Source organism: Mycobacterium sp. (assembly GCF_025965855.1).
GTDB lineage: Bacteria > Actinomycetota > Actinomycetes > Mycobacteriales > Mycobacteriaceae > Mycobacterium.
The window spans coordinates 1-55,272 of record NZ_JAOPWB010000014.1 but is presented as its reverse complement, the minus strand read 5'-3'; the positions used below and the strand labels follow the sequence as shown (position 1 = coordinate 55,272).

Genomic DNA, 55,272 nt, shown 5'->3' with positions numbered 1-55,272 from the left:
CGCGTCCAGGCAGGTTCCGAACGGCAGGCCGGAGCGAACCAGCCGGCGGTGCATTTCCACCTCGTCGCCGCGGATGAACAGCCTCAGGTCGGGGACGCCGATCGTCTCCAATGTGGAGGCCCTGAACAGCGCGCCGTTGAACAACGACGCTATGCCGCGCAGCAGGTCCTGCCCGGCCTCGGTGCGCAATTCGCTTGTGTGCCTGCGCCATACCAGCCCGCGCCGCAACGGAAAGGCCAGCCGCTCTGGATCGTCCATGTTGCACACCATCGGCGACACCTCGGCCAGGCCGTACTTTTCGGCGCAGGCCAGCAGCGTCTCCAGCACGTGGGAGTCCTGGGGTCGCCCGTCGTCGTCGGCGAGCCACACCCAGTCGGCACCCTGCGCCAGCGCGTGCAACATGCCGAGCGCGAAACCTCCCGCACCACCGAGGTTTCGGCGCGATCCCAAGGAGGTTGTCGAAATGGGTTGGCCCGCAACCAGATCACCAACCCGGCCGTCACCGTCGTTGTCGACCACGATCAGATGGTCCGGCAACCGGGTTTGGCTGCTCAGCACGTCCAGCGACTTGGCCAGTTCGTCGGGGCGCCGGTGGGTGACCACGACGGCGAAGATCTTTTCACTCATCCCCGGATGCTCTTTGTGCCAACGGCTTTTCTGTCATGGTCTCGCGCTCGGTCTCCTCCAGCACCTCGCGCACGTGGCGGGCCGCGTCCTCACCCTCGTACGCGCGCACCACGTCCTCGATGCCCCCGGACATGCGGATGACGCCATGGTCGATCCACATCGCGGTCTTGCACAGCCGGGCCAGGAATTCATTGGAATGGCTGGCGAACACCAGGATTCCGGAGCGCTCCACCAGACGCTGCAACCGGTATTGGGCCTTCTTCAGGAAGTCGGCGTCCACCGCTCCGATGCCCTCGTCGAGCAGCAAAATCTCGGGATCGATGCTGGTCACCACGCCCATCGCCAGCCGGACCCGCATCCCGGTGGAGTAGGTGCGCAGCGGCATCGACAGGTAGTCACCCAACTCGGTGAACTCCGCGATCTCGTCGACCTTGGACATCATCTGCTTTCGGGTCTGCCCGAGGAACAGGCCGCGGATGATGATGTTCTCGTAACCCGAGATCTCCGGGTCCATGCCGACCCCGAGATCGAAGACCGGCGCGACCCGGCCGGTGACCTTCGCCCAGCCGCGGGTGGGCTCGTAGATGCCCGAAAGTAGCCGCAGTAGCGTCGATTTCCCGGCCCCGTTGTGGCCGACGAGACCGACCCGGTCGCCCAACTCGAGTGTCATCGTGATGTCGCGCAACGCCTCGATGACGATGACGTTGGAGTTGTTGCGACCGATGGTGCCGCCCGCCTTGCCCAGAAAAGTCTTCTTCAACGATCGCGATTTGGCGTCGAAGATGGGAAATTCCACCCACGCGTCGCACGTCTCGATATGAGGACCCGGACCCGGCAGCGTCATGTGTTTACAGGTATTGCCCGGTGCCCGAACCCGGACCGTGGCCCGGCCGGCTGATTCCCGGCGGCAGGGCGCCCTGGCGCATCTGCTCGAGTTGGGCGCGCGCGGCCATCTGCTGAGCGAACAGCGCGGTCTGGATGCCGTGGAACAGCCCTTCCAACCAGCCGACCAGCTGCGCCTGGGCGATGCGCAATTCGGCTTCCGACGGCACGGCGTCCTCGTTGAACGGCAGGGTGAGCCGGTCGAGCTCCTCACGCAGTTCCGGCGCCAGGCCCTCTTCGAGCTCGCGGATGCTCGTGGCGTGGATCTCGCGCAGCCGGTTGCGGCTGGCCTCGTCCAGCGGTGCGGCGCGCACCTCTTCGAGTAGTTGCTTGATCATCGTGCCGATCCGCATCACCTTGGCCGGCTGCTCGACCAGGTCGGTCAGGGAGCGCCCGTCGGCGTCGTCGTCGGCGTCGTGCGGCGCCATGATCCGCGGATCGACGCCGCCTATGACCTCGACGCCGTCCGCATCTGGGCCGTCGTTGCCGCTAGTCAATGCATTCACCATCCTCTTGTGCGTCTAAGGGTGCGGTGCCGCGGTGTCTTCGCGCCATTCGTATATTCGAGCCCCGCCATTGTCGTAGATCATCGTCCACGACTTCGATCTCTCCAGAGACATTAGTCCTTCGGGCGTGGTAAACCCTCTCACGTTGGGCGTGCTGGTCAGGATGTATCTGATATTGAGCGCTTTGATCGCCTCGGCCACCCTCGGATCGGAATCGCCCTTGCGCGCGGAGATCCAGAAGATGTAGCGGTAGTAGCCCGGACCGCTCTGCTGCGGGAAGTCGTAGTGCGTCCACAACGGGTGCAGGTCGGCCACCGCGTACATCCACGCCGTGCCGTCGACGTTGGAGTCGCCGATCAGCGTGTTGCGGGCACCGGGCAGCTTGGCCAGGTAGGCCATCGCCATCAGGTCTCGCTGGTCGATGATCACCGAGTCGTATTTGTCGCCGAACAGGACCAGGTGCCGATAGAGGTACTGCCGGCCAGTGAGCACGGTGGCCACCACCAGCAGGAACACCGTGGCAGCGGTCCAGGCCGGGGCGGGCAGCCTGGTGAACCGGTCGGTCAGCCGTTTGGCCACCGCGACGCCGCCCACGACGATCGAGAACAGCGCGATGCCCGCCATGGGCGTCGCCAGCATCGTCACCACGGCCGTGAGCCGTCGCGGATCGTTGTAGAAGAACTGGCTGAACGCTTCGATGGTGCGGCCGAGGGGATTGCGAAACGGCGCCCCGGAGTAGATGACCGCCACGGTCAGCACCAACCAGAGCGCGGGTGGCCACCAGATCCTCTTGTACAGCAGGATCGCCATGCCGATGCCCGCCAGCACGACCAGGCTGTATTGGGTCGGGAAGTCGTTTAGGTGGCGGGTGTGCAGAAGCAGCGCATCGATCGCCCCTTGCTTCACGGTCTTGAAGCTGGGAAACGCATGCCCGGCGATGATGTCGGCCTGCCTCAGCACGCCGATGAATTGCGGCGCCAGGATCGCGGCGGTGGGCACGGCCACGGCGGCCAGGGTCTGCAGGTCGGCGAGGCGGCCGCGCACCGGATGCCATAGGGCCTCCAGAAGCCACCAGGCCAGCAGGAATAGGATGACGACGAAGCCACCGGTCAGGTGCACCGAGAAGACGCCCACCAGCGCCAGCACGGCCGCCGGGATGCGGTCGCGGTGCCGCAGGGTCGAGGCGATCAGAACGAACGTCGGGATCGCGACGCCGTAGGCGGCCAGGTTGGGCATCGCCGCGACGCCGAACTCGACGTAGGGCACCGAGGTGAACGACGCCGACAGCGCGGCGGCGGTGGCGGACACGGCCGCGGCGCGCCATTGGCTGCTGATGGGGCGCAGCAGGAACCAGGTCAGCGTGGCCGCGCCAGACGGAAACAGCCAGGCCGACGCGGCCAGCGAGGTGAGGGTGTAGCCGGTGGTGGGCGCGGCGCCGGTGAGCTGGCAGTAAACCGCTGTCAGGGCGTGGAACACCGACGGGTAGTACAGCGGCTGGTGGGTCTCGACGTTGCGGAGCTCGCCCATGTGGGTCGACGACGCCTGGCCCGTGTCGAGGATGTAGCGCACCTCGTTGGCGTGCCAGACCGCGTCCCATGTGCTGGGGATGGACTGCCAATGCGTCAGGCCGCGATAGCCGGCCCACATGATCAGCGCGGCGCCCAACAGCACACCGGCGGCCACCGTCACCGCCGGCCAGCGACCGACCCCCCGGGCTTCGGCCTCGGGGTCGCGGTAGCGGGCGAGCAGCAGCTGCAAACCCGTCGCCACCAAGCACACCGCCGCGAGCGCGGCGAGCGCAGTCCAACCGTTCCAAGGGATTCCGAGCGCACCGAAGGGAATGATCGCCAGCGCCACCACGCCATAGGTCAGCGCCGGGCCAACGGCGATAGCGACCGGCCAAGTTAGCTGGGTGATGCGTGCGACGATCGTCCCGGGCGTGATCAGCAAGAACAGTGCGAGCAGCGTTCCGATCCAAAGCCCCACTCGACTAGTATGGCTGGCCGGGTGACTCGGCTCGTCAAGCCTCGGTCTGGCTGGGACGCCGAAGGGGCACCCGCTACCGTCACAATTTCGCGGAATTGCGGAAGCTTTAAGGTGGCTGGCATGGCTTACGACGTCGCCCGGGTGCGCGGACTGCATCCGTCGCTGGGTGACGGATGGGTGCACTTCGACGCGCCGACTGGCATGCTCATTCCGGATTCCGTTGCGACCACCGTGTCGACGGCGTTTCGCCGGTCCGGCGCCACCACCGTGGGTGCGCACCCGTCGGCGCGGCGCAGCGCCGCCGTGCTCGACGCGGCGCGCGCGGCGGTCGCCGACCTGTTCAACGCGGACCCGGCGGCCGTCGTCCTCGGCGCCGATCGCGCCATCTTGTTGTCATCGCTGGCCGAGGCGTCGACGTCGCGGGCCGGCCTGGGCTACGAGGTGATCGTGAGCCGACTCGACGACGAGGCCAACATCGCCCCGTGGCTGCGCGCGGCACACCGCTACGGCGCCAAGGTGAAGTGGGCCGAGATCGACGTCGAGACGGGTGAATTGCCGACGTGGCAGTGGGAGAGCCTGATCGGGAAGTCGACACGGCTCGTCGCGGTCGCGTCGGCGTCGGCAACGCTGGGCACGGTCACCGATCTGCGGGCGATGACGAAGCTGGTGCACGACGTCGGCGGGCTGGTGGTGGTCGACCATTCCGCGGCCGCGCCGTACCGATTGCTCGACGTCAAAGAGACGGACGCCGACGTGGTCGCGGTGAACGCCCTGGCATGGGGTGGGCCCCCGATCGGCGCGATGGTATTCCGGGATCCGGCGCTGATCAACACGTTCAGCGCGGTCTCGACCGATCCCCACGCCGCCGGTCCGGCGCGCCTCGAGGTTGGCGCGCATCAGTTCGGCCTGCTGGCCGGGGTGGTCGCCAGCATCGAGTACCTCGCGTCACTCGATGAGTCGGCCCGCGGCGGCCGGCGCGAACGCCTGTCGGTCTCAACGCAGTCCGCCACCTCGTACCTGAACCGGGTCTTTGACTACCTGATGGTGTCGCTGCGGTCGCTGCCGCTGGTGATGGTGATCGGCCGTCCCGAGGCCCGGATTCCGGTGGTCAGCTTCGCTCTGCAGGACGTGCCCGCCGAACGCGTGGTGCAGCGCCTGGCGGACAACGGCATTCTGGCCATCTCGAACGAGACCTCCCGCGCGCTCGACGTACTGGGCCTCAACGACGTGGGCGGTGCCGTCACCGTCGGCCTGGCGCATTACTCGACGACGGCCGAGGTCGACCAATTGGTGCGGGCGCTGGCGTCGTTGGGGTGAGATCGGGTGAGGTCAGGCCGCGAACGTAACGCCACGGCGAAAATCCAGCCCAGAAATCGCAGCCAGGTTACGCCCGCGAGCGGCCGCTAGACGGTCAGCACGATCTTTCCGCTCACCTTGCCCGCCACCAGCTGTTGGTGCGCCTCACCGGCCTGCTGGATGGGCACGCGCGCGCCGATGATGGGCCGCACCCGGCCCTCGGCGATCATCGGCCACACCGACGCCGTCACCGCCTGCACGATCTCGGTCTTGCTGTTCGGGCCGGTCACCGGCCGAGCCCGCAGCGTGGTGCCGATGACCCGCGCCCGCTTGGCCAGCAGCTTGCCTATGTTGAGCTCGCCCTTTAGCCCGCCCTGCATGCCGATGATGATCAGCTGCCCGTCGGTGGCCAGGGCGTCGATGTTGCGGTCCAGATATGCGGCGCCCATGATGTCGAGGATCACGTCGGCGCCGTCGGTCTCCTCCCGCAGCCGGGCGACGAAGTCCTCGTCGCGGTAGTTGATGGTGATCTCGGCGCCCAGCTCGCGGCAGAACTCCAGCTTGTCCGCCGATCCGGCGGTGACGGCCACGTGGGCTCCCAGGGCACGCGCGACCTGGATCGCGTGGCTGCCGACGCCGCTGCCCCCGCCCTGCACCAGCAGCAGCTGGCCCTTGCACAGGTGCGCGACCATCACCAGGTTCGACCACACCGTGCATGCCACCTCCGGCAGGCCGGCCGCGTCGACGAGGTCCACGCCGTCGGGAACGGGCATCACCTGCCCGGCGGGAACGGCGACGTATTCGGCGTAGCCGCCGCCGGCCAGCAGCGCGCAAACTTCTTGTCCGACGGGCCATCCCGTCACGTCTGGGCCGGTCTCGGCGATGACGCCGGACACCTCCATGCCGATGATTTCGCTGGCCCCCGGCGGCGGCGGGTATTTGCCGGCGGCCTGCAGCACGTCGGCGCGGTTGACGCCGGCCGCGGCGACCTTGATCAGTACCTCGCCGGGTCCGGCGGTGACGTCGGGCACCTCTCGCCAGGACAGTTGACCGGAGGACCCGGCGACAATCGCGCGCATAGCGGCGACGTTACTAGGGCGCCCCGGCGCCGTTACCCTTAGCTAGCCTTGTCCATGGTGGCGTGGCAGAGCGGCCTAATGCACTCGCCTTGAAAGCGAGAGACGGCTAAAACCGTCCGGGGGTTCAAATCCCTCCGCCACCGCCGTCAGTGCAGCGTCGGTGCGTAGCGAAGCACGGCGCCGACGCCGTCGGCCGGGGAGATCCGTTCGTCGGTGCGCACCAACGACGCCCCGACCGAAACCGCGAACATGGGCAGCGCCTCGTCGGCACGCAACGTTTTGTCGCGCGTTCGGACCTGCTCGCGGCGCTGCCGGAACGGTTGCGGGATCGCGCGGTCGCGCTCGAGGTCGGGGCGCGGCACAGCGGTCACGACTTCGGCGAGATCGAACAGGCCATCGAGGACGAGTTCGTCACGCGCCAGTTGCGGACCATCGATGCCGCCGCACGGCGCTTCACCGCCGAGATCGGCCGGCAATCCGGGCTCGCTGCCGAGGGGCTCGGGCCGGTCTGCTCGGCGCTGCGCCAGGGCGCGGTCGAGACACTGATCGTCGGAGACGTCGGGGACGCCACCGTCGTTGCCGACGAAGGCCTGACCACCGTTGCCCCCAACGAGAACGTGCTGTCCGAGCAGGGCCGACGACGAAGATCACCTCGATACCCTTGTCGTCGACGAGCTCACTGACGCGGTTTGCGACTGCGCGCACGTTCTTGCGGGCGGCTTCGTCGGTGCGCAACTGGGGGTCGCCGTAACCCGCGGTCTCGGCCCCGGCGGCCTTGTGTACGGGGTAGCCTCCGCCGTCGACGGTTTCCGAATGCAGCGTGCCCCCGATGTGGGTGGTGATGTCGGCGCCGCTGTGGTCGACGACGACAAGCACATAGTCCGGGTGATCGAAGCTCAGCTCGAGAATCGGGACAATATAAGGCAATTCGGACACGCGGACGATGCTGGCCGCTGCGGGCCGCGCCAAATGCTCGTTGATCACCACGCCGTCGGCACTGGCGACGACCGCACGCCCGCTGCGGCCGATCGGCGGACGCAGGTCCGTGATCGTGGTTCCGATTTCGTCGATGACCGCTTGGCTGGCACCCTGCTTCTCGAGCTCCTCGCGCACCGCCCGCCATCTGAGATCGAGCTGGGCCTCAGCGTCGTGGGTGTCGTGGGAGTCGTCGAAGTAGACCGAAGCGAACGGCCCCGGTGCGTCCAGCAGCTTGCGGAAGCGTTCAGATTCCATGCCTTGTTGGTTGCCCCACCGGTCGGGGCACTAATCCTGTCGAGGCCCTAATAGCTTCGATCGCCCTCGCTGTCATCGAAGAAGTGCCATTCGCCGTCGTGCTCGACCTCCATGCGCCAGCCGAGTTCGTTGCCCTCGACCTTGTTGTCGGCGAACCATGCGTGCGCTTTGTCGGCGCTTTCGATGTCCTCCGTCGCGACGACGTCGCCCTTCGGGTTGAGCACTCGATACGTAGCCATGCGTGGCAGTGTTCCCACCACCGCGCGCCCTCAACCGGTGCGCATCTCCGCGGCGATGGTGTCCATCAGGGCGGTGTACCGGCGGATTTCCGGATCCCGGCCGGGCTTGCCGCTGCTGATCACGCCGGCGGCGAGACCGCGTTCGGGGTCGGCCCAGATCGCGATGTTGGCCAGGCCGAGGTTCCCGAAAGCCTTCGACGCGTTGCGCCCGAACGGTCCGAACCGCTTTGTTCCCAACATGTACCCGGTGCCCCAGCGAGCTGGCTGCAGACCCACGGCGAAATCGGGCCTCAGCCGTCGGCACTCCTGCACCGCGCCGTACATCCTCTCCGGGCTGATGATCCGCACGCCGTCGAGTTCACCTCCGCGACGCCAGATCTCGGCGAAGCGCGACATCTCGTTCGCGGTTGAGATGGTGTTGGACGACGGCACCACCGTGGACAGAAACGCCGGGCTGTTCGTGTACGGGATGATCTCGTGCACGGTTCCGCCGATCGCTTTGCGGAAGATCGCCGCGATCACCGGCGGCAGGGGCCTGCCGGTGGCGTGGCTGGGCGCGACGGACGGGATGTCCTCCTTCGCGACCCCGAAGTTGGTCCACCGGAAGCCCAGCGGGTCAAGAATCTCGGTGGCCAGGATTTCGCGAATGTCTTTACCGGTCGCGGCGTAGACGATTTCGCGCATCAGCGGACCCCAGGTGAGCGCGTGGTAGATGTGCACCAGTCCCGGCCGGTACAGCGGTCGCAGCTTGCCGAGCTGTTCCTGCGCGTACTCGTGGTCGTCGGCCCGGCGAAGGTCTGGCCTGGGTCCGGTGGGGAAGGGGACACCCGCGCTGTGGGTCAACACGTGCCGGATCGTGGTGCGGTGCTTGCCGTGGCTGGTGTAGCTGGGGATGTACTCGCAGACCCGGTCGTCAAGCGAGAAGTGTCCCTGTTCGACCAGCATGTGGACCACGGTCGCGGTGATGCCCTTGGCCGCCGAGTACACGCAGAACGGCGTGTCCGTGGTGACGGGGATCTTCTCGGCGTCTTGCCCGTCGGTGGGCGCGTTGCCCCAGCCGTGACCGATCGCGCGGTTGAGCACGACGCGCCCGTGCCGGCGGATGCACAACTGGATCGCCGGGTGCATGCCGGCCTGGTACCAGTGCCGCACGGCCCGCCAGATCCGTTCGACGGCCGCGTTGTCGATCTCGGAGTGGTCCTCTTCGCCGATGGCCGTCGCGGAGTCCAGGTCGGCCGGGACGCGGATTCTGCCGTCGGGAGTCACCTCAGCGAGGGTAGCCGAGGGCCCGCTACTCCCCGGTGAACTGCGGCGGGCGCTTGGCGAACGTGGCGGAGATGCCTTCGGTCAGGTCTTTGGACGGCAGGAAGGCCGCGTTCCAGGCCGCGACGTAGCGCAGGTTCTCCGACACGGCCGAGGTGCGTTGCTGGTCCAGGACGTCCTTGACGCCGTAGACAGCCAGCGGGGGATTGGCCGCGATCTCGGCGGCTGTCGCGTGGGCGGCCGTCAGCGTCTCGTCGGCGTCCCCGAACACGTCGTTGACCAACCCGATCTTCTCCGCGCGGGACGCGTCGATGTCCCGGCCCGTCAGCGCCAGTTCGCGCAGATGTCCGTCGTTCAGGATCAGGGGCAGCCGGGCGAGGCTGCCCATGTCGGCGACGATGGCCAGCTTGACTTCCCGCACCGAGAACTTGGCGTCGGCGCTCGCGTAGCGGATGTCGACCGCGGAGATCAGGTCGACGGCGCCGCCGATGCACCAGCCGTGCACGGAGGCGATGGTGGGGGTGCGGCAGTCGGCGACGGCGTTGATCGCCTTCTGCATCCGCAGCACCTCCGCGTGGAAGTCTGTGCGCGGGCGCGCCATCGCACCCTCGGCCATCAGCGGGGCGAACATGCTCCCCATCGCGGGCACGTCGAGGCCGTAGCTGAAGTTCTTGCCCGACCCGGTGATGACGATGGCCCGCACCTCACGGTCGGCCTCCAGCGCCGCGAACACCTCCGGCAGCTCCGACCAGAACGCCGGCCCCATCGCGTTGCCCTTGCCCGGCCCGATCAGGGTCACCTGCGCAACGTGGTCTTTGGTTTCGATGGTGACGGATTCGTATGTTTCGCCCATATCGAGACCGTAGCGTGGCAAACATGGCTCCTGATTTGCGACCCGGACCTCATTCCCTACCCACCGACGAGCTGCACAGCGCCGAGGACACGCTGGGTGTGTTGCAGCGAGTCCTGCACCCCATCGCCGCCGACGACCTGGCCCGCCAGACGCCCTGCCGGGAGTTCGACGTGACGCGGTTGACCGGGCACCTGCTGAACTCGATCACGTCGCTCGGCGGCATGGTGGGCGCGGAAATTCCAGAGCTCGACGAGGGCGATTCGGTGGAGCGGCAGGTCGTCGCCGCGGCGCGCCCGGCCTTAGATGCCTGGCATCGCCATGGTCTGGACGGTACCGTGCCGTTTGGCAAGGGTAAGATGCCCGCTAAGGGTGCGTGCGCCATCATGTCACTCGAATTCCTGGTCCACGCTTGGGATTACGCCGTCGCCGTGGGACATGACGTAGACGCCCCGGAACCGCTGGCCGAATACGTGCTGGGGCTGGCGCGCAAAATCATCAGGCCGGAGCTGCGTGGCAGCGCCGGGTTCGACGAGCCGGTCGACGTGCCCGCGGACGGCAGCGCGCTGGACCAGCTGATCGCGTTCACCGGCCGCAACCCCGCCGGGCAGCGCGCCGACTAATCCACCTGTCCGGCGGTCGATTTGGACGTCGGTCGTCGGCGCGCCGGCACCGGCGCCGCGGAGCGGCCGTGGACCGAGGCCGTCGTCGGTCGACGCCGGTCGAAGTGTGCTCCCGACCAGTAAATCGAGTGTGCGCGGGAGGCTTTGAGCGTGCGCTCAGGGCGCAAATCCGCTCCGATTCCCGCCCTGGATTCCCACTCAAAGCCGTCGGCGCACACTCAACGGCGCAGCGGCTACACCCGCTGGAGGTAGAAGTAGTAGTACCGGCCGCCGTCCAGGACACCCTTGCCGTTCATGATGCCCATCACCGCGTCGTCGTCGATCTTCTTGAAATGGTCGTGGCACGGGTTAGACCGGGAAACGTCAGTAGACCATGGTCGCGGTGACTTCGCCGCGGAAGTCCTCCAGCCATAGGCTGGCCTCGCCCTTGCCCATCGCCTTGTTCGAGAACTTGTTCCCGTCGGCGTCCACGCACACCAGCGGCTGCACGTCGGCGGCCGACTCGAAAGTCTTGCCGAACCAGCCGGCCTTTTCCAACTGGCCGTTCATCTTGTGCCCGGTGACGAACTCGCCGCCCTTCCACTCGCCCATCATCTCGTCGATGGTCGCCGGCTGCAGCGTCGCGGAGAAGTCGTCGAGCTCGGCGTCGGCAATACCGGCGGTGCGTTCCTTGAATTCGGTGAACTTCTTGCGGGCCAGGCTCATTGGCGCTCCTTAATCCAGTCGCCGGCAAACCGCAAAAGCGCGTCGTTTTCCTCCGGCGCCCCGATGGTGACCCGCACACCGTCCGGCGGGAACGGGCGGACCACGATGCGCGCGTCGGCGGCCTGCGCCACGAAGTCCTGTGTGCGCGGTCCCAGGGGAAGCCAGACGAAGTTGGCCTGCGAGGGTGGCAGCGTGAATCCGGCGTCCCGCAAACCGGCGGTTACGCGGGAGCGCTCGGCGACCACGGCGTCGGTGCGGGCGAGCAGTTCGTCGGCGGCGTCCAGCGAGGCCATGGCGGCGGCCTGCGAGACGCTCGTCACCGCAAACGGCACATAAACCTGGTCGAGCGCGGTGATCAGGTCGGGGTGGCCGACCGCGTACCCGACGCGCAGCCCGGCCAGCCCGTAAGCCTTCGAAAAGGTCCGCAGCACAACGACATTGCTGCGGGCCCGGGCCAGCTCCAGGCTGTCGGGCAACATGCCGTCGCGGATGTACTCGACGTAAGCCTCGTCGATGGCGATCAGGATGTGCGGCGGTATGGCCTCGACGAATCGGGCCAGTGCGTCCGGGTCGACGACGGTGGACGTCGGATTGTTGGGGTTACAGACGAAGATCAACCGCGTGCGGTCGGTCACCGCGGCAAGCATCGCGTAGAGATCGAACGTGTGGTCGGTCAAGGGCACCTTGACGGCGACGGCGCCGGCCACCTGCACCATGGGCGGGTAGAGCTCAAAGCTGTGCCACCCCATCACCACCTCGTCGCCCGCGTAGGCAGTGATTTGGATGAGCTGCTGGCACAAACTGACCGAACCGCAACTGACCGCGACCTGCTCGGGCCCGAAGTCCGCGGAGCTCGCCCTGCTGATGTGCTTGGCCAGCGCCGCCTTGAGCTGCGCGCAGGCGCTGTCGGGATAGCGGTGGACCCTGTCGGTTGCCCGTTCGATCGCCGCGCGGACGCTCGGCAGCGGGCCAAGCACCGTCTCGTTGCTGGCCAGTTTGATCGAACCTGGCACCGTTTTGCCGGGAACGTAGACGGGAAGCCCGGCCAGCTCGGGTCGCAGGCGGGCGGTCACTTCGACAGCATATGTCGGCGCTGTGTACGCTATGCCTCCGGCGGTTCCGGGACGGCTGAAAGGGTTCGGGTACCCTCAGGAAGTCCGATGGAGGCGTGCCAGAGCGGCCGAATGGGGCTCACTGCTAATGAGTTGTCCCCCTCAAAGGGGACCGGAGGTTCAAATCCTCTCGCCTCCGCCACGCGACACAATTGAAGACAGGCGCCCGTAGCTCAACGGATAGAGCATCTGACTACGGATCAGAAGGTTGGGGGTTCGAATCCCTTCGGGCGCGCCAGCTTAGGGGCCCTTTCCGTCAGTGTGGGAAGCGGCCCGGTTGCTCACTGACGACAGTTTTGACCATCTGACGGGTGGTTTGGGCACCGGAAGAATAGTTGTCAGAAGGTCAAGACTGTAGACGACCTTCGTCCCACCTCCGGCTCCGACGGCCCCATGTACGAGATGGACCGTGCGGAGCAGGCACTCAAGATGGGGAAGGCAGGTCGCTACAGGCATCGGCGTCCGGCACTGAGCGCAGGGTCGAAACCTGGATCGATGTTGGTACCTGGGTGGCCTCGGGTGCGACGGAACGGCCAAGGTGCTCGATCTTGGTGACGAAGGGCGACGTCATCGCCCGCACGAGTGCGCCGTAGGCGACACCGAAGTCAATCTCGTCGCCAACCGCGACGGGGTGATCGCCGAGGTCGACCACCAGGTGGTCGCTGCTCATCCCGAGGATCGTGATGCCCTCGGGTGGCTGCAGACCGTCCGGGTCCACGTCCTGGCGACCGAGGGCCAGGATTGCTTGGTTCACGGTACTGCTGCCGGTGCGGACCGGCGCCTCGCCGAAGGCCGCCTGAGCACGATCTCCCCAGGGTTGAGCCGGTTTCAAGGCAATCTCGATGACCTCGGCGGTCAAGGTGAAGGCGTCCGTGTGCAGGCCGGGGATCGGTGCCCGGTACAGCGGATCGACGCCGAGAAGGATGGCTTCGCCGAGTCGGAGCTCGTTGATCCGGCCGACGTCGTGGGTGTGTAGGGCCCAGTTCAGGTTCGCCGAGTTGCCGCCTGAGACGACGTCGAGCGAGATCCCGTGCAGTGCCTCGATATCGTCCGCGAGCCCGGTGAGGATGCCCATGTTCCCGTCGTCGGGCATGACGCCGTTCTGACAAGCGAGGTTGGCGCCGAGCCCGACGAGCCGGAGGCAAGAGTGACCGAGGACGGCCCGCACGGCCTCGGGGACGTCGTCGAGCGCGATGCCCTCGCGTAGGTCACCCAGCTCGACCATGAGCACGACGGCGTGCATCCGCTTCTGCTGGGACGCGGCCTGATCGAGCGCCGCCAGCACGACGGCCTCCGTGTTCAGACTGACGTCGGCGACGTCAACGACCCGTGCCACTTGGCTGAGCATGGGTGAGCGGATCAACGTGCGTAACGGTGATCGGTCGAGCCCGGCCAGCCGAGCGAGGTTCGGCACCCGGGAATCACCGAGGCCGCGGGCGCCGCCGCGCAGCATCGCCGCGCCGACTCCGGGCGAGCCCAACACGGACTTGGTGATCCCGGTGACCCGGATGCCCGTGGAGGCAAGCTGGTCAACCAGGATCCGCGTATTCTGCTCGACCTTGTCGAGATCGGTCTCGATCCGAAGCGTCACACCGGTGTGGTCGTGTCGGCCACCACCGCGAGCGCGGGGAAGGCCGTCAGCACCATTTCGACCAGATCCGACGAGGGGCGCGTTAAAGGGTCGGTGACCGGGAGGCCGAGCTGCGAATGATGTTCGGAGATCGCGTTGCTCAGCTCCTCTTCGGTCATCTCCTCGTGGTTGATCGTGATCCCGATGACGCGGGTGTCGGCGAACGCCTCGATCAGTGCGATCTCGCTGGCCGCGGTCGGCATCGGCACCATCGGGAAGTCGCCGAGCACCTTGCGCTTCGGCGCATGCTGCACGATCACGCCGGCCGGGCGGCTGCCACGCAGGATGTGAGCCGACGTCAGATACGCGGGGTGGCTGAGCGCGCCCTGGCCCTCGACCACGATCACGTCAGGGTCCTCACCCTCGAACGCGGCGACCACCTGGTGCTCGACCTCGCCCGAGCAGAACTGGGGGACCAGCGCATCCAGCGCGACGCCGTACTTCCCGCCCTGGATCAAGGTGGTCTGACCGGTGCCGACCATTACCGCCTTGACGCCGCGCGCGTTCAGCGCCTGAACCAGCAAGGTGGCGGTGGTGCGCTTCCCGATCGCTCCGTCCGTACCCAGGATCGCGATCCTGGGACATGTGACGTCGAAGATCCGGCCGGAGAATAGGTGCAGGTCGCGCTTGGCCTTCGGTCGGCGTACATCGGTGATGGTGACGCCGGCGATCAGGGCTGCCGCCACGAACTCGGCGTCGTCATTGAGGAACTCGTGCAGGCCGTTGATGATGTGCATCCCGCGGGCGATGCCGTCGAGCAGCACGACCCGCTGCTCGTCCGACAGTAAGCCGTCGGCAGGCGCCATGCCACAGATCAGGTAGTCCGGTACGCGGCCGGCGTGAGAGATGGACTCGGCGAGCGACGCCAGCACCGGGATGCCGTTCGCGGTGCCGTCGAGGAACTTCCCGGCATCGACTCCGGCCCGGATGCTGTCGATGACACTGAGGATCTCGTACTTCTCCGAGTGCCGGACCAGGCCATTGGCGGTCTTACCGTCCTGCTCGCCGAACACTCCCTCGCAGTAGACGATCGCGGTGGAACCAGCAGGCAGCGCGAAGGGAGCTGCCGGAAGGATGCACTCGCTCTGTTCGGACGCGTCGAGAGAAGGGGTACCGCTGGCCAGCGAAGACATAGGATCCTCTGAGAAGTCTCAGAAGGCGACGGGATCGTGGCGGGGCGGTGAGCCCAACGTTCAGCGGTCTTCCCTGAGGGCCGGCAAGATTACCGGCATGTTAACCGTACCCGATCGGTTCTGACTGTCCTGCTTCCGCCGAGCCCGAGCCATGTGGTGCGTCCGTACTCCTTGACCGGGGCAAGGAGCATCTCGGTACGTCCGCGTGGGTCGCCACGGCTCCGCACGGAATCCTTCTCGGGGCCTTGGTATGTCACGGTGCACGGTGAGCCAGGCTCCGAAACGGGATTCGCCCGCTACCGTCCCACCGACACTGAGGCCTGGTTCGTCAGCGATCAGCGCTGTAGCGCGAGCTGACGACAGTTCCGACGACAACGATGACGACAGTCACGCTTCCAGACACCACCACCTACACGACAATTGAACTCGTATCGTGCCTGGTCGCACCATCCGCCCGTGCCTACGGATCAGAAGGTTGGGGGTTCGAATCCCTTCGGGCGCGCCCAGCACACCGACACCCGTGTGTGCCGTTGGATTTGGTCGACGAGATATCGGGGCATGTTCTTGCCGAGGTCGTCGCCGCGGATCACCAGGTGTACGCGGGAACAGCGTGAGGCGAGAAACAGTGTCGCCTGGCCAGCGGCGTTGCCGCCTCCGACCACGACGACCGGGCCGGTCCCGCAGATCAACGCCTCCTGGTGGGTGGCGGCGTAGTACACGCCGTTGCCTTCGAATGCCTCGATGCCCGGGACGGCGAGCCTGCGATAGCGGGCTCCGGCGTCGTACACGAGGTTCCAGCGGTTCGAGCTGTCGGTGTCCGCGCCCCACAACGGCTTTGCGCCGAAACGCGGAGGCCATGATTGGTGGTCTCCGCGGTGTGTCAGGTGGCGGGACGGTCGGCCACGGTCACCGAGATCTGCAGGGTCTGGTTGCCGCGCAGCACGGTCAGTTGTACGTGGTCGCCCGGTTTGGCGTTATGCAGTGCGGCGATGAAATCCTCGGCCGTCGGGGTGTCGTGACCGTTGAGCGCGGTGATGAGATCGCCGGGCCGGATGCCGGCGTCGGCGGCCGGGCTCGGTTTAGCGACGGCGAGAACAACGACACCGTTGGTGCGGTTGACCCCGAGGCTGTGTGCGAGCTGTGGGGTCAGGGTGCGGGGCTGAATGCCGATGTAGGCGTGATGCGCGCTTCCGGTGGCCAGTAGCTGGTCTGCGACGTCGGCAACGGTGGCCGCGGGGGTGGCGAAGCCCAGGGCCACTGCACCGACGGTCGGTGGGATGTAGGCCTCGCTTACGCCAACAACATCACCCTGCCGGTCGATCACTGCACCGCCGGAGTTACCCGGCGATATCGCGGCGTCGGTCTGGATTAAATCCACCAGCGGCGCGCCCTCGGACGCCGAACCGGGGATCTGGCGGTGCAGCCCCGAGATGATGCCCGATGTGACCGTGGCCTCGAACCCGAGCGGGCTGCCGATGACCACGTCGAGCGCCCCGACCTCGGGCAGGTCTTTCTGGAACGTCGCCGCGGCCAGCCCGCCGCGGTCGGCCTGGAGAACCGCGACGTCTGACAGCTGATCGGCGGCCCGAACCTTCGCCGGTACCTGCTGCCCGTCGGCGAACGCCACCGTTATCTGTTGAGCGCCGGCGACCACGTGGGCATCGGTGATGATGGTGCCGTCGGTCTTGTAAACGACGCCGCTGCCGAGCCCACTTTCGGTGAGGACGGTGACGATCGAGGGCTCCACCTTCCGGACCAGTGCCGGTATGTCGGCGGGGGCTGCGGACCCGGCGGCGGACGCGCCGCTCGGTGCCGTTGTGGTGGTCGAGCCGCTCGGCGCCGAAGAACTACACCCCGCGAGTAGGCCGGCGGCGATCGGGATGAGCAACCGCGTCCAGGCTGGCCGGCACGGGGTCGATGGAGCATGCATCAGCGACACCTCCGTGAAAAATCGGTGTGCATGAATTGAATGCGGTGTCGAGGCGAGGATTGGATCCGCAACCCTCCAATCCCGGTACCTTGCCAGTCTAGAGCGCGACCAGCCTGGCCACGGCAGTCGCAAACCCGGCGCATTGAGCTGACCTGCCAGGCCGAGATAGCCGCGGCAGCAGCGATCGCCGACCATCGGTAGGTCGATGGGGCGATCGGCGCACCCAGCTCGCTCAGCTGTGTGCATTAGATCGACTCGACACCCCAGCGCAGACCATCAGGACCGTCTCGGTGGCCCTGATGATCAGCGATAAACCGGGTGATTAGTGTGTTGGCCGGTCGATCTCGGCCGCGAAAAAAGCCGACGCCGTCTTCAAAATCGCGTTGGCCCTTCGTAACTCAGCGTTCTCGCGCCGCAGTCGCTTCAGCTCGGCGGACTCTTCGGTCGTAGTCCCGGGCCGTGCGCCGGCATCAACCTCGGCCTGGCGCACCCACTTGCGCACCGTCTCGGCCGTGCCCACACCGAGTAGGCGGGCGACCTCACTGATCGCTGCCCACTCCGAATCGTGCTGATCGCTGATCTCAGCGACCATCCGCACCGCCCGCTCACGCAGCCCCGGCGGGTACCTCCTCGATGAACCACCTGACATGACTCCATCCTTTCCAAGAAACGGAGTCTCCGGACATGCCGGGGCGGTTCACCCTGGGCGAGGGAGTTGAGCGTGGCACAGCAGATGTGTCAGGCCGTGTTGTCGGTGGTTGGCGACGAATTGACGGTGTCGCAGGTCGCCCAGAAGCTGGGAGTGGTCGCGACAGAATCCGCACACCGGGCTGATCCGCTATGAGGCCCTGGGCCTGGCGTGCTGGTGGACCGGTCGCATCGGCCGGTCTCGTGTCCGCGTCAAATGCCGGCCGAGGTCGAAGCCGAATTGCCGGAGTCGCGCGAGACGTCCGCGCGATAGGTGCATGCGCCACGCGATCGCCGCGACGGGCCAGGACTACCCGAGTAGGCTCCTAGAAGATCGGCGGTATTTCGTCACATGACCGTTCAAGGTTGTGTTATCGGCGATTCGAAGGATCTGGCCGGTTCGCGGTCAAGACAGGAGCGTCACATGACGCTAAACCAAGATCGCGCCGACGTCGGGCAGCGCTCCTCACCGCCGGAACACACTCCGCGATTGCGGTTGAAGCCCAAGGCGCCCCACAGCGGGTACGTCGACGGGGCATGGTGGCCGCACACGGACGAGCTCGCGGCGGAGCTGCCAGATCTGCTGGCGGTACTGTCCGTTCGGCTGGGCCGCATTGACCGCGTGATGTACAACCTCAATGAATGGGCAAAACCATCTGCGAAACTCGCGACTGGCGGGCGACGGGTTCGGCTCGACGGATACCGGCGTCAGCCAACAAACACCGTCGAAGTTCTCGGGCTCAACCGCGACCGGATCGTCTTGCTGGTGGTACCTCCGGACGCCGACCCGGACGAAGCGCACGCCACGCTTATGGCCGCCGCGGCACCGAGCAACGATTCAACTGTCGACAGCCTCATGACCGGCGCGCGAAACTAGATAGATCCTCGTGCTCACAGGTTCGGCACGTGGTGGGCGGCGCGGCCGGCACCGTCGGGACAGCGCGACCGCGTGATGCCCATCAACGTCATCGAAGGAGAGCGACCACCGTGAGTAAGTCAGACGATTCGAATCGGATTGCTCTGCGCGAAAGCGTGATACACGTAGAAGGCGAGTCGGCGCCCGAGCGCTCCAAGGGGTTGCTCGATGCGCCGCACCCCGCCGGTCCGTCACCGGCGCTGTGAAGCGAGATGTGGGCGCAGAGCTCGAAGTCGAGATCATCGCGCCGACGACGTTGGAGTTCCAGATTGCCGTCGCACCGCATACCAATACCGAAGTGTCCGAGTCGTTGTCGTTCAAATTGGACGGTAAGCCTGTCCAGCCCTTAGAGATCAGCGGTGTGCACGGTAACCGCATCCACAAGCTGGACGCTGAGGTGGGCAACCTGACGGTCGACTACGCCGCGACGATCGTCGGTCGCACCGACCCGGCACCGGTGTCCGAGTACGACCTATCCCTGTACCTGCGCCCCAGCCGCTATGCCGAGGTCGATAAGTTCTTTGGCTTCGCCGCAACCGAATTCGGCAACTACGCCGATTCGGCGACCCTGTTGGAGATGGTGTCGCTATGGGTGGGCACCCGGCTAAACTACGTGCCGGGTTCCAGTGACCCGATCGATGGAGCGGTGGACACCTTGCTCGCCGGTGCGGGCGTGTGTCGCGACTTCGCGCACCTGGTGGTGGCGCTACTACGGGCCGTCAATGTGCCGGCGCGCGTCGTTTCTGTCTATGCGCCCGGCCTGTATCCGATGGACTTCCACGCGGTCGCCGAGGCATTCGTCGATGGACACTGGCGGGTGGTGGACGGGACGCTGCTGGCGCCTCGGCAGAGCTTGGTGCGCATCGCCACTGGGCGCGATGCCGCCGACATTGCCTTTCTCGACAACCACAAGGGCGCAATAACCTTGAACAAGTTGGTCGTGATGGCGGTCGTCGATGGTGAGCTTCCCACGGACGCCATCGATCAATTGGTGTCGATCGGCTGATCACTCGCGGTTTCCATCTCGCGCCGTGTCAGTCGCCTGTGGATTAGGCGACCCGCGACGCCATCGTGGGCTTCCGCGCCACCGTTGTCGCGCCCTCGTGAGGACGCGGGTACGTCCGTGCTGTCGGCCCACCGTTGGTGCTTGAAACGGGTGTCGAGGCGTCGGTTGACGACCAGGATTTCCCGTTGGATGCGGTTGCAAGTGCGCTTCGGGCGTCGTATCGTCGGCGCGTAAGGCTTCGCGCGCCGGCCACAAGCATGATGAGTTCGAGCAGAGCCACCGCGCCGACCACGATCCCGAAGAGGAACACTGTGCCGGTGGACCACATCACGTGGTAGCCGAACACGGTCGGCGGGTGGGCCGCCCCTGCAGTGCTCGGCACGCCAACGATTGTGACCAGCGCGGCGAGGAACACGAGGATCAATCCAACGATGGCGAGCGATCGACACCTCTGATCCCGTTGCAGACCTCCACTACACGCTCTTCATGCCCGTCTGTCAACAGCGTTGACGTATGCCGTTAGAATAGGACGCGAACCCGCGACACGTAAGGGAGGGTCGGCCACGATGGCGAAGCAACCGGCGGTTCCCGATACAGCCGCTGATGGACTTGGGCCGTCCGTTGCCAACGGCCCAGAGGACGGTCAGGTCAGCCGGTCGGTGATTTTGCAGTGTGCGTTGGAGTTGGTCGATCGTGATGGTGTGGATGGGTTGTCGATGCGGCGTCTGAGTGAGGCGGTAGGTCGGGATCCGACGGTGATTTATCGGCATGTGCCGAACAAGGCGGCGCTGCTCGATGGGGTCGCCGAGATGGTGCTGGGCCAATTACGGGTGGACACCGCAGACCTGGACTGGTCCGGGCAGCTGCGCGCGGTCGCGCATGACTTCCGCCGGCTGGCCCTGGCGCACCCGAATGTGGTGCCGCTGTTGGTGACTCGGCCACTGGCGATGCCGCTGGGGCAGCGGCCGCCGGGCATGCTGCGGCCACTGGAGGACGTCGTCGCGCTCCTCACGTCGGTGGGCTTCAGCGGAGTCGATGCGCTACACATTTACCGCGTGCTCTTCGGCTATCTGTATGGCCATATCCTCACCGAGCTGCAGGAGGTCGTCGAGCGGCCCGAGGAGTCCGATGATGTGCTGCGCCTCGGGTTGCACCGGCTCGCGATCACCGAGTTCCCCCAGGTGCGTGCGCTGGCCACAGCGCTGGGCTCCTACGACGGTGCGGCCGAACTCGACCGCGGGCTCGATCTGTTGCTCATCGGTCTGGCCGCCACCGTGTCAGTGCCGAAGCGCTTGACCCGCAAGCGCGTGAGGAAGTAGGCGGGCATGGGTCAACTGCGCCTCGGTGTCATCGGCGCGACTCCCAAGGAGAACGAGCGCCGTCTGCCGATCCACCCACACCATTTCGATCGGATAGGCGCCGATGTTCGCGCCAGCATCTATCTCGAAGGGGGATACGGGGAGTATCTCGGCGTCTCCGATACGCAGCTGTCGGTTGGGTGGCCGGGATGCGTTCCCGCGAGCAATTGATCGCGGAGTGCGATGTCATTCTCCTAAAGCCTCACGGCCCGCGATCTGGCCGAGCTTCGCACTGCGTGCAAGACGAGGAGCTGACCATCGACTGTCGACAGACGCTTATCGCGTTCGAGTCGATGAACCTGTGGAGCCGCGCCGGCTCGTTCAAATTGCATGTCTTCCATAAGAACAACGAGATCGCGGGTTACTGCTCGGTGCTGCATGCCATGTCTATCGTCGGTTGGTCGGGCATCTACGGTCGCCGGTTGTGGGCCGCTGTTATCGGCTTCGGCGCCACTGCGCGAGGTGCGGTGACTGCGTTGAACGCGCTGGGTGTAAACGACATCGACGTCCTCACCAATCGCGGCGTGACCGAAGTCGCCTCCCCGATTCATCCGGCCCCGATCGTGCACTTCGATCAAGACACGCACTCTCGCGGTGGCTCGCCGGTGAGCTTTGCGTGTACCCAAGAAGGCAGCGTGCCGCTCGCCGGATACCTTGCCCGGCACGACATCATCATCAACTGCGTGTTGCAGGACACCAACGCACCACTGATCCTTCTGGACGGCGACCTCGCCGCGCTACGGCCGAACAGCCTAATAGTCGACGTATCCTGTGATGCAGCAATGGGATTCAGCTGGGCACGCCCACCTCGTTTGAGCGGCCGACGTTCGTCGTCGGACCGAACGTCACCTACTATGCGGTCGACCACAGCCCCTCCTGCCTGTGGGATTCGGCGACCTGGGAGATCAGCGAGGCGCTGCTTCCCTACCTGCCAATGGTGCTTGCCGGGCGTGACTCGTGGCAGGCGGATCAGACGGTGCGCCGGGCGATCGAGATCCTCGACGGGGCTGTGTTAAATCCGAGCGTCATGTCCTTCCAAAATCGGCAAACGCAATACCCGCATGCTCGTCGCGGAAGCGGTGGCCGCGAATCGGCGTAAGGTTATCAGTATCGAGCAGCTCGGTTGCGAGCGAACATGCTCGACTACAAAGGGAATTCGATGGCTCCGCTCACAACGTTTCGCACTCCTTACGAGATTCGGCTCCAACTCGTCACGGACACCATCAGTGCCCACTCCAAGTTGGGCACCGACGCGGCAGGCAAACTCGCCGTACACGTCCTGCATGCAATTAACTCAATCCCCGAAAAGGTGCGCTGAGCAACGGCCCGGCTCGGCTTCAACATTCAACGACCGCACGGATTTCCTGATTGGTGTGCGTGTCATCGTTCCTGATCGACGCCGCGAGACCTTGATTTGCCCGGCTGGCATCGCCGTGCACTTTCCCTTGAGCACCGGACCTCCGCCGTAACTTGCACGCGCTTAGGACGTCAACGGTGTTGACGAACGGTGATCGCCACAGTGTATGCTGGTCGAAGCGCCGCTGGCATGAATTGCGAGACAATGCGGGCGATCACCAAATCACCTCGAGGCCATGCGGTTTGGGGTGTGTTCAGCGCCGTCGTTACTGAGCGCGCGGCGAGAAAAGTCGCCAGCCAAGCCTTGAGCTGACAGCTCGGATACGGATGGAGCAGCATGATGAAACGATTGACTGGCCTGGACGGCGTCACGCTGCACGGCGAGACATCCGTGATGCCCACCCACGTGATGGCAGTGTTGTTTTGCGATCCCTCGGCGCGCGGCGAATTGACCGCCGGGGCGATTTATAAGCTGCTGGCTGAGCGCATTGCGGTGCTGCCGGATTTCCGGCAACGCCTGCTCACCAAACCCTTCGGGTTGGGCCAGCCGTCATGGATCGAGGACCCCGCGTTCGATGTCCACAGCCATCTGCATCGTGTGCGGCTGGCCAAACCCGGCACCATACGGGAGTTGACCACCCTTATCGGCGAGCTGCATGGGCAGCCTCTCGACCGCGACCGCCCACTGTGGGATGCCTGGGTGGTGCAGGGTCTCGCCGACGGCAGGCTCGTGGTGCTGATGAAGTTCTCCCACGCCATTACCGATGGTGTGGGCGCGGTGAACTCCATGCTGCCCGAACTGATGACTGTTGATGCGGACGCTCAATTTGCGGCGGCGCCAGAGCGGGCCCGGGCGACGATGCCCGGCGCGGCCGCGAGGGTGTGGGACGTGATCGACGAGGTCGCGGCCAACACCGCTGTGGGCATTCGGATCGCTGTCAGGTTGGGTCCCGCCGCGGTGAAGTCGGTGGTAGGAACTGCGCTGGGATCGGTACGCCAACTAGTCGCGGGCGGCGGCCCGCAACGGGCCGATGGTCTGGATTCCGAGAAGCACGAGAGCTCGCCGCGAACGCTGCTGAACGCCCCGCTCACCGCGCGACGCAGCGTTGCGTTCGCCGCGGTGGCGATGGATGATCTGCGCGTCATCACGGCCGCGTTCGATGTCACCGTCAACGATGTTTTCCTGACCGCAACGACATCCTCGCTGCGCCGGTGGTTGGCAACCCACGACACGGTGCCCAGCCATCCGCTGCGCACCATGATGCCGATCTCGACGCGCGGTGTCGATGCCGACGCGTCCAATAGTTGGTCACCGGCTGTCGTCAAATTGCCGGTCGATCTGGCCGACCCGGCACAGCAGTTGGCGAGCATTCACGACGCGACATCCAAGATCAAGAACGGACGACGGGCAGTGCCGCCCGTCAACCTCGCCGACGTCATAGATCTCGTTCCACCGGTGGTCATCGGCATGGTGATGGGTGTGTACACCTGCCTGAAACTTTCGCGATTCCACTCTCCATTCGCTCATGTCATCACTTCAAACGTTCCGGGTCCCCCCGACCAAATCTATTGCACCGGAGCACACGTCCTTGGCATCCATGCCCTGGCCCCGCTGTTTGAGGGCGCCAACCTCAACATCACCGCCGTGTCCTATGGCGGCACCCTGGGTGTGGGCGTCGTCGCGTGCCCCGACAACGTCGATGACGTCGCATCGGTCGCGCGCGGCATCGAAGATGTGGTGGGCGAACTGAAAAAGGCCGCCGAAGAAAATGCCGGCCAGAGAGCAGGTTTAGCCCGCTGCGGCGTACCGAAGCCCACCATTAAGGCCACTGCCACAACGCAATTCGCGGGGCCGCGAAGCGGGCTGGCGCCCAAGCTGCCTCCCATCACGAAACGGCCGGCGTAGCTCACGTCATCGAGTCACGGAGGTTCTGGTGTCCCACCTAACGCACGAACAGACGCCATCTTTCGGTCCCTGAGCCGCGAAGGCTTCTCTGCCTGGCGATGGGGAGAACGGCCGATGCCACCTTGTCAATGTGCCAACGCTGATGGCACACAGTGTTGACATTTGCGCCTGACAGAGCGTTTACTAAAGATCTAGTCCGGCAACTGCGCTCGTCGACCTTCACGAATTCGCCGTTGGCGCTTAACGTGTTTCCGCTTGATCCCGGAGATCCTGGTTCAGACCGATGCACGACGACGACACGCGTCGAGAACCCCGAAAACATGTGTGCCCACTCTTTCAATCAAAAGGAGAACGACCACGATGAATAAGCACAACCGCACGCTGGTTCTCGCGATCGGCGCCATCACGCCCTGGACCCGGCGGTTCCGGTGACCTGCAACATGACATTCGTCTAGCTACGCGTCGAACCTACTGAAATCAACAGCCCGCGACCAAGCACCCGAAATGAGGCCACAATGAGGAAATCTAACAACGCGAAACGAAATATTTTCCGCGAGAACGTGATCCACGTCGGCGCGGGTTTCGTAGCCAAGGAGCATCCGCACGTCATACAGACGTTGTCCGCGCTCGAGGCGCATCTAGGCAGGTGGGATCCGAATGATGTGGACATAGAAGTCACCCTGCAGGACCGCGGCGGCAAGGAGCAGCGCATCACGTTGCGCACAACCCTTCCCGGCCATCCACTGCTGGTAGCGGTCGCGGACAACCCGGACATCACCCGTGCTATCTGCGATGCAAAGCGCGAGTTGATCCGGCAGCTTGAACACCAGAAGTCGACGCACGATCCGATGGACAACCGCCGGCTGAGGCGCGCGACGATCCGTCATCCTGTCACCTCCGCACCGTTGGAAGTCGCCCGATCCGCAACGCAGGACCCACACCAAACAGCAGCTCGCTTCGGCGGGCAGATAGGCGCACGACCATGACGCACACCACCGGAACGCATTCGATCTCCGTCCCTGCCGAGGAGCGCATAACGCCCCCGACAGAATCCGACATCTCGTTGATCGTTGACGGCCCATTGACGGTCAGGGACATACTCCGTGCGGGCATGCGCCGCAGGGCCAGACGCAAGGAAATGGCCGCCCAGTCGATTTGGGATCCAGAAGGCGGCGCAGGCGAGCGGTGGACTACCGACGGGCAATAAACTCGACGTTGTCGCGTAGAAGGAACCGGCACCCAACTTTGTGGGTATCGGCTGGCTGGCGACGGCTGGCTGGCGATGAGCACGGACGGTACCGGCATGGGGGCTGCACGGTTCGTCCGTTTCGTCGCCGACGACGGTTCGGTCACGTTCTGTTCCAGCTACACCGCTCCTGGCGGCTCCCGCGTCAAGCCAACAGCTGCGTGAAGCGGAAGATTCCGCACGTTCACTTGCACGCCGAGGGTGGGCCGTGCCGCGGCCGACAAGGGTCCGGCCCTATTTCCGCGCTGTATTCGCGGCCGCTTCGCGGCCCTGGCCGGCCAGCAGGACCAATGGCCGCTCTCGCCTCACCTTGGGGCTGTTGCTGCCGCCCGAGGCACTACCTCCAACATCAACATCCGGACCGAGCAACCGAGGATTAGCGCAGCCTTGGAATACGCGCACTCCACCACCACGCGGCCGTCGGGGTGGCCCGTCAGATCGCCGCCAATGCTCGACGGCAGTACTGCATCTCGGTATGGCCGAACCGTTAAGACGGAGTTGGTTGTGACCGCGGATATTCGGCGATACTCTACGGCCCATGATGACGATCAGCAGTGCGGAAACGATGGGTCGCGTGGGTGGTGGCGCGGGCGGTGGTCGCCTTGGTGGTGGCGCCGGCGGTGGCCGTTTCGGCGGCGGCGCCGGCGGCGGCCGCTAGCCTCTAACCTTCCCGGTTCGGGATGGGCGCGTGGTCGTGCTCATCCCGCGCGGGAGTGCGTGCGGTAAGGCCGCTCCTTCAGGCGACCGGGCCGGGCGGCGCATCCTGGTCGGTATCGCCGAGCAGATCGAGTTGCATCCACGCGACGTCGTGCCAGCTGCCGTGTTTCCATTCGACGCGCCGGTGCAGCCCGGCCTCTTCGAACCCGAAGGATCGATGAAAACGGTTGCTGGCCTCGTTGGGTTGGGTGATGCCGGCGAGGGCCCGCCGATAGCCGCGCTCGGTGAGCCGGCGCAGTAGCTGCGTGTACAGTCCGCGGCCGCCGCCGGCGCGGTGATGGTCTACGTGGACATAGATTCCGGTCTCGGCCGACCATCGGTAGGAAGCCAGCCGGTTGAGTGCGTGCCCGTAGGCGAAGCCGATGATCCGATCATCGCGTTCGAGGACGAGCCATTCGTGGTCCTCGCGGGCCGCGGCGATACGCCCCGCCATCTCCTGCACGGTCGGGACTTCGATTTCCCAACTGATCGCCGTGTCCAGAACGTAGGGGCGGTAAATCGCGACGCAGGCGGCCGCATCCTGCGGGGAAGCCGGACGCACCAGGCCGATGCTCGCTTGCATGCCAGCAATCTTCCACCGTCAAAGCCGCGGGGCGTAACCGATTGCCGGCGAACGATTCACGCGGCTGGGGTTCTAAACCGGCGTCCAGTCATCCCAGGACTCGGCGAAGTCAAGAGTCGCCTGCGGGATCTGGGCGGTGGCGATGATCTCGCGGAAGTGGTCCTGCCAACCCCACCACATGCAGACGTGAAAGACGTGCTGGTACCAGCTGAGCTGGTAGCCGTCAGGGATGGCCTCGCCCTTGTTCTCGGGTGAGAACACGGCGACCGCCAACAGGCCGATCGCCGCCGAGGCGGGAAGCTGGATCTTCCCGGTTCGCCAGACGTGCACGCTCGCGGGCCGCGGCCCATGCGGCGTCAGTTCGAAGCCCTCGGGCAGTTCGTCGTCGTGGCCGTGGCTGTAGCGGTGAATGCCGTACATGACGTCGGCGATGTCGGGACGGCCGTCGGGCAGGTCCGATTTCACCGCTATCGGAAAGCGGCTCTGATCGAAGTCGATCCCCGGTGCCGCCATCACCTGAAAGATGTCCAGCGAGTCCCGGATCGTGCGCTTGAACCGGGTCGCGACGCCCGACTGCGGATAGCGTTTCTTTGCGGTCCCGTCGACGGCGTTGCAGGCGTGAATCATTGCCGGATCCCACTCGCGGTGTTCCCAAAGGTCAAGTGAGCGCCTGACCGAGTCCCCGACGTCCACGCATGGAGGCTATCCGCCGAGTCCTCAACGTGTCTCGATTATGGGCGCGGTTCGAAACCCCGGCGCGGCGGGACGGTCACGGTCTGGGTCACCGTGCTGGTTTCGGTGCTCGGCGAAACGGTGACCGTGCTCGGCGGGACGGTCGTCGTGGGAGTGTCGGTGCCCGGGGTTCCGGTGTCGGTGCTCGGCGGCGGGGCGGTCTCGGTGACCGTCTGCGTCGGCGCGCCCCCGCCACCGCCTCCGTGGTGGCGCGGCGCCGCGGTGGTGGTGGTCACCACTGAAGCGGTGGTGGTGGGCGCGGGTGTCGTCGTCGTTGTGGTGGTTGGAGCCGGCGACGGCGAACCGGCGACCAGCTTGACCACCGCGTACGCCGCGAGGCCGAGCAATATGACCCCGATCGCACCGGCCGCTACCAGCGCCAAAGGGCGGCGATACCACGGCGTCGGCGGCTCAGGTGGCTGGGGCGCAGGCTCGTCGTAATAACCGCCGTAAGCGGCCTGGGTGGGTTCGGAGTAGAAGTCGGGGTTCTCGGGGTAGGGCGGCACGAAGGGAGATGCTAGTAGGTCAGGATTCGTGACCGATAAGCGTCAGCGCCCGCTCGAACAGATGCACCGTGGCGGCGTGGAGCTGGTCGCCGACCTCCTTTTCGGCCTTACCCGCGCAGGCCCGGGCCAGCGTTCCCTCGATCACGATGCCGAGCTTGAAGCAGGCCAGCACGGTGTACCAGGTGATGTTCGACAAGTCGCGCGTGGTGTTGGCGGCATACCGTCGGAACAGGTCGTCGGTGCTGGCCAGCCCGTCCTGGCCGCCGAGGGCGTGGCTGAACACGCTGGACCCGTCGGGCTGGCGCCAGGTGGCCAGCAGCCAGCCCAGATCCAGCAGCGGGTCACCGATGGTGCACATCTCCCAGTCGACGATGGCAACCACTTCCGGCCCGGTGCGCGAAAACATGACGTTGGCGGCGTGATAGTCGCCGTGCATGATGCCGGGGGTCCAGGCCGTCGGCCGGCGGCGCTCCAGCCAGGCCGCGACCTGCTCGACTCCCGGGATGTCCGGCCCCGGGTAGTTCTCGTATTGCCGATAGGAGTCCAGTTCGGAAAGCCAGCGCGGCACCTGACGCTCCAGAAACCCGGCCGGTTTGCCGAAGTCGGCGAGGCCGACGGCCACGTGGTCGACGGCGCCGAGCTTCGCCAGCGCATCGGCCATCGACAGCCCCATCCCGAAGCGCACACTCGCGTCGCCGGCGTGCAACGGCGGCAGCCCCTCGCCGGCGTTGAACCCGTCGACCGGCTCCATCAGGTAGAAGACGGCGTCACCGAGCACGCTGGTGTCGTCGCAGGTGGCGATCAGGTGCGGGTGCGGCACATCGGAGCCGGCCAACGCCGCAAGGACTTTGGTCTCGCGCAGGATCACGCTGTTGCTGCGCGGGCGCAGGTGCCGGGGTCCGCGCCGCAGCACATAGGGCCGCCCGGCCCGGGTGAATCGCAGCATGACGTTCTGCGTTCCGCCGGTGACGTTGGCGACGTCCTCGAGCGGGCCCTCACCGAGCCCCTCCTCGGACATCCATTCCGCTACGGCCTTGAGGTCGACGTGATCCACATTCAGCCCTTGGGATGCGGGGTGTAGCGGACGGTCTGCGCCCAGATCATGCCGTCACGGAACACGAAGGTGTCGACGCCGTCGTCGACCCGGTTCGCGGCCGAATCGGCGGCCCACTCCAGGAACAACACGTCGCCTTCGAAGATCTGGTTCTTGAGGTCCCACGCCGCGCTGGGCAGATCGTCGAGCAGCTTGGCGAAGGCCTCGCGTATGCGGTCCTTGCCGCGCGCGACACCTGCCGGGGTGATGAGCACGGAATCCTCGGCGTAGTCGACGACGATCTCGTCCAGGTCGCCCGCGCCCAGCGCCTTCCCGTGGTGGGCGAATATTTCCTGCGGCGTACGCGTCATGGAAGAAGCCTAGGTCACCGCCGACGAGCGGCCAGCGCCGCGGGAGGCTGGAACAATAGTGTGGGCAACTAAGGGACTTCGGCTTGGAAGGGAAATGGCGATGGCGCGCACCGACAATGATTCCTGGGACATCACCCAAAGCGTGGGAGCCACCGCTCTGGGCGTCGCCGCGGCGCGTGCCGCCGAGACCGAGAGCGAGAACCCGCTCATCAACGACCCGTTCGCGCGCGTGTTCGTCGACGCGGCGGGCGAGGGGATGTGGAGTATCTACGCGGACCCCAAGCTGCTGGCCAAGGCGGTCGAGCTCGAACCGGACGTGTGGGCGCGGATCCAGCTGATGATCGACTTCATGGCCACGCGCACAGCGTTTTTCGACGAATTCTTTCTGGGCGCGGCCGACGCCGGCGTTCGGCAGGTGGTGATCCTGGCTGCCGGCCTGGACGCACGCACCTGGCGGCTGCCATGGCCCGACGGCACGGTCGTGTACGAGCTGGACCAGCCCAAGGTGCTGGAATTCAAATCCAACACGTTGCGCGAGCACGGCGCGCACCCGAAGGCGCGGCTGGTGAACGTGCCGATCGACCTGCGCCAGGACTGGCCAAAGGCCCTGCAAGAGGCGGGATTTGACCCCTCACGGCCGGCGGTCTGGTCGGCCGAGGGACTCGTCCGCTACCTGCCTGCACAGGCCCAGGACCTGTTGTTCGAGCGCATACATGCGCTCAGCGCGCAGGGTAGTTGGCTCGCTTCAAACGTGCCCGGCGCGGGCTTCACCGACCCCGACCTGGTTCGGCGACAGCGCGAGGACATGCAGCGCATGCGGGCCGCGGCCGCCAGGCTGGTCGATACCGAGATCGCGGACCTCGACGACCTGTGGTACCCCGAGGAGCGCACACCGGTCGACGGCTGGCTGCGTGAGCATGGCTGGGACGTGTCGACGGCAACCTTTTCGGAGCTGATGGGCCGCTACGGCCGCAGCGTTCCGCAGGACGGCGCGCACGTGATGCCGCCCACCCTCTACGTGTCGGCGCAGCGGCGGGCGGGCTGAGCGCGCTGCTTCCAAGATGACCCCTGTTGGGCCGGAGACTGTTTCGACGCCTGCAGGTCTGTCGGGCTTTCCGGGTCTCGCTTGATCGCGGCGATCGCGTCGACCGGCGTGAGGTCTTGGCCCTGGCCGTTCTGGCCGAGTTGCGGCCGGCCCGCGCCGCCGGGCCCTCGCAGTTGGTCCCAGATGTCGCGGACCTTGCTCAACAGTTCGGCTTGCTCGTCGTCGGTGCCATCAACCATCCTCCGTTCGCACTGATGCCGCAGGCGGCGGCAAAATCTTGCGGGGTGAGCCCGTCGGCGGAGCTCATGTCGCAATTGCCGAACTGTGGACACCCCTGCGGCAGGTTGGGGCTGAAGCCCGTGCCGTCGGTGTACTGATGCGCGACCTGACCCGGAAGGTCCGGGTTGGACCCATAACCGGCCGCGATGGCCCGCAAGCCCGCTGGCCGCGTCCGCCACATGTTGGCGAAGTCATAAGCGTTGGCGTACCCGATGATCCGCGCGGGAGAACCGGCGTAGTCGGCCAGGTTCCAGTACAACGAGTTGATCCAGCTTGAGCCGTCGCCGGGGGGGTTGCCGCCGGCCTCCACGTCGAGCATCAGCGCGACCCGCGGCTGCAAGCCACCCCCGGCATCGATCATCGAGCGCACGGTGTTGGCATTGTCCAACCAGTTCGGGCGCGCGTGCGTGTAAACGATTCCGAATGTCATGCGTCCGCTGGCCAAAGCACCCCGCATCCATGCGTAGTTGGCCGCGAAGTTGTGGTCTTGATAGGTGCCGTCGCAGACGCGAATTGAACCACCCGGTACGGATAAGAATCATTCAGGGGCACTTGGAATTCGGAGACGTCGGCGAACAGGGTGTCGGTTACGGCCCCCCTCTTCGAGAGTTCACCTGGGAGCGATTCATCTCAATCCCCCTTTACCGCAGGCCCACTCGCGATGCTACCGGTCGCGGTAGTCTCGCGGTTATGGCTGATCGGCCTGCCCGGGTGAGCGACGTGCATCGGATCGCCGCGTCGATGCCGCACGTCAAGCGCTTGGAGGGCCCGAAAGGCAACCCCATCTATCAGGTGGGCGGAAAGTCGTTCGTGTTCTTCCGCACTCCCCAGCCCGACGCGACGGATCCGGACACCGGCGAACGCTACGCCGACGTAATCATGCTCTGGGTGGGGTCGGAGAGCGACAAGCTCGCGCTCGTGCAGGATCCCGCGTCGCCGTTCTTCACGACAAGTCATTTCGACGGGCATCCTTCGGTGCTGGTGCGGGCCAGCCGATTGGCAGAGATCACGACTACCGAACTGGCCGAGCTGATTCAGGAAGCGTGGCTTTCACGCGCGTCCAAGAAGCGGGCCGAGGCATGGCTCGCGGAAGTCCACGTCAAGCAGGTTTAGACATAAGTCCAACGGGTAACGCTAGGCCCACGGGAAATTTTCTCGAACACAATGGAGGTCACCATGCGTGGTCGCGGAGTGATCGGCGGGGTTGTCCTGATTTGGCTGCTCATCGGAGTCTTCGCGGCCTACCAGCGCGACTACTTCAAGGGCGGTGCAACAAATTGTGTCACTGCGGGAAACATTGCGCTGACCGTTATCGCCGGCCCCCTGAATTACGGGGGCGTCAATCCCAAAGTCAAGGATTGCCGTGTCCCGCAGCCCAGTTCAATGCCCAGTGGTCTAGAAACGGCCTAGGGACCCTCACACAAAGGAAGTTGTCATGATCATCCTCGGCATAGTGCTACTAGTTCTCGGTTTTGTCTTTAGCCTCCCGCTGTTGTGGGAGATCGGCATCGTCGTGCTCGTCATCGGCGCAGTGTTGTGGGTCATGGGCTCGGTCGGCCGGCCGATCGCCGGCAGGCGATACTGGTACTAGACATCCGCCGGGATACCGGATCGCGTGACTGCTCGGCAGTCACGCGATCTTTTCACAGGACACGCATAGGAACGGCATAGCGTCGGCTCAGTCGGGCGCGGATACTGGAACCTGTGACACAGCCCCGAGCCTCGGTAGAGCGGGTTGTCATGTGCCGTGCTGACGGCAACCCGATCAATGTGCTCGTCGTAGACGACGAAGCGGTCCTGGCCGAGATGGTTTCCATGGCGCTGCGATACGAGGGCTGGAACATCTCCACCGCGGGCGACGGGTCGTCGGCCATCGCCGCGGCCCGGGCCCAGCGACCCGATGTGGTCGTGCTCGACGTGATGCTGCCCGACATGAGCGGTCTCGACGTGCTGCACAAACTGCGCGAGGAGAATCCGCAGCTGCCGGTGCTGCTGCTAACGGCCAAGGACGCGGTGGAGGACCGCATCGCGGGCCTGACCGCGGGCGGCGACGATTATGTGACCAAACCCTTCAGCATCGAAGAGGTGGTGCTGCGACTGCGGGCGCTTCTTCGTCGCACCGGGGTGACGACGGTGGACAGCGGTGCGCAGCTGGTGGTCGGGGACCTGGTCCTGGACGAGGACAGCCACGAGGTAACGCGCGCGGGCGAGCCAATCTCGTTGACCTCCACCGAGTTCGAGCTGCTGCGGTTCATGATGCGCAATTCCAAGCGGGTACTGAGCAAGGCCCAGATCCTGGACCGGGTGTGGAGTTACGACTTCGGCGGCCGGTCGAACATCGTCGAACTCTACATTTCCTACCTGCGCAAGAAGATTGACAACGGTCGTGAACCCATGATCCACACGCTGCGCGGCGCGGGCTATGTCCTCAAGCCAGCCCGCTAAGACGCGGCGGGTCTGGTCACTTCGGCTCCGCCTACTGGTCGGGCAGATCGTCGTCCTCGCCGTCGTCTGCATCGGCATCACCGCGGCGACCGAACTGGCGTTGCTGCACCACCTGGTGGCCCAGCTCGACGGGCAACTCGGCGGAACTTCCTACCGCTCGGCTCGGATGTACCCCGAACCGAAACGTCCGGGCTGGCGCCGCGAGTCGCACTACTACCCGAGGCCGGGCCCCGGCCCCTGGTTCCTCGATGCCCCGGGCCAACCCGCCGGCATGGTCGCCGCGGTGATCAGCAATGGCAGGACCGTTGACGCCGGATACCTGACCAGCGACGGCGCGCGGGCCGCGCTGACCCCGGCCGCGCAAACGCAACTGGAACACCTCGCCGGCAGCCGCAAGCCGGTGACGCTCGACCTCGACGGACTCGGTCGCTATCGCGTCGTCGCCGCCCCGAGCCGCAGCGGTGGGGACGTCATCGTCACCGGCCTGTCGATGTCCAACGTCGACGTCACCATGATCCGGATGCTGGTCATTCTCGGGATCGTCACGGTGATCGCGTTGGTCGTCGCGACCGCCGCCGGCGTGGTCATCATCAGGCGGGCACTGGCGCCGCTGCGCCGCGTCGCGCAAACGGCAAGCGAGGTCGTCGAACTGCCGTTGGATCGCGGCGAGGTCGAGCTGCCGGTGCGGGTGGCCGAGTCCGATGCGAACCCGTACACCGAGGTGGGTCAACTCGGGTCGGCGCTGAACCGGATGCTCGATCACATCGCGGCCGCGCTGTCTACGCGGCAGGCCAGCGAGACCCGGGTTCGGCAGTTCGTCGCCGACGCCAGTCATGAACTGCGCACGCCGCTCGCCGCGATCCGTGGCTACACCGAGCTCACCCAACGCATGGGCTGGGATAGTGGGGATCGCGAAGCAATGGCGCACGCGATGAGCCGGGTGGCATCCGAGACGGAGCGCATCACGCGCCTAGTCGAGGACCTGCTGTTGCTCGCCCGCCTGGATTCCGGCCGGCCGCTGGAACGCGAGCCGGTGGATCTGTCGCGCCTGGCGGTCGACGCCGTGAGCGACGCGCACGTCGCCGGACCGGATCACCAGTGGGAGCTCGACCTGCCCGAGGAGCCCGTGGTCGTCACAGGTGACGCGGCGCGGCTGCACCAGGTGTTGACGAACCTCCTGGCCAACGCCCGCGTCCACACCGCCGCCGGCACCCTCGTGACCACCCGGTTGAGCACCGAGCCGACGCGGTCCGTGTTGCAGGTCATCGACAACGGCCCCGGCATCCCGGCGGGGCTGCAGTCCGAGGTGTTCGAGCGGTTCGCCCGCGGCGATTCTTCGCGCTCGCGAAAGGGCGGCAGCACCGGACTGGGACTGGCGATCGCCTCCGCGGTCGTCAAGGCGCACAACGGGACAATCACGCTCGACAGCTCACCCGGCCACACCGAGTTCACGGTGCGGTTGCCACTCAACGGGTGGCAACCGCCCGCTCGCAATTCTTAGGTCACCGAGTTAAGCGCAAGCCGCGTCGACTTCGAACGGCTTGTTCACCGGTTGCATCGGGTTGGCCATGTCCACGCCAGTGGCGGTGCCGGTGACCTTGTAGGTACTGCCATCCTTGGTCGCCGAGGCGTTGCCCTGGCCACCCTGCGCGTACTGAAGGGTCACACCGTTGACGTTGCCGAGCTGAACTGCCTTCACTGCCGGCGGATTGGCGTCGGTGAGCACGACGCTAATCCCGGTCGTGTTTCCACCGACCGCAATGCTGACATTGCCGGCGGCCTTGGTGCAGAGAGTGTTGCCCTGGACGTTCTGGTCCTTGCCGTCGATGACGACCTTTGTCGTGCCGCCGGTGTTCGCGGTGACGCCGCCACCACTGGCCGTGGTTCCCTTGTTGCTCGAACACCCCGAAATACCTGCGGCCAGAATCGCCGCCCCGGTCGCCGCGACAATCAGTCCACGCTTCACCTGTTCTCCTTTTCCCGATCGTTGCGGTCCTCCGCATTGAAAACCGTCAAGGCAGTATGCGGGTATGCCGGGCCGCACAGAAGAGGTTCGACGAAATTGTTTCGTTTCGGTTAACCCGCCAGCTCTCAACACGTCCTTTCGGGCAAGGGCGGATTAATGGCAATGTGTTGCCGTGAATCACAAACCGCCAACCGCCGTCATCGAGTCGGCCCATCGCGAACACGCTCTGCCGTTCCATGACACGACCGACTTCGAGAACGCCGATCGTGGCTTCATCGCGGCCCTGTCCCCGTGCGTCATCAAGGCGGCCGACGGCCGCGTGGTGTGGGACAACGACGCCTACTCCTTCCTGGGCGGTGCCGCGCCGACGTCCGTACACCCGAGCCTGTGGCGGCAATCTACCCTGGCCGCCAAGCAAGGCCTTTACGAAGTGGTGCCCGGCATCTACCAGGTCCGCGGCCTGGACATCTCGAACGTCACCTTCGTCGAGAGCGACACCGGCGTCATCGTTATCGATCCGCTCATATCCACCGAGGTCGCGGCGGCGGCGCTGGCCCTGTATCGCACCCACCGCGGCGGTGATCGCCCCGTCGTCGCGGTGATCTATACCCACAGCCACGTCGACCACTTCGGCGGCGTGCTGGGCGTCACCTCGCAGGCCGACGTGGACAGCGGCTCGGTGGCGGTGCTGGCCCCGGAGGGCTTCACCGCGCACGCCGTTCAGGAGAACGTCTATGCGGGTCCGGCGATGACCCGCCGCGCGACCTACATGTACGGCTCCATGCTGGCGCGCGGACCCCAGGCCCACGTGGGCTGCGGGCTGGGTCAGGCCGCGTCCACCGGCGAGGTCGGCATCATCGTGCCGACCCTCGACATCCGGGAGACCGGCGAGAAGCACACCATCGACGGCGTGGAGATCGAGTTCCAGATGGCGCCCGGCACCGAGGCGCCGGCCGAAATGCACTTCTATTTCCTACGGTTCCGCGCGCTGTGCATGGCCGAGAACGCCACCCACAACCTGCACAACCTGCTGACCCTGCGCGGCGCGCTGGTGCGCGACCCACACGCCTGGTCCGGCTACCTCACCGAGGCCATCGACACGTTTGCCGATCGCGCCGACGTGGTGTTCGCCTCCCACCATTGGCCCACCTGGGGGCGGGAGAGCATCGTCGAATTCCTTGCGCTGCAACGCGATCTGTACGCCTACCTGCACGACCAGACGCTGCGCCTGCTCAACCAGGGATACACCGGCGCCGAGATCGCCGAGGCGTTTGCGATGCCGCCCGCGCTGGAGCAGGCGTGGCACACCCATGGGTATTACGGCTCGGTTAGCCATAACGTGAAGGCGGTCTACCAGCGCTACATGGGTTGGTTCGACGGCAACCCGGCCCGGCTTTGGCCCCATCCGCCGGAGGCGATCGCCCCCCGCTACGTCGACGCGATGGGCGGCATCGACAGGGTCGTCGAGCTGGCCCAAGCGGCGTTCGACGCCGGTGACTTCCGTTGGGCGGCAACGCTGCTCGATCACGCCGTTTTCACCGACAGCGACCATGCCGCGGCCCGCGCGCTGTACTCCGACACGCTGGAACAGCTGGCCTACGGCGCCGAGAACGCCACGTGGCGCAACTTCTTCCTCAGCGGGGCCGCCGAACTGCGCGACAGCAACTTCGGCACCGCGGTTCAAGTCGTGTCTCCGACGATGCTTTCCCAGCTGACGCCGGAGCAGATCTTCGACAGCCTCGCCATCCGGGTCGACGGCCCGCGTAGCTGGGACCTCGATATCGCCGTCGACATCGCCTTCGCGGACGCGGCCACCAACTACCGGCTCAGCCTGCGCAACGGCGTGCTCGTCTACCGCCGGGTGGCGCCCGACGCCGCGACGGCGACCGTTACGGTTAAGGCGGACAGCAAGTTTCGGCTGCTGGCGGCGGCGATAGGTGATTTTGCCTCGCCCGGGCTGGAAGTTTCTGGTGACCAGGCGGCGTTGCAGGCATTCCTCGGTGCGCTCGACCAACCCGATCCGGCTTTCAACATCGTCACGCCGTAGTTGGCTTCGCGAGCAGACGCAAAAGCCCCCAAATTTGCCGCGAATGAGGCGCTTTTGCGTCTGCTCGCGCAACTGTCACGCCACGTCGATGACCACCTTGCCCAGCACCTTGCGTTCGGCCACATGCCGCAGCGCGGCCGGGGTTTCGGACAGGGGGAATCGCGCACCGATGTAGGGCCGGATCGTGCAGGTGGCGAACATCTGTGCCAACTCCCGCATGTCGCGCGCGGCGTCGTCGGGCCGGTCGCCCATGAAGGTGCGGATCTCCATGCCGCGGACCGTGATTCCCTTGAGCAGGACCAGGTTTAGCGGAATGGACGGGATGGTGCCCGAGGCGTAGCCGAGGGTGATGAAGGTTCCGCCGCGGGCCAGACCGCGCAGCGCGGGCTCCGCGTAGGGCCCGCCGACGGGGTCGAGGACCACCCGGGCCGCGTCGTCGGTGAGCTCACGGATGCGCGTTTTCAGGTCTTCCCGGTCGTAGTCGACGATGGCTTCGGCGCCGCGCTGCCGGCACAGCTCAAGTTTGTCGGGGCTGGACGCGGCCGCCAGCACCCGGGCCTTCATTGTCACCGCCAGATCGACGGCCGCCAGGCCCACACCACCGGCAGCGCCCAGAACCACCACCCAATCGTCTTCCGCGACTTCGGCAATCGACCGCAGTGCGTGATATGCGGTGCGGTACGTGACCCCGAATGCGGCGGCCGACGCGAAGTCGGCGCCGTCGGGTACTAGCGTGGCCGATGCCGAGTCGAGCAGCGCTCGCTCGGCGAACGCGCCGGTCGGGGTAGTTGCGGAGACCCGCTGGCCCGGACGAAACGCCGCGCCGTCGCCGACCGCCATCACTTCGCCGGCCAGCTCGCTGCCCGGGACGAACGGGACCGGGATCTTGACCTGGTATTTGCCGGCTATCAACAGCACATCGGGGAAGTTGACCGCCGCGGCGTGCACCCTAACCACCAGCTGGCCGGGACCGGGGACGGGCTCGGCGAGCTCCTCGATGACCAGGTCCTCCGGTGTGCCGTAGGAACGGCAGACGACGGCGCGCATCACCAGATCCCCAGGCCGCGCAGACAGAACCGGACCACGTGCGCGATGTCGTCGCGACCAGGCCGGTCGGCCGAACCCACGTATCGCCGCATCGTCGCAGCCGTGCAACAGAACACCGCCTCGACGTCCCGATCGACGTCGGTGCTGCCCAGCTCGGTGAGGGGCTCGATCAGCAGATCCCGCAGCGGCCCCATCATTTCCTGGTCGACCGCGCGCCAGTTGGCGGGTGACATCTGACCGGCCGCCGCACGGCTCTTGCTGATCAGCTGCGGGTCGGCGACCTGTGCCAGCGTGCCCTCGATCCAGCGCGCGACTTGGTCATGCGGCCGGGATTCCTTGGCCATCTGGTGCTGCAGGTAGGAGACGACGATGGCTACGCCCCGCTCCATGACCGCGAGGATAAGATCGTCCTTGCCGGCGAAATACCGATAGAACGCCTTGTTCGACGATCCGGCCTCGGTGACGATGTCGCTGACCCGCGGCTCCTCGGGCGCGACCCGTTCCATCACCCGCACCGCCGCGGCCAGGATGCGTTCGACCTCCTCGGTCGCCTCGCGCTGGCGGTCGTCAAGGGCGCGCTCGACCGCCGCCGTCACCCTGCTACTGGTCAACGAGCTCACCGTATTTGGCGCGGGCCGCCTCGCGCCGGATGTCCAGCATCTCGCTCGGCCACTCGCCCTCTTCGGCCTCGTAGCCCTTGAGGAGCATCCGCGCCAGGTTGACCTTGTGCGCCTCGGTCGGACCGTCCGCCAGGCCGAGCGCGATGCCGCCCAGCAGCACGTTGACCAGTGGCAGCTGGTCCGTGAGACCGAGGGCGCCGTGGACCTGAATCGCGCGCAGCGCAATGGATTTGAGTACCTGCGACGCCAAGATCTTACAGGCGCCGATCTCGGCGCGGGCGGCACGCTCGTCGCCGGTGTCGATCAGCCAGGCGGCATGCAGGACGGTCAGCCGGAACGGAATCAACTCCGTATAGGAGTCGGCCACGAACTCCTGCACCAATTGCTTGTCAGCCAGCGAGCTGCCCTGGGTGAAGCGGCTTTTCGCGCGCCGCGACATCATCTCGACGGCGCGCTGGGCCATCCCGATCGAGCGCATCGCATGATGCAGACGCCCGCCGGCCAGGCGGGTCTGCAAGATCAGGAAGCCCTGACCGGGTTCGCCGAGCAAGGCGTCGGAAGGCACCCGCAACCCGTCGTAGCGGACCAGGGAATGCCCCGGCTCGTGGGGATCCGCGCCGACGAGGTGGTGGGTGGCTTCCACGTTCAGGCCCGGGGTTCCGGCGGGGACCAGGAACGTCGAGGCGCCTTGATGGACGGGTACATCGGGGTCGGTGATCGTGACGACGATGAAGAAGGACGCGACGGACGCGTTGGAGGAGAAGTACTTTCGCCCGGTGATGATCCAGTCGTCCCCGTCGCGGACCGCGCGGGTGGTGAAGACCCGGGGGTCGGCGCCGCCCTGCGGCTCCGTCATCGAGAAGCAGGAAAAGATCTCCCCGGACAGCAGCCCTGCCAGATAGCGGTCCTTCTGGTCCGGTGTGCCGAAGCGGGCGATGATCTCCGCGTTGCCCGTGTCGGGCGCCTGTGTCCCGAATACGATCGGCGCCCACGGGCTGCGACCGAGGATCTCGTTGATCAACGTCAGCTTGACCGCGCCGAATCCCTGCCCGCCCAGCTCCGGTCCCAAATGCGGTGCCCACAAGCCGTTGTCGCGGACCTGCTGCTTGAGCGGATCGACGATCCGGCGCCGCTCGTCGTCGAGCGGCAGGAATTCGCAGCCCGGGAATAGCACCTCGAGGGGTTCCACCTCCTCGCGTACGAACTCGCGGATCCAGTCCAGCTTCTTCTCGAACTCCGGTTCGGTGGAAAAGTCCCAAGACATTCGAATGCTCCTATCTTCTAGGGAATCCCGCCGTCGGCCCGCAGGATCGAGCCGGTGGTGAAACTGGATGCGTCGGAAGCCAGAAACAGTGCGGCGCCGACGATTTCGCGCGGTTCGCCGGCGCGTTTCAGGGAAAGGTGGCTGAAGTTATTGCCACCGCTTTCACTGCCGAGATCCCAGGCCTTGCTGACGTCGGTCAGGTAGGGTCCGGCCATCAGTGTGTTGACCCGCACGGTGGGTCCGAAGGCCTGCGCCAGTCCTTCGGTCATGGCGTTGAGCCCGGCCTTGGCGGCGGCATAGGGGATGATGCCGCCGTTCGGACGCAGCGACCCGGTGGAGCTCACATTGATGATGGATCCACGGCCGGCGGCCACCATGCGCTCGCCCACCAACGCCGATAATCGGAAGGGCCCCTTGAGGTTCAGGTTGACCACCGCGTCGAAGAGCTTCTCGGTGACGTCGCTCAACTTGTCGTACAGCGGTGACATGCCCGCGTTGTTGATCAATGTGTCGATCTTGCCGAACCGCTCATAGGTCGCGTCGACCAAGCCGTCGAGTTGATCCCAGCGCCCCACGTGCACCTGATAGGGCATGGCGGAACGGCCGGTCTCGGCCTCGACCTCCTTGGCGGTGGTCACGCAGTTGTCCATGTTGCGGCTGGCGATCACCACGTCGGCGCCGCAGTGCGCGGCGGCGAACGCCATCTCGCGGCCCAGGCCGCGGCTGCCGCCGGTGATCAGGATGACACGGCCGGTCAGATCGAAAAGCTGATCCGCGTAACCCATTTCAGCGTCCCTTGGCCTGTGAGGAGCGGGCCAGCTCCGCTGCCGTGGCGATGAGCTGCGGGATCATCGCCCTAAAGGTTTCGGTGATATTGGGGTCCACTTTCTTGGTGCGCACCCCGGCCGCGTAGGTCTTTTCCAGCACAATGCCGAGCTTCCAGTTGGCCAGCACCAGGTAGTAGTCGATGTTCTCGGTGGAGAGTCCACTGACTTTCTCGTAGTGCTCGAGCAATTCGCTGCGCGTGGGCATGCCGCGCATGTCCAGATAGAACCCGCCGGTGCTGGGCTCCTCGCCGTCGTAACCCAGCAGCGCCCACGCGAGATCCAGCAGCGGGTCGCCGACTGTCGTCATCTCCCAGTCCACGATCGCGGCCAATCCCGCCGGCTCCCCGTGCGCGAACATCACGTTGGCGAACTGGTAGTCGCCGTGCATGATGCCCGGGTGGTAGCGGGCGGGCCGGTTGTTGCGCAGCCAGTCGGCGGCCTCGTCGAGTCCGGGCAGTTCGCGCACCTTGTAGGCGTCGAGGAAGTTCAGCCAGCGATCGACCTGTCGTTCGTGGAATCCGTCCGGGCGGCCGAAGCCCTCGAGGCCTTGCGTCCGCCAATCGACCCGGCCCAGCTTGGCAGCGCCCTCGACCAGTTGGAACGCCAGCCCGCGGCGGGCCGTCAGGTCGGTGTCGAACGGCGCCTGCCACCCGCCGTCCATCGGGCTCCATCCGTCGATGGCCTGCATCACGTAGAACGGCATGCCCAGCACGGCGCCGGTGTCGTCGGCGGCGATCAGCGCCGCGTGTGGCACGTCGGTGCCGGACAGCGCCCGGACCAGGCGGATCTCGCGCAACAAGCCGTCGATGCGGGCCGCGTCGGCGCGGGCACCCGGCATCCGCAGCACCATGCGCTCGCCGCCGCGTTCGATCAGATACAGGGTGTTCTGTGAGCCACCCTTGAGTTGCTCTAGCTGCGGTTCCTCGCCGCTGCGCGGTGCGTCGTTGGCATCCAGCCAACGACCGAGTACACCCGGGTCCAGTTGGGTTTCGCCGGCAGTCGTCATGGTCCGCACACCCCGCTCTCCGCGCAGAGAATAGCATTCTCCCGGCGGTGTGGGGAGAGGCTCAGTGCTCGGGCTTGTGCGCGCTGAGCAGGAAGCCCGGCGCCATGAAGTGGCCTTCGCCGTCGTGTTCGACGTTCGGTAACGGATCACCGGAAGGCGCGAGCGCGCCGGCGTTGCCGTAGAGCTTCGCGGGGCGCAGCTCATCGACCTGCCACAGCGTCGCGACGGCGTCGTGCAACTCGGTTTCGGTGAAACCGCGCGGGCCGGGCCGGTCGCCACCAGCCTGGTCGCCCAGTGCTCCGGCGGCGAACGCCAGGATGTATAGCCCCGCGCCCGGCGCGGCAGCCCGAAAGATCGACTGCATGTAGTCCTGGCGGCTCTCGGGCGGGAGTGCGTGGAACAGCCCGCTGTCCAGGATCGTGGAGAAGCGGCCGTCATAGCCCCGAAAGCTCGTGACGTCGGCCTGCGCGAAAGTCGCTGTCGTTAAGCCACGTCCGGCTGCTGCCGCGGCCGCGGCCTCGACCGCGGTGGCGCTGGCGTCCAGGCCGACGACTGTGTAGCCGCGCTCGGCGAGGGCCAGAGACAGGGCGGCGTGCCCGCAGCCGGAGTCCAGGACATCGCTGCGAATCTTGCCTTGATCGATCAGGGTCCCCAGCTCGGGCTGCGGCCCGCCGATGCTCCACGGGGGCGGCGCTTCTTGCCGGTAGGCGGCATCCCAATCCATGCCCGGCTGGGTCATCTCTCCTCCTCGAGATCGCCGATGAGAAACTGGCGCTGCCTACCATCCGACGACGGGAACAAACATGCAAGTGCTGTTGATCCGGCATGCGTTGCCGCTGCGCAGCGAACACGGCGAGGGCTCCGATCCGGACCTGTCCGAGCAGGGGTGGGCGCAGGTCGAGCGCCTGCCCGAGGCGCTCGCCCAGTTTCCCATCGCGCGGGTCGTGAGCAGCCCACAGCGGCGTGCGATCCAGACCGCCGAGCCGGTCGCGGCCACCCGCCGGCTGAACGTCGAGATCGACGAGCGATTCGCCGAATACGACCGCGACCTTCCGGTCTACATCCCCGTCGAGCAGATCAGAGCGGAACGGCCGGCGGAGTGGGCGCGCCTGGCCGAGGGGCGTCTGCCCAGCGCGGTCGACGAGGACGCGTTTCGCGCGCGCGTCCGCGCGGCGGTCGACGACCTCGTCGCCGCCGCCGATCCGGAGGACACGGTCGCGGTGTTCAGCCATGGCGGGGTGATCAACGTGCTGCTGCACGAGATCCTGGGTACGACGCGGTTGTTGTCCTTTCCGGTCGACTACGCGTCGGTGACCCGGCTGTTGTTTTCGCGGACGGGTCAGGCGACGGTGGCGGGGGTCAACACGGTCGAACACGTGTGGGACCTGCTGCCCCGAAATCACCGGCTGCTCGGCGACGATGCAGGCCGTGGAACGGCCTGAGGTGGGGTTCCCCCGGCAGCGCGGTGGCGATGGGCAGAGGCGGGCAATCGGTGGTGGTGAACTTGGCCGACATCAGCGGTGGTAAACAATTGCGAGTGACTTCAGTTGACCGACTCGACGGGCTCGACCTGGCCTCGCTGGACCGGTACCTGCGTTCGCTCGGGATTGGACGCGACGGCGAGCTGCGGGGTGAGTTCATCTCCGGTGGCCGCTCGAATCTGACGTTCCGGGTGTATGACGACGCGTCCAGCTGGCTGGTGCGCCGCCCGCCGCTGCACGGGCTGACGCCGTCGGCGCACGACATGGCCCGCGAATACAAGGTGGTTGCCGCGCTGCAGGACACGCCGGTTCCGGTGGCGCGCGCGATCGCGCTGTGCGAGGACGATTCGGTGTTGGGCGCGCCATTCCAGATCGTCGAATTCGTTGCCGGGCAGGTGGTGCGCCGGCGTGCCCAGCTCGACGCGTTCAGTCACACCGTCATCGACGCCTGCGTCAACTCCTTGATCCGGGTGCTCGTCGATCTGCACAGTGTCGACCCGAATGCGGTGGGGCTGGCCGACTTTGGCAAGCCCAGCGGTTACCTGGAGCGTCAGGTGCGACGGTGGGGTTCGCAATGGGAGCTGGTACGGCTGCCCGACGACCAGCGCGACGCCGATGTCGAACGGCTGCATTCGGGCCTGCACCAATCAATTCCGCAGCAGAGCCGCACCTCGATCGTGCACGGCGATTACCGGATCGACAACACCATCCTCGACGCCGACGACCCGACGAAGGTCCGCGCGGTCGTGGATTGGGAGCTCTCGACCCTGGGAGACCCGCTCAGCGACGCCGCCCTGATGTGCGTCTACCGCGACCCGGCGCTGGACCTGATCGTCAACGCTCAAGCCGCCTGGACGTCGCCGCTGTTGCCGACGGCCGACGAGCTGGCCGACCGCTACTCGCTGGTGGCCGGTTTGCCGTTGGTGCATTGGGAGTTCTACATGGCGCTGGCCTACTTCAAGCTCGCCATCATCGCCGCCGGCATCGACTTTCGCCGGCGCATGTCGGACCTGGCTAGCGGAAACGAATCCGAGCACCAGCCCGAGGTGGTCGCGCCGCTGATCTCCCGCGGATTGGCTGAGCTCGCCAAGCGCCCCGGCTAATCGAGCGTGCACTCAGGGCGTTGAGTGTGCGCTGGCGGTTTTCAGTGTGCGTCCAGGGCGGGATTTCGGCGATTTTCCCGCCCAGGAGTCACACCCAACGCCCAGGACTCACACGCAACGCCCAGGAGTCACACCCAACGCCCAGGACTCACACCCAACGCCCAGGACTCACACGCAACGCCCAGGACTCACACCCAACGCCCGAACTACTCCGCCGAGCGCGTCGAGCGTGCTCTGCGGGCCTTGAGCGTGCGGCGGCGGCGGGAATTTCGGCGATTTTGCGGCCCAGGCCCGGGCCCGGGACTCATAAGCGGGCTAGACCGGCCGAGAGGCGGCCGCGTGATGCTTCTTCGCCGCGCGCCGCAGCTGCATGATCCGCGCAGTGCCAACCGCCACGGTGACCAGGCCGCCCCCCACGGCCGCCAGCAGGATCGCCACGCCCAGCGGCAGGCTCCAGCGCCAGCCAAAGAACGCAAACGCCGTCGAAGTCGTGTTCTGAGCAATGAAGATCAGCAGCAGGATCAGGATGAGAAAGCCGGCGATCAGGAACGTCCACAGGGCGCCGGCGCGGGTGAACCCGACGGCCGGTTCCCTGGATGTCGTGCCGGGGTGCGGATCCGGCGGCGGCGGGGGAGGCGGGGGAGGCGAGGCAGGGGATTGGCCGCTCATACTGTCATGTTTGTCCGATCCTGCGCAGATTGAAACAAATCCACGCAAAACCACCCCCGCGACCTGCCGTGCGGCCGGCGGCGCCGCGGCGGTTGTGCCGTTAGTGTCGGCGGTATGAGGATGCTGCCGCGTGTTCGTCGCGGGACCGTCCGGGCGGCAGCGTGGGTGGCGACGGTCTGCCTGATCGCGGCCTGCAGCAATTCCGATCCGCTGGGCGCGGAGATACGCAGCCCGAAATCGATCGTGGTCGGTTCCGGCGACTTCCCGGAGTCGGAGATCGTCGCCGAGATCTACGCGGAAGCGTTGCAGGCCAACGGCTTTGAAATCGGGCGGCGGATGGGGATCGGCAGTAGGGAGACGTATGTCCCTGCGCTCAAGGATCATTCCATCGACTTGGTGCCCGAATACATCGGCAACCTGCTGTTGTACTTCGCGCCGGACTCGACCGCGACCATGCTCGACGCCGTCGAGCTGGAGCTCTACAAGAAACTGCCCGGTGACCTCTCGATCCTGACGCCGTCGCCGGCTTCCGACACCGACACGGTCACCGTCACCAGCCGCACCGCGGGCGACTGGCACCTGAAAACGATCGGCGACTTGGCGGCACACTCGCCGGACGTGCGATTCGGGGCGCCCTCGGCGTTCGAGAACCGCCCGTCCGGGCTGCCGGGACTGCGACAGAAGTACGGACTCAACATCAGCCCGGGCAACTTCGTCGTCATCAACGACGGCGGCGGCGCGGTGACCGTGCGCGCGTTGGTGGAGGGCAGGGTGACGGCCGCCAACATCTTCAGCACCTCACCGGCCATGCTGCAGAACCATCTCGTCGCGCTCGAGGACCCGGAGCACAACTTCCTGGCTGGCAACATTGTGCCGCTGGTGAATTCGCAGAAGAAATCGGATCTCCTCAAGGATGTGCTGGACGCGGTGTCGGCGAAGCTGAGTACCTCCGGCCTGGCCGGCCTCAACGCCGCGGTATCGGGAAATTCCGGCATCGATCCCGACCAAGCGGCGCGAAACTGGGTGCGGGACAACGGCTTCAATCATCCGATAGGGAAGCCACGGTGATCGTCTTCGACGACGTCAGCAAGGTGTTCGCCGACGGGACCACCGCCGTCGACCGGCTGAGCCTGGTGGTCCCCAACGGCGAATTGACGGTCTTCGTCGGGTCTTCGGGCAGCGGCAAGACCACGGCGCTGCGGATGATCAACCGGATGATGGAGCCGACCTGCGGCACGATAACCGTCAACGGGGCCGACGTCTCGACGGTCAACCCGGTGCGGCTGCGCCTCGGGATCGGCTACGTCATCCAGCACGCGGGCCTGATGCCCCATCAACGCGTGATCGACAACGTCGCAACGGTTCCGGTGCTGAAGGGCAAGTCCCGCCGGGACGCCCGCAAAGCCGCCTACGGGGTGCTCGAACGCGTCGGGTTGGACTCCAAGATCGCCACCCGCTATCCGGCGCAGCTCTCCGGCGGTGAACAACAGCGCGTCGGCGTGGCGCGCGCGCTTGCCGCGGACCCGCCGATCCTGTTGATGGACGAGCCGTTCTCCGCCGTCGACCCGGTGGTGCGCAACGAGCTGCAGATCGAAATACTTCGTCTGCAAAGCGAATTGCACAAGACCACCGTGTTCGTCACGCACGACATCGACGAGGCGCTGCGACTCGGCGAACGGATAGCGGTGTTCAGGGGCGGCGTGCTGCAGCAGTACGACGAACCCGCGCAGCTGCTGTCGCGTCCGGCCAACGAATTCGTGGCCAGGTTCATCGGTCTGGGCCGCGGCTATCGATGGTTGCAGCTCATGGACGCGGCCGGGTTGCCGCTGCACGACATCGAGCGGATCGCCGAGGGCAGCGTCCCCGACACCGGCCTCCCGGACGGCTGGGCGGTGGTGGTCGACGACGCGGGCGCCCCGGTGGGGTGGATCGACGCCGAGGGCCTGCGCAAGCACCGCGCGGGCGCGTCGTTGTCCGACAGCGTGAGCGGCGTCGGCTCGCTGTTCCGCCCCGACGGCAATCTCAGCCACGCCCTCGACGCGGCGCTGTCGTCGCCGTCGGGCCTGGGTGTCGCCGTCGATGAAGGCGGCAAGGTCATCGGCGGTGTGCTGGCCGCCGACGTGCTGGCCGCGGTGGAAGCCCGGCGAAGGGCCTAGACATGCACTACCTGCTCACCCACCTCGACGACGCCTGGGCGCTGACCGTCGTCCATCTGCGGCTGGCGCTGGTGCCGGTCGTGATCGGGTTGGCGATCGCGGTTCCGCTGGGCGTACTCGTGCAACGCGCGCCGATTTCCCGGCGGCTGACGACGGCAACCGCCAGCGTCGTGTTCACGATCCCGTCGCTGGCGCTGTTCGTGGTGTTGCCGACGATCATCGGAACCCGGATCCTCGACGAGGCCAACGTCATCGTGGCGCTGTCGGCCTACACCGCCGCGCTGCTGGTGCGGGCGGTGCTCGAGGCGCTCGACGCCGTGCCCGCTCAGGTGTGCGACGCCGCCACCGCGATCGGCTACCCGGCGATCAAGCGGATGCTAAGAGTCGAACTGCCGCTGGCTATCCCGGTGCTCGTCGCCGGGCTGCGCGTGGTGGTGGTGACCAACATCGCGATGGTTTCGGTGGGTTCGGTGATCGGCATCGGCGGCCTGGGCACCTGGTTCACCGAGGGGTACCAGACTGACAAAAGCGATCAGATCGTCGCCGGCATCATCACGCTGTTTGTGCTGGCGATAGTCATCGACGCGCTCATCGTCCTGGCCGGCCGGCTGGCCACGCCCTGGGAACGCGCCGGGCGCACACCGCGTCGGCGCTCGGTGCTGGCCCCCGTCGTCGGTGGCGCGCGATGAACTTCGTGCAGCAGGCGCTGTCCTACCTATTGACGGCCGACAACTGGACCGGCCCGGTCGGGCTGGCGGCGCGCACTCTGGAGCACCTGGAGTACACCGCGATCGCGGTGGGCGCCTCGGCGCTGATCGCCGTCCCGATCGGGCTGGTCATCGGACACACCGGTCGCGGCACGCTCCTGGTGGTGGGCGCCGTCAACGGCCTGCGCGCCCTGCCGACGCTGGGCGTGCTGCTGCTCGGGGTGCTGCTGTTCGGGCTGGGTGTGGGGCCGCCGCTGGTCGCCCTGATGCTGCTCGGCGTGCCGTCGCTGCTGGCCGGAACCTATGCGGGCATCGCCAATGTGGAGCGGACGGTCGTCGATGCCGCCCGCGCGATGGGCATGACGGAGGCCCAGGTGCTGCTGCGCGTGGAGGTACCCAATGGGCTGCCGCTGATCCTGGGCGGGCTGCGCAACGCGACGCTGCAGGTGGTCGCCACCGCAACCGTCGCCGCCTACGCCAGCCTCGGCGGCCTGGGCCGATACCTGATCGACGGGATCAAGGAACGCCAATTCCAACTCGCGCTGGTCGGTGCGCTGATGGTGGCCGCGTTGGCGCTAATCCTCGACGGCCTCTTGGCGCTCGCGGTGTGGGCGTCGGCGCCCGGCACCGGCCGGTTACGTGGGCGCACCGGTCGGCGCGACCAAGTGACGCCGAGCGCACTTCCGGACAAACCTGCCGCCGTCGCTGGTCACGTCTTACGGTAGGAGTGTGAACGCAGCCCCCTCTGATCCCGCCCGGCGCGTGCGGCAGGCGATGTTGACCTGGCGCGCACAGGATGTCTCCCGCATGGAATCGGTACGAATCCAGTTGTCCGGCAAGCGGATCAGGGCCAATGGGCGCATCGTGGCCGCCGCCACCGCAACCAACCCGGCGTTCGGTGCCTACTACGACCTGCAGACCGACGAGTCGGGCGCCACCAAGCGGCTCGGGTTGACCGTCACCTTGGCCGAGCGCGAACGCGTGCTCTCCATTGCCCGGGACGAGGAAAACATGTGGTTGGTGACCGACCACCAGGGCGAGCGGCGCGCCGGATACAACGGCGCGCTCGACGTCGACGTGGTGTTCAGCCCCTTCTTCAATGCGCTGCCGATCCGGCGCCTCGCGCTGCACGAACGGGCGGACATGGTCACGCTGCCAATGGTCTACGTGAACGTGCCCGACATGTCCGTCACCGCGGCGACCGTGAGCTACGCCAGCGAGGGGCGGCTCGACGGCATCAAGTTGCGCTCTCCCGTCGCCGACACCACCGTCAGCGTCGACGAAGACGGGTTCATTGTGGAGTATCCAAGCTTGGCAGAGCGGATCTGATCACCCCGCCCGCCCGGCCCGCGGCGGCCAGCTCTTCGCGCCACTTCTCCTGGCCGATGACGACGGCGAAGACGTCGGAGCGCGGGAAGCTGTCGTAACGCGTTCGCGCGGCGTGCCCGGCGTCGATGAGGTCGGCCAGGGAGCTGTGGCTGGCCAGCGACTCGCGGGCGCGGCGGAGCAACTCGATGACTTGGTCGACCGCCGGGAGCAGCTGCTCGGAGTTGGCCTCGCACATCGCCCGCACGAGGTCCGGCGCTGTGCCGGCCACCCGGGTGCCGTCGCGGAAAGACCCGGCCGCCAGCGCGAAGGCCAGCGGGACTTCGCCGGCAGTGACCGCCAGCGCCTCGGCGAGCAGGTGCGGCAGATGGGAGATGGCGGCCGCCGCGGCGTCATGCTCGTCCGATTTGGCCGGTACCACCAGCGCGCCGCAGTCCAGCGCCAGCGTCATCACCATCGACCACACCCGGGGGTCGACGTGGTCGTCCACGCTGACCACCCACGGGGCCCTGGTGAACAACCCGGCATATCCGGCGGCCCAACCCGAGTCGGCGGTTCCTGTCATCGGGTGACCGCCGACGAAACGTTCCAGCAGACCGGCCCCGGCAACCTCGTCGAGCACCGCGCCTTTGACGCTGGTGACGTCGGTCAGCGGGCAGTTGGGGGCCAGCTCGCTGATGTGGGCAAGCATGACCGGCAGCGCCGGCATCGGCACGGCCACGACGATCAGCGCGCCGGTCTCGGCGGCCCGGGTCAGGGTGTGGGTGATATCGGTGCTGGCGTCGAAGCCGTCGGCCGTGGCCGCCTGCGCGCCCTCGACCGATCGGTTGTAGCCGAACACTTCGCGGCCGGCCGCATTGGTGGCCCGCATGATCGAGCCGCCGATAAGGCCCAGCCCGAGCACGCAAACGGGTGTCTTAGACAAAGGATGGGCCACAGTGCAAGGTTGGCACAGTTTGGCGGACAGGGGTGTTCCATCTGGTCAGGTGGCCTGGTCAGCGACTAGCGTAGGCGCCCATGGGAGCACAGCGGGCGCCAGCGCAAGGCCCGTCCGCGGACACACCGGACGGCTTCGGCGTTGCGGTCGTGCGAGAAGAGGGTAAGTGGCGCTGTTACGCGATGGCCGCGAAGGCGCTGACGAGCCTGGCGGCCGCCGAGACGGAGCTGCGTGAACTACGCAGTTCGGGCGCGGTCTTCGGGCTCCTCGACGTCGACGACGAGTTCTTCGTCATCGTGCGCCCGGCGCCGTCGGGGACGCGGTTGCTGTTGTCGGATGCCACCGCCGCGCTGGACTACGACATCGCCGCCGAGGTGCTCGACAACCTGGACGCTGACATCGATCCCGAGGACCTCGAGGACACGGAGCCCTTCGAGGAGGGTGACCTGGGGTTGCTGTCCGACGTCGGGCTCCCCGAAGCGGTGCTGGGCGTCATCCTCGATGAGTCCGATCTGTACGCCGACGAGCAATTGGGCCGCATCGCCAGGGAGATGGGCTTCGCCGACGAGCTGTCGGCGGTGATCGACCGCCTCGGTCGGTGATCGCAAGCGCGGCGGAGCCGGGCGCGGCGGCTCGCCGCCACCAGGCTCGGTCGGTGATCACTGACGAAGATCTGATCCGCACCGCACTGTCGGTCGCTGCGACGGCCGGTCCTCGCGACGTGCCGATCGGTGCGGTGGTCATCGGTGCCGACGGAACGGAGCTCGCCCGTGCGGTGAATGCCCGTGAGGCCCTTGGTGATCCGACCGCGCACGCCGAAATCCTGGCGATGCGGGCGGCGGCCGGCGTGCTCGGCGACGGGTGGCGGCTGCAGGGGGCCACGCTTGCGGTGACCGTCGAGCCCTGCACCATGTGCGCGGGCGCGCTGGTCCTTGCTCGCATCGCGCGGCTGGTGTTCGGGGCGTGGGAACCCAAGACGGGAGCGGTCGGATCGCTGTGGGACGTGGTCCGCGACCGTCGGCTCAACCATCGCCCGGCGGTGCGCGGCGGCGTGCTCGCGCAGGAGTGCGCCGCGCCGCTGGAGGCCTTCTTCGCCCGCCAGCGATTGGGGTGAGTTCCTGTCGGGTCGAAATTGCCGTCAAGGCTGTGATCGCGGCGCACGCACAACCATCGCGGCAATCTCGGTGCTCGAACCGGCGATTGAGGTGACCGGCAACCGGTTCGGTAAGCTGCCTGGCGGTGGCGTGTCCGAGCGGCCTAAGGAGCACGCCTCGAAAGCGTGTGACGGCTAACACCGTCCGAGGGTTCAAATCCCTCCGCCACCGCCACAGCCCCGAACCTGTCGCAGCAGGTAAAGGGCTAACCGCCTATCCTTAGAGCACCCTGGAAACGCTGGGGCAGGGGGGTCGGCGGAGGGTCGGATGACGGCCATAGCTGCGTGCCGCACGTGTGGCACCGAGCCTCTCGAGAACGCCCGGTTTTGTCCCGTGCCAACGGCACCAAGTTCGGTCGGCCTCGGAAGGTGGACGAGCCTGAGCACATCGCCACCGCGAAGCGGATGAAGGCCGACGGTCACACTGGGAGGGACATCGCCAAGTACCTCGGGTTAGCCGCGCGACGTTGTATCGGTACCTGGGCGAAAAAACGGTGCTGCCTGAACGACAACCGGCGACGGCCACCTGGGATACTGGTTGCCCGACCCGGCCATGCACTGGCACCACAACTCTCGACGAAGGCAGCCATGACCTCGACGATCGCCGTCCTGTTCGTCCACGGCGTGGAGATCAAGGATCCCCACTACGCCGACAACGCGATCAAAATGCTGCGCGCCGAGTACGCCCGCGCGTGCCGTGGCGCAGAAGCCGCGGAACTCGAGATCGAGGCGGCGTTCTGGATCCCGGTGGCGGAGCCCGGTCTCGATAAGATCGTGCGGGCGTCCTTCGGTCACGGCTTCGCCGGCTGGACGCAGCGACTCGACGACCTCGTCCACCGGATCAACAACGGCTCGTATCTCGCCATGCTGCCGTTGGTCGTTTCGGGCCTGCTGGGGCGGTTTCCCGGACTGCCGAATGCGCACTGGCCGACACTGCGCTGGGCTGTCACTTACTTTCTGGGCGACGTCATCGCCTATCAGATCGCTGAGGGCAGCGACGCCAACTACGACGCCATCCACGCCTGCCTGGATGAGGCGCTGGCGACCCTGGCCGAACGGGCCCCCGACGCACCGTTGTGCGTCATCGCGCACAGCCTCGGCACAGTCATCGCCTCGGACTACTTCTACGATCTGCAGAAGGCAGGATCCAAGAAGTCGACGAAGTCGGTGCCCGGGTCATCCACTGCGCTCCAGCGTGGCGAGACCCTGACCTGGCTTTACACCCTGGGTAGCCCGCTCGCATTGTGGATGGTCCGCTATCCCAAGTTCGATGCCCCGATCAAACTTCCCGGTCGCACGCGCAGTGCCGCTACCCGGAAGGCGGCGCAGTGGGTAAACTTTCACGACCCCGACGACATCGTCGCGTATCCACTGCGGACGCTGAACGCGCATTACGCCGACGCGGTCGACTGCGACCAGGCGGTGTCGGTGGGGCCACCGATCCTCGGGAACACTCCGGTCTCGCATGTCGCTTACTTGAATTCGCGAAAGGTCATGCGGCCCATCGCACAACGCCCCGCCATGCTGACCCGATCGACCGATTGACCGCTGCCGTGGTCAACAACCCCGTCGGACACCTGCCCAACGAAGAGATCGAGATGACCGAACAGAGGCGCTCGAACGGCTCGCTGCCCTAAGCCTCCTTGCCCGGTTCGTTGACGATGCTGATGTTGTCGAGGACCAAAAACCATGACCGAGGATCTCACCGTTGAGCAGAGTTGGCGAGGTCCGTTCTGGCTGCCCGGTCAACCCGACCGCGACTAGCGTGGCGTTTTGACGTATAACCCTAACAACGGCATAACCCTCTCTCTTGTAGGCGGTTTCGGCGACGGTCGGTGGGCGCAACTTTCGCCGGGCGGGTATGCGATGCGAGAAGGTTCAGGGCGGTTTCTGGTTATCCACGGAAGGGTCGGCTCCAAAGCGGTGTCGCTGCTGGATTGCCGGATCATGGCATCGAGCTCGTCGGGTATTGGTTTCGAGTTGGATGAACAGGAAGTCCGTGTCGGACGGATGTTGACCGACGTGTTCATCGATGACCCAGACGCCGAGGCGTTTTCGGAGCTGACTATCGAGGTAGAGAACCTCACTCGCTGGGATCGTCGAGAAGACATCATGTCGCACATCGAGTACGACCCCGGCCATCCGTGCGGAGAAAAATGGAAGGTGACCGTAGACCCCGTTGCTCCGCTAACGGTCACTGTCGATGACCTAACGACCGTTCCCGACGACCGGCTTGATACGAGCGAACTCGCGGCCGTCGGGCAGGAGAGCCCACAGCACGTCGACGAGGCGGCGGGCGAAGGCGAGGAGGGCCTGGCTGTGGATGAGGCGTTCGCCGCGCTTGCGGTCGTAGAACTGTCGGGAGGGTCCGTCAACGCCTAGGCTGGACAGCGCGGCCAGATAAAACACCCGACGCAGTCGTCGGTTATAGCGTTTCGGCCGGCGCAGGTTGCCGGCGATGCGGCCCGAATCGTTTGGCACAGGCACCAATCCGGCGTAAGACGCCAGGCGCCCAGGCGTAGCAAACGATGCCAGGTCACCGCGGGTGATCACCAGAAACTCAGCACCCAGGTTTGGCCCAAAGCCGGGCAGCGACTCGATGATCCGCGCGTACGGATGATCGCGGAAGCGCTCGGTGATCGTCTTGTCAATGTCTTTGATCTCGCGGTCAAGCTCCAGCAGCTTGGCCGCCATCCGTTTGACCAAAGCGGCGGTGCCGGCCTGCCCGGGCAGCGCCAGCTGCTGGTCATTGGCCAGGGCGACGGCGGTGGCCGCGGTCTTGGAGATCCCGGGGGCCCAGGCATGGTTGTTGACCAGATGGGCCGTGACGCCCACGACTCCGGCCGCACGGATCTCAGCCGGGGTGCATAGCCCTGCGACCAGGATCAGCGGTGTGCGGGTGGAGTAGTCGAAGGCTGCTTCCAGGGCCGTGAAGATCGACCCCCAGCAGAGAGCGCAACCGGTTGATACCGCGGACCCAGTCGGCCATCAAATCAGTGCGATAGCCGGTCAGCTGAGTCAACTCCACGACCAGTTCATCGGGCATCGTTACTGCGGCGAGATCGCTTCGCATGCGGGCAGTTTCGGCGTTCACCAGAGCGTCTTTGGCGTCGGTTTTGCCCTCGCCCCGAAACGCACCCGTCATGGTGTTGACCACTCGGCCAGGCACATAGACCACCGATTGGTCAGCAGCCAATAGCACCGTGATCAGCATCAGCGCCATCGGGCTCGTCAGATCCACTGCCCACCGCACCTGTTCGGCGGTCTTGTGCGCGCGATCGATCAGCGCCTCGATCGCCGATTGTTCATTGGCCAGCTTCTGCGTCCACACCACCTTGCCGCGTTCATCCACCGCGCACGCATGATGGCTGGTCTTGCCGACATCAATTCCGACCCACACCTGTGGCCGCACCGTCACGTTGTTCTCCTGTGCTCGCAGGTCAAGCCCGTGGACAGCTCCGCCGACATGTCCCTAACCAGCGACGATCCGCATCAGCTCTCAATCAGCGGCCGGAGCGTCCAGCACGGTGGGGCAGCCAGCCTCACGAAGCCACACATACAACAACAGGATCTCAGCTACACCCCACCGCCCTGGGCATCCAGGGCACCAACCCCCGACACCCAAGACCTTAGGGACAGGATTTGATCGACCTCGTGTCTCTACAAACGCCAAGCAAGAATCAGCTCCGCGGCGTGCCGTTAGT

The 55,272-nt window shown here is 66.3% G+C and carries 53 protein-coding genes, 4 tRNA genes and 10 pseudogenes (1 of these 67 only partly in view); 34 read left to right on the top strand and 33 right to left on the bottom strand.

Annotated features, from left to right (window positions below; all coding sequences use genetic code 11):
* The 4 genes in view from JWP83_RS01495 to JWP83_RS01480 are tightly spaced (at most 12 nt apart) and all read right to left on the bottom strand, a layout consistent with a single transcriptional unit that may run on beyond the window.
* Nucleotides 1–627 carry the 5' portion of a glycosyltransferase family 2 protein gene (locus tag JWP83_RS01495; protein ID WP_297725058.1) on the bottom strand. It extends 282 nt beyond the left edge of the window, so the window shows 627 of its 909 coding nt (coding positions 1–627); it begins with the start codon at nt 625–627; its stop codon lies beyond the left edge, outside the window.
* Nucleotides 620–1,471 carry an ABC transporter ATP-binding protein gene (locus JWP83_RS01490; protein ID WP_297725055.1) on the bottom strand — a complete coding sequence of 284 codons (852 nt, stop codon included), beginning with the start codon at nt 1,469–1,471 and terminating at the stop codon, nt 620–622. Before JWP83_RS01490 ends, JWP83_RS01495 begins: the two co-directional genes overlap by 8 nt.
* Before the next feature lie 4 nt (nt 1,472–1,475).
* A complete protein-coding gene (locus tag JWP83_RS01485; protein ID WP_297725053.1) occupies nt 1,476–2,018 on the bottom strand; it encodes a bacterial proteasome activator family protein in 543 nt (180 codons plus the stop codon).
* 12 nt (nt 2,019–2,030) lie between these two features.
* Nucleotides 2,031–4,001, bottom strand: a complete 1,971-nt coding sequence (locus tag JWP83_RS01480) for a DUF6541 family protein (protein WP_297725051.1) — start codon at nt 3,999–4,001, stop codon at nt 2,031–2,033.
* A gap of 120 nt (nt 4,002–4,121) precedes the next feature.
* On the opposite strand from JWP83_RS01480, the gene JWP83_RS01475 reads away from it, so the two are divergent.
* Nucleotides 4,122–5,318, top strand: coding sequence for a cysteine desulfurase-like protein (locus tag JWP83_RS01475; RefSeq protein WP_297725049.1), 1,197 nt, complete (start codon nt 4,122–4,124; stop codon nt 5,316–5,318).
* A gap of 86 nt (nt 5,319–5,404) precedes the next feature.
* On the opposite strand, the gene JWP83_RS01470 is transcribed toward JWP83_RS01475, so the two are convergent.
* The gene (locus JWP83_RS01470; RefSeq protein WP_297725047.1) at nt 5,405–6,376 is read right to left on the bottom strand and encodes an NAD(P)H-quinone oxidoreductase; all 972 of its coding nucleotides are present in this window, start codon (nt 6,374–6,376) and stop codon (nt 5,405–5,407) included.
* Nucleotides 6,377–6,432: 56 nt separating this feature from the next.
* On the opposite strand from JWP83_RS01470, the gene JWP83_RS01465 reads away from it, so the two are divergent.
* Both JWP83_RS01465 and JWP83_RS01460 read left to right on the top strand, forming a co-directional pair.
* Nucleotides 6,433–6,519 (top strand) — tRNA-Ser (locus JWP83_RS01465).
* Nucleotides 6,520–6,636: 117 nt separating this feature from the next.
* A pseudogene (locus JWP83_RS01460) lies at nt 6,637–7,011 on the top strand (hypothetical protein); the annotation flags it as partial.
* Here JWP83_RS01460 and JWP83_RS01455 read toward each other — a convergent pair.
* From JWP83_RS01455 to JWP83_RS01440, 4 genes and pseudogenes are all read right to left on the bottom strand, one after another.
* Nucleotides 7,010–7,609, bottom strand: a pseudogene (locus JWP83_RS01455) (hypothetical protein); the annotation flags it as partial. The pseudogenes JWP83_RS01460 and JWP83_RS01455 overlap by 2 nt on opposite strands.
* A gap of 47 nt (nt 7,610–7,656) precedes the next feature.
* Entirely contained in the window at nt 7,657–7,848 is a 192-nt protein-coding gene (locus JWP83_RS01450; RefSeq protein WP_297725044.1) for a hypothetical protein, read from the bottom strand.
* A gap of 30 nt (nt 7,849–7,878) precedes the next feature.
* Nucleotides 7,879–9,114 carry a lipase LipE gene (gene lipE, locus JWP83_RS01445; RefSeq protein WP_297725041.1) on the bottom strand — a complete coding sequence of 412 codons (1,236 nt, stop codon included), beginning with the start codon at nt 9,112–9,114 and terminating at the stop codon, nt 7,879–7,881.
* Nucleotides 9,115–9,139: 25 nt separating this feature from the next.
* Entirely contained in the window at nt 9,140–9,964 is an 825-nt protein-coding gene (locus tag JWP83_RS01440; RefSeq protein ID WP_297725038.1) for a crotonase/enoyl-CoA hydratase family protein, read from the bottom strand.
* A gap of 23 nt (nt 9,965–9,987) precedes the next feature.
* Between JWP83_RS01440 and JWP83_RS01435 the strand changes: the two genes are divergently transcribed.
* The gene (locus JWP83_RS01435; protein ID WP_297725035.1) at nt 9,988–10,584 is read left to right on the top strand and encodes a TIGR03086 family metal-binding protein; all 597 of its coding nucleotides are present in this window, start codon (nt 9,988–9,990) and stop codon (nt 10,582–10,584) included.
* A 233-nt stretch (nt 10,585–10,817) separates the two neighbouring features.
* Here the strand turns inward: JWP83_RS01435 and JWP83_RS01430 are convergent.
* Nucleotides 10,818–11,289: pseudogene (locus JWP83_RS01430) on the bottom strand (DUF4334 domain-containing protein).
* Complete coding sequence (locus JWP83_RS01425) at nt 11,286–12,362, bottom strand: pyridoxal phosphate-dependent aminotransferase (RefSeq protein WP_297725032.1); 1,077 nt, start codon at nt 12,360–12,362, stop codon at nt 11,286–11,288. Before JWP83_RS01425 ends, JWP83_RS01430 begins: the two are co-directional and overlap by 4 nt.
* Before the next feature lie 89 nt (nt 12,363–12,451).
* Between JWP83_RS01425 and JWP83_RS01420 the strand changes: the two genes are divergently transcribed.
* Together JWP83_RS01420 and JWP83_RS01415 are read left to right on the top strand one after the other, a co-directional pair.
* Nucleotides 12,452–12,543: transfer RNA gene (locus JWP83_RS01420), tRNA-Ser, on the top strand.
* A 20-nt stretch (nt 12,544–12,563) separates the two neighbouring features.
* Nucleotides 12,564–12,639 (top strand) — tRNA-Arg (locus JWP83_RS01415).
* Between the two features lie 186 nt (nt 12,640–12,825).
* On the opposite strand, the gene JWP83_RS01410 is transcribed toward JWP83_RS01415, so the two are convergent.
* Nucleotides 12,826–13,992, bottom strand: coding sequence for an alanine/ornithine racemase family PLP-dependent enzyme (locus tag JWP83_RS01410; protein ID WP_297725029.1), 1,167 nt, complete (start codon nt 13,990–13,992; stop codon nt 12,826–12,828).
* Nucleotides 13,989–15,164 (bottom strand): DUF1611 domain-containing protein, encoded by a 1,176-nt coding sequence (locus JWP83_RS01405; RefSeq protein WP_297725027.1) that lies wholly within the window; start codon nt 15,162–15,164, stop codon nt 13,989–13,991. The genes JWP83_RS01410 and JWP83_RS01405 overlap by 4 nt, the downstream gene beginning before the upstream one ends.
* Nucleotides 15,165–15,380: 216 nt before the next feature.
* On the opposite strand from JWP83_RS01405, the pseudogene JWP83_RS31110 reads away from it, so the two are divergent.
* Nucleotides 15,381–15,506 (top strand): annotated as a pseudogene (locus JWP83_RS31110) (GNAT family N-acetyltransferase); the annotation flags it as partial.
* A gap of 125 nt (nt 15,507–15,631) precedes the next feature.
* Here the strand turns inward: JWP83_RS31110 and JWP83_RS01400 are convergent.
* The 3 genes and pseudogenes from JWP83_RS01400 to JWP83_RS01390 all read right to left on the bottom strand — a co-directional run.
* Nucleotides 15,632–15,994, bottom strand: a complete 363-nt coding sequence (locus tag JWP83_RS01400) for an FAD-dependent oxidoreductase (protein ID WP_297725024.1) — start codon at nt 15,992–15,994, stop codon at nt 15,632–15,634.
* A 50-nt stretch (nt 15,995–16,044) separates the two neighbouring features.
* Nucleotides 16,045–17,094, bottom strand: coding sequence for a trypsin-like peptidase domain-containing protein (locus JWP83_RS01395; RefSeq protein WP_297725021.1), 1,050 nt, complete (start codon nt 17,092–17,094; stop codon nt 16,045–16,047).
* Between the two features lie 248 nt (nt 17,095–17,342).
* Nucleotides 17,343–17,743: pseudogene (locus JWP83_RS01390) on the bottom strand (transposase); the annotation flags it as partial.
* Between the two features lie 84 nt (nt 17,744–17,827).
* On the opposite strand from JWP83_RS01390, the pseudogene JWP83_RS01385 reads away from it, so the two are divergent.
* From JWP83_RS01385 to JWP83_RS01375, 3 genes and pseudogenes are all read left to right on the top strand, one after another.
* Nucleotides 17,828–18,037, top strand: a pseudogene (locus JWP83_RS01385) (leucine zipper domain-containing protein); the annotation flags it as partial.
* A gap of 168 nt (nt 18,038–18,205) precedes the next feature.
* Nucleotides 18,206–18,658 carry a DUF5994 family protein gene (locus JWP83_RS01380; protein ID WP_297725016.1) on the top strand — a complete coding sequence of 151 codons (453 nt, stop codon included), beginning with the start codon at nt 18,206–18,208 and terminating at the stop codon, nt 18,656–18,658.
* A gap of 253 nt (nt 18,659–18,911) precedes the next feature.
* Nucleotides 18,912–19,703: a transglutaminase family protein gene (locus tag JWP83_RS01375; protein WP_297725013.1), complete on the top strand. Its 792-nt coding sequence runs from the start codon at nt 18,912–18,914 to the stop codon at nt 19,701–19,703.
* A gap of 43 nt (nt 19,704–19,746) precedes the next feature.
* Here the strand turns inward: JWP83_RS01375 and JWP83_RS01370 are convergent, their stop codons facing one another.
* Nucleotides 19,747–20,085: a hypothetical protein gene (locus JWP83_RS01370; RefSeq protein ID WP_297725010.1), complete on the bottom strand. Its 339-nt coding sequence runs from the start codon at nt 20,083–20,085 to the stop codon at nt 19,747–19,749.
* Between the two features lie 184 nt (nt 20,086–20,269).
* On the opposite strand from JWP83_RS01370, the gene JWP83_RS01365 reads away from it, so the two are divergent.
* From JWP83_RS01365 to JWP83_RS01345, 5 genes and pseudogenes are all read left to right on the top strand, one after another.
* Complete coding sequence (locus JWP83_RS01365; protein WP_297725006.1) at nt 20,270–21,022, top strand: TetR/AcrR family transcriptional regulator C-terminal domain-containing protein; 753 nt, start codon at nt 20,270–20,272, stop codon at nt 21,020–21,022.
* 6 nt (nt 21,023–21,028) lie between these two features.
* Nucleotides 21,029–22,160 (top strand): annotated as a pseudogene (locus tag JWP83_RS01360) (alanine dehydrogenase).
* Between the two features lie 36 nt (nt 22,161–22,196).
* On the top strand, nt 22,197–22,379 hold the full coding sequence (locus JWP83_RS01355) for a DUF6307 family protein (RefSeq protein ID WP_297725003.1): 183 nt from the start codon (nt 22,197–22,199) through the stop codon (nt 22,377–22,379).
* Between the two features lie 378 nt (nt 22,380–22,757).
* Entirely contained in the window at nt 22,758–24,323 is a 1,566-nt protein-coding gene (locus JWP83_RS01350) for a wax ester/triacylglycerol synthase family O-acyltransferase (RefSeq protein ID WP_297725000.1), read from the top strand.
* 515 nt (nt 24,324–24,838) lie between these two features.
* Entirely contained in the window at nt 24,839–25,309 is a 471-nt protein-coding gene (locus tag JWP83_RS01345) for a hypothetical protein (RefSeq protein ID WP_297724997.1), read from the top strand.
* A gap of 996 nt (nt 25,310–26,305) precedes the next feature.
* On the opposite strand, the gene JWP83_RS01340 is transcribed toward JWP83_RS01345, so the two are convergent.
* From JWP83_RS01340 to JWP83_RS01320, 5 genes are all read right to left on the bottom strand, one after another.
* Nucleotides 26,306–26,848 carry a GNAT family N-acetyltransferase gene (locus tag JWP83_RS01340; protein ID WP_297724993.1) on the bottom strand — a complete coding sequence of 181 codons (543 nt, stop codon included), beginning with the start codon at nt 26,846–26,848 and terminating at the stop codon, nt 26,306–26,308.
* A 72-nt stretch (nt 26,849–26,920) separates the two neighbouring features.
* The gene (locus JWP83_RS01335; protein WP_297724991.1) at nt 26,921–27,541 is read right to left on the bottom strand and encodes a hypothetical protein; all 621 of its coding nucleotides are present in this window, start codon (nt 27,539–27,541) and stop codon (nt 26,921–26,923) included.
* Between the two features lie 38 nt (nt 27,542–27,579).
* Complete coding sequence (locus JWP83_RS01330; protein ID WP_297724988.1) at nt 27,580–28,086, bottom strand: hypothetical protein; 507 nt, start codon at nt 28,084–28,086, stop codon at nt 27,580–27,582.
* Between the two features lie 19 nt (nt 28,087–28,105).
* On the bottom strand, nt 28,106–29,104 hold the full coding sequence (locus JWP83_RS01325; RefSeq protein ID WP_297725075.1) for a phosphotransferase family protein: 999 nt from the start codon (nt 29,102–29,104) through the stop codon (nt 28,106–28,108).
* 38 nt (nt 29,105–29,142) lie between these two features.
* Complete coding sequence (locus JWP83_RS01320; RefSeq protein WP_297724985.1) at nt 29,143–29,490, bottom strand: nuclear transport factor 2 family protein; 348 nt, start codon at nt 29,488–29,490, stop codon at nt 29,143–29,145.
* Between the two features lie 100 nt (nt 29,491–29,590).
* Here JWP83_RS01320 and JWP83_RS01315 point away from each other — a divergent pair, with 100 nt between their 5' ends.
* Entirely contained in the window at nt 29,591–30,535 is a 945-nt protein-coding gene (locus tag JWP83_RS01315; protein WP_297724982.1) for a class I SAM-dependent methyltransferase, read from the top strand.
* Here the strand turns inward: JWP83_RS01315 and JWP83_RS31105 are convergent.
* Nucleotides 30,505–31,393, bottom strand: a pseudogene (locus JWP83_RS31105) (hypothetical protein). The gene JWP83_RS01315 and the pseudogene JWP83_RS31105 overlap by 31 nt on opposite strands.
* Nucleotides 31,394–31,504: 111 nt before the next feature.
* Here JWP83_RS31105 and JWP83_RS01300 point away from each other — a divergent pair.
* The 5 genes from JWP83_RS01300 (at nt 31,505) to JWP83_RS01280 (ending at nt 34,760) form a co-directional block, all read left to right on the top strand.
* Entirely contained in the window at nt 31,505–31,927 is a 423-nt protein-coding gene (locus JWP83_RS01300) for an MmcQ/YjbR family DNA-binding protein (RefSeq protein WP_297724975.1), read from the top strand.
* A gap of 51 nt (nt 31,928–31,978) precedes the next feature.
* Complete coding sequence (locus JWP83_RS01295; protein WP_297724972.1) at nt 31,979–32,224, top strand: hypothetical protein; 246 nt, start codon at nt 31,979–31,981, stop codon at nt 32,222–32,224.
* A gap of 25 nt (nt 32,225–32,249) precedes the next feature.
* Nucleotides 32,250–32,405 carry a hypothetical protein gene (locus JWP83_RS01290; RefSeq protein WP_297724969.1) on the top strand — a complete coding sequence of 52 codons (156 nt, stop codon included), beginning with the start codon at nt 32,250–32,252 and terminating at the stop codon, nt 32,403–32,405.
* A gap of 149 nt (nt 32,406–32,554) precedes the next feature.
* Nucleotides 32,555–33,259 (top strand): two-component system response regulator TcrX, encoded by a 705-nt coding sequence (gene tcrX / locus JWP83_RS01285; RefSeq protein WP_297725073.1) that lies wholly within the window; start codon nt 32,555–32,557, stop codon nt 33,257–33,259.
* Nucleotides 33,237–34,760: a HAMP domain-containing sensor histidine kinase gene (locus JWP83_RS01280; protein WP_297724966.1), complete on the top strand. Its 1,524-nt coding sequence runs from the start codon at nt 33,237–33,239 to the stop codon at nt 34,758–34,760. Before tcrX ends, JWP83_RS01280 begins: the two co-directional genes overlap by 23 nt.
* Before the next feature lie 9 nt (nt 34,761–34,769).
* Here JWP83_RS01280 and JWP83_RS01275 read toward each other — a convergent pair whose 3' ends face one another.
* Nucleotides 34,770–35,225 (bottom strand): lipoprotein LpqH, encoded by a 456-nt coding sequence (locus JWP83_RS01275; RefSeq protein WP_297724964.1) that lies wholly within the window; start codon nt 35,223–35,225, stop codon nt 34,770–34,772.
* Nucleotides 35,226–35,397: 172 nt separating this feature from the next.
* Between JWP83_RS01275 and JWP83_RS01270 the strand changes: the two genes are divergently transcribed.
* Nucleotides 35,398–37,272 (top strand): alkyl sulfatase dimerization domain-containing protein, encoded by a 1,875-nt coding sequence (locus JWP83_RS01270; protein WP_297724961.1) that lies wholly within the window; start codon nt 35,398–35,400, stop codon nt 37,270–37,272.
* Nucleotides 37,273–37,347: 75 nt separating this feature from the next.
* On the opposite strand, the gene JWP83_RS01265 is transcribed toward JWP83_RS01270, so the two are convergent.
* From JWP83_RS01265 to JWP83_RS01240, 6 genes are all read right to left on the bottom strand, one after another.
* Entirely contained in the window at nt 37,348–38,319 is a 972-nt protein-coding gene (locus tag JWP83_RS01265; protein WP_297724958.1) for an NADPH:quinone oxidoreductase family protein, read from the bottom strand.
* Nucleotides 38,319–38,939 (bottom strand): TetR/AcrR family transcriptional regulator, encoded by a 621-nt coding sequence (locus JWP83_RS01260; protein ID WP_297724955.1) that lies wholly within the window; start codon nt 38,937–38,939, stop codon nt 38,319–38,321. The genes JWP83_RS01265 and JWP83_RS01260 overlap by 1 nt, the downstream gene beginning before the upstream one ends.
* Nucleotides 38,920–40,203 carry an acyl-CoA dehydrogenase family protein gene (locus JWP83_RS01255; RefSeq protein WP_297724953.1) on the bottom strand — a complete coding sequence of 428 codons (1,284 nt, stop codon included), beginning with the start codon at nt 40,201–40,203 and terminating at the stop codon, nt 38,920–38,922. The genes JWP83_RS01260 and JWP83_RS01255 overlap by 20 nt, the downstream gene beginning before the upstream one ends.
* A gap of 17 nt (nt 40,204–40,220) precedes the next feature.
* Complete coding sequence (locus JWP83_RS01250; protein WP_297724950.1) at nt 40,221–40,988, bottom strand: SDR family NAD(P)-dependent oxidoreductase; 768 nt, start codon at nt 40,986–40,988, stop codon at nt 40,221–40,223.
* 1 nt (nt 40,989) lies between these two features.
* Nucleotides 40,990–42,036 (bottom strand): phosphotransferase family protein, encoded by a 1,047-nt coding sequence (locus JWP83_RS01245; RefSeq protein WP_297724947.1) that lies wholly within the window; start codon nt 42,034–42,036, stop codon nt 40,990–40,992.
* Nucleotides 42,037–42,097: 61 nt separating this feature from the next.
* Nucleotides 42,098–42,775, bottom strand: a complete 678-nt coding sequence (locus JWP83_RS01240) for a class I SAM-dependent methyltransferase (RefSeq protein WP_297724944.1) — start codon at nt 42,773–42,775, stop codon at nt 42,098–42,100.
* A 64-nt stretch (nt 42,776–42,839) separates the two neighbouring features.
* Here JWP83_RS01240 and JWP83_RS01235 point away from each other — a divergent pair, with 64 nt between their 5' ends.
* Both JWP83_RS01235 and JWP83_RS01230 read left to right on the top strand, forming a co-directional pair.
* Nucleotides 42,840–43,478 (top strand): histidine phosphatase family protein, encoded by a 639-nt coding sequence (locus JWP83_RS01235; RefSeq protein ID WP_297724942.1) that lies wholly within the window; start codon nt 42,840–42,842, stop codon nt 43,476–43,478.
* A 95-nt stretch (nt 43,479–43,573) separates the two neighbouring features.
* Nucleotides 43,574–44,620, top strand: a complete 1,047-nt coding sequence (locus JWP83_RS01230; RefSeq protein WP_297724939.1) for a phosphotransferase family protein — start codon at nt 43,574–43,576, stop codon at nt 44,618–44,620.
* A gap of 315 nt (nt 44,621–44,935) precedes the next feature.
* On the opposite strand, the gene JWP83_RS01225 is transcribed toward JWP83_RS01230, so the two are convergent.
* On the bottom strand, nt 44,936–45,289 hold the full coding sequence (locus JWP83_RS01225) for a lipopolysaccharide assembly LapA domain-containing protein (protein WP_297724936.1): 354 nt from the start codon (nt 45,287–45,289) through the stop codon (nt 44,936–44,938).
* Between the two features lie 114 nt (nt 45,290–45,403).
* Here JWP83_RS01225 and JWP83_RS01220 point away from each other — a divergent pair, with 114 nt between their 5' ends.
* From JWP83_RS01220 to JWP83_RS01200, 5 genes are read left to right on the top strand one after another with little or no spacing between them, the layout of a single operon-like run.
* A complete protein-coding gene (locus JWP83_RS01220) occupies nt 45,404–46,357 on the top strand; it encodes an ABC transporter substrate-binding protein (protein ID WP_297724933.1) in 954 nt (317 codons plus the stop codon).
* Nucleotides 46,354–47,445, top strand: coding sequence for an ABC transporter ATP-binding protein (locus JWP83_RS01215; RefSeq protein ID WP_297724930.1), 1,092 nt, complete (start codon nt 46,354–46,356; stop codon nt 47,443–47,445). The genes JWP83_RS01220 and JWP83_RS01215 overlap by 4 nt, the downstream gene beginning before the upstream one ends.
* A gap of 2 nt (nt 47,446–47,447) precedes the next feature.
* A complete protein-coding gene (locus JWP83_RS01210) occupies nt 47,448–48,134 on the top strand; it encodes an ABC transporter permease (protein ID WP_297724927.1) in 687 nt (228 codons plus the stop codon).
* Nucleotides 48,131–48,877: an ABC transporter permease gene (locus JWP83_RS01205; RefSeq protein WP_297724924.1), complete on the top strand. Its 747-nt coding sequence runs from the start codon at nt 48,131–48,133 to the stop codon at nt 48,875–48,877. Before JWP83_RS01210 ends, JWP83_RS01205 begins: the two co-directional genes overlap by 4 nt.
* Before the next feature lie 49 nt (nt 48,878–48,926).
* Nucleotides 48,927–49,481, top strand: a complete 555-nt coding sequence (locus tag JWP83_RS01200; protein ID WP_297725070.1) for a putative glycolipid-binding domain-containing protein — start codon at nt 48,927–48,929, stop codon at nt 49,479–49,481.
* Here the strand turns inward: JWP83_RS01200 and JWP83_RS01195 are convergent.
* Nucleotides 49,444–50,382, bottom strand: coding sequence for a prephenate dehydrogenase (locus JWP83_RS01195; RefSeq protein WP_297725067.1), 939 nt, complete (start codon nt 50,380–50,382; stop codon nt 49,444–49,446). The genes JWP83_RS01200 and JWP83_RS01195 overlap by 38 nt on opposite strands.
* A gap of 113 nt (nt 50,383–50,495) precedes the next feature.
* Between JWP83_RS01195 and JWP83_RS01190 the strand changes: the two genes are divergently transcribed.
* The 5 genes and pseudogenes from JWP83_RS01190 to JWP83_RS31100 form a co-directional block, all read left to right on the top strand.
* Nucleotides 50,496–51,017, top strand: coding sequence for a tRNA adenosine deaminase-associated protein (locus JWP83_RS01190; RefSeq protein WP_297724921.1), 522 nt, complete (start codon nt 50,496–50,498; stop codon nt 51,015–51,017).
* Nucleotides 51,018–51,070: 53 nt separating this feature from the next.
* Complete coding sequence (locus tag JWP83_RS01185; RefSeq protein WP_297724918.1) at nt 51,071–51,529, top strand: nucleoside deaminase; 459 nt, start codon at nt 51,071–51,073, stop codon at nt 51,527–51,529.
* Between the two features lie 124 nt (nt 51,530–51,653).
* A tRNA-Ser gene (locus tag JWP83_RS01180) sits at nt 51,654–51,743 on the top strand.
* Between the two features lie 413 nt (nt 51,744–52,156).
* Nucleotides 52,157–53,113 carry a hypothetical protein gene (locus JWP83_RS01175; protein WP_297724915.1) on the top strand — a complete coding sequence of 319 codons (957 nt, stop codon included), beginning with the start codon at nt 52,157–52,159 and terminating at the stop codon, nt 53,111–53,113.
* A 228-nt stretch (nt 53,114–53,341) separates the two neighbouring features.
* Nucleotides 53,342–53,728 (top strand): annotated as a pseudogene (locus JWP83_RS31100) (hypothetical protein); the annotation flags it as partial.
* 48 nt (nt 53,729–53,776) lie between these two features.
* On the opposite strand, the pseudogene JWP83_RS01170 reads toward JWP83_RS31100, so the two are convergent.
* Nucleotides 53,777–54,986 (bottom strand): annotated as a pseudogene (locus JWP83_RS01170) (IS110 family transposase).
* Nucleotides 54,987–55,272: the final 286 nt, after the last annotated feature.

Bases quoted from the DNA above. Each gene is read 5' to 3' on its own strand.
- JWP83_RS01490 (WP_297725055.1), bottom strand. From the start codon at position 1,471: ATGACGCTGCCGGGTCCGGGTCCTCATATCGAGACGTGCGACGCGTGG.
- JWP83_RS01485 (WP_297725053.1), bottom strand. From the start codon at position 2,018: ATGGTGAATGCATTGACTAGCGGCAACGACGGCCCAGATGCGGACGGC.
- JWP83_RS01475 (WP_297725049.1), top strand. From the start codon at position 4,122: ATGGCTTACGACGTCGCCCGGGTGCGCGGACTGCATCCGTCGCTGGGT.
- JWP83_RS01470 (WP_297725047.1), bottom strand. From the start codon at position 6,376: ATGCGCGCGATTGTCGCCGGGTCCTCCGGTCAACTGTCCTGGCGAGAG.
- JWP83_RS01450 (WP_297725044.1), bottom strand. From the start codon at position 7,848: ATGGCTACGTATCGAGTGCTCAACCCGAAGGGCGACGTCGTCGCGACG.
- JWP83_RS01440 (WP_297725038.1), bottom strand. From the start codon at position 9,964: ATGGGCGAAACATACGAATCCGTCACCATCGAAACCAAAGACCACGTT.
- JWP83_RS01435 (WP_297725035.1), top strand. From the start codon at position 9,988: ATGGCTCCTGATTTGCGACCCGGACCTCATTCCCTACCCACCGACGAG.
- JWP83_RS01405 (WP_297725027.1), bottom strand. From the start codon at position 15,164: ATGTCTTCGCTGGCCAGCGGTACCCCTTCTCTCGACGCGTCCGAACAG.
- JWP83_RS01395 (WP_297725021.1), bottom strand. From the start codon at position 17,094: ATGCATGCTCCATCGACCCCGTGCCGGCCAGCCTGGACGCGGTTGCTC.
- JWP83_RS01380 (WP_297725016.1), top strand. From the start codon at position 18,206: ATGACGCTAAACCAAGATCGCGCCGACGTCGGGCAGCGCTCCTCACCG.
- JWP83_RS01365 (WP_297725006.1), top strand. From the start codon at position 20,270: ATGGCGAAGCAACCGGCGGTTCCCGATACAGCCGCTGATGGACTTGGG.
- JWP83_RS01355 (WP_297725003.1), top strand. From the start codon at position 22,197: ATGCTCGACTACAAAGGGAATTCGATGGCTCCGCTCACAACGTTTCGC.
- JWP83_RS01350 (WP_297725000.1), top strand. From the start codon at position 22,758: ATGAAACGATTGACTGGCCTGGACGGCGTCACGCTGCACGGCGAGACA.
- JWP83_RS01345 (WP_297724997.1), top strand. From the start codon at position 24,839: ATGAGGAAATCTAACAACGCGAAACGAAATATTTTCCGCGAGAACGTG.
- JWP83_RS01340 (WP_297724993.1), bottom strand. From the start codon at position 26,848: ATGCAAGCGAGCATCGGCCTGGTGCGTCCGGCTTCCCCGCAGGATGCG.
- JWP83_RS01325 (WP_297725075.1), bottom strand. From the start codon at position 29,104: ATGTCCGAGGAGGGGCTCGGTGAGGGCCCGCTCGAGGACGTCGCCAAC.
- JWP83_RS01320 (WP_297724985.1), bottom strand. From the start codon at position 29,490: ATGACGCGTACGCCGCAGGAAATATTCGCCCACCACGGGAAGGCGCTG.
- JWP83_RS01315 (WP_297724982.1), top strand. From the start codon at position 29,591: ATGGCGCGCACCGACAATGATTCCTGGGACATCACCCAAAGCGTGGGA.
- JWP83_RS01300 (WP_297724975.1), top strand. From the start codon at position 31,505: ATGGCTGATCGGCCTGCCCGGGTGAGCGACGTGCATCGGATCGCCGCG.
- JWP83_RS01295 (WP_297724972.1), top strand. From the start codon at position 31,979: ATGGAGGTCACCATGCGTGGTCGCGGAGTGATCGGCGGGGTTGTCCTG.
- JWP83_RS01290 (WP_297724969.1), top strand. From the start codon at position 32,250: ATGATCATCCTCGGCATAGTGCTACTAGTTCTCGGTTTTGTCTTTAGC.
- tcrX (WP_297725073.1), top strand. From the start codon at position 32,555: ATGTGCCGTGCTGACGGCAACCCGATCAATGTGCTCGTCGTAGACGAC.
- JWP83_RS01280 (WP_297724966.1), top strand. From the start codon at position 33,237: ATGTCCTCAAGCCAGCCCGCTAAGACGCGGCGGGTCTGGTCACTTCGG.
- JWP83_RS01265 (WP_297724958.1), bottom strand. From the start codon at position 38,319: ATGCGCGCCGTCGTCTGCCGTTCCTACGGCACACCGGAGGACCTGGTC.
- JWP83_RS01255 (WP_297724953.1), bottom strand. From the start codon at position 40,203: ATGTCTTGGGACTTTTCCACCGAACCGGAGTTCGAGAAGAAGCTGGAC.
- JWP83_RS01250 (WP_297724950.1), bottom strand. From the start codon at position 40,988: ATGGGTTACGCGGATCAGCTTTTCGATCTGACCGGCCGTGTCATCCTG.
- JWP83_RS01245 (WP_297724947.1), bottom strand. From the start codon at position 42,036: ATGACGACTGCCGGCGAAACCCAACTGGACCCGGGTGTACTCGGTCGT.
- JWP83_RS01240 (WP_297724944.1), bottom strand. From the start codon at position 42,775: ATGACCCAGCCGGGCATGGATTGGGATGCCGCCTACCGGCAAGAAGCG.
- JWP83_RS01235 (WP_297724942.1), top strand. From the start codon at position 42,840: ATGCAAGTGCTGTTGATCCGGCATGCGTTGCCGCTGCGCAGCGAACAC.
- JWP83_RS01225 (WP_297724936.1), bottom strand. From the start codon at position 45,289: ATGAGCGGCCAATCCCCTGCCTCGCCTCCCCCGCCTCCCCCGCCGCCG.
- JWP83_RS01220 (WP_297724933.1), top strand. From the start codon at position 45,404: ATGAGGATGCTGCCGCGTGTTCGTCGCGGGACCGTCCGGGCGGCAGCG.
- JWP83_RS01210 (WP_297724927.1), top strand. From the start codon at position 47,448: ATGCACTACCTGCTCACCCACCTCGACGACGCCTGGGCGCTGACCGTC.
- JWP83_RS01205 (WP_297724924.1), top strand. From the start codon at position 48,131: ATGAACTTCGTGCAGCAGGCGCTGTCCTACCTATTGACGGCCGACAAC.
- JWP83_RS01200 (WP_297725070.1), top strand. From the start codon at position 48,927: ATGTTGACCTGGCGCGCACAGGATGTCTCCCGCATGGAATCGGTACGA.
- JWP83_RS01190 (WP_297724921.1), top strand. From the start codon at position 50,496: ATGGGAGCACAGCGGGCGCCAGCGCAAGGCCCGTCCGCGGACACACCG.
- JWP83_RS01175 (WP_297724915.1), top strand. From the start codon at position 52,157: ATGACCTCGACGATCGCCGTCCTGTTCGTCCACGGCGTGGAGATCAAG.